Source organism: Bordetella sp. (assembly GCF_051960075.1).
Lineage (GTDB): Bacteria > Pseudomonadota > Gammaproteobacteria > Burkholderiales > Burkholderiaceae_B > Bordetella.
Window position 1 is genome coordinate 1 of the sequence record NZ_JBQCER010000028.1, and the last position, 56136, is coordinate 56136.

General features: G+C 64.8%; 52 protein-coding genes and 1 tRNA gene (1 of these 53 only partly in view). 27 read left to right on the top strand and 26 right to left on the bottom strand.

Annotated elements, in window-relative coordinates:
* Positions 1-218: 218 nt before the first annotated feature.
* Both rpmA and rplU read right to left on the bottom strand, forming a co-directional pair.
* A complete protein-coding gene (gene rpmA, locus ACTHJ1_RS03410) occupies positions 219-479 on the bottom strand; it encodes a 50S ribosomal protein L27 (protein WP_440187689.1) in 261 nt (86 codons plus the stop codon).
* A 28-nt stretch (positions 480-507) separates the two neighbouring features.
* On the bottom strand, positions 508-819 hold the full coding sequence (gene rplU, locus ACTHJ1_RS03415) for a 50S ribosomal protein L21 (RefSeq protein WP_019937145.1): 312 nt from the start codon (positions 817-819) through the stop codon (positions 508-510).
* A gap of 232 nt (positions 820-1051) precedes the next feature.
* Here rplU and ACTHJ1_RS03420 point away from each other — a divergent pair, with 232 nt between their 5' ends.
* The 3 genes from ACTHJ1_RS03420 to ACTHJ1_RS03430 all read left to right on the top strand — a co-directional run bounded on the left by ACTHJ1_RS03420 (position 1052) and on the right by ACTHJ1_RS03430 (position 3799).
* Positions 1052-2017, top strand: coding sequence for a polyprenyl synthetase family protein (locus tag ACTHJ1_RS03420; RefSeq protein ID WP_440187974.1), 966 nt, complete (start codon positions 1052-1054; stop codon positions 2015-2017).
* Between the two features lie 23 nt (positions 2018-2040).
* A tRNA-Pro gene (locus tag ACTHJ1_RS03425) sits at positions 2041-2117 on the top strand.
* A 302-nt stretch (positions 2118-2419) separates the two neighbouring features.
* Positions 2420-3799 carry an MFS transporter gene (locus tag ACTHJ1_RS03430; protein ID WP_440187693.1) on the top strand — a complete coding sequence of 460 codons (1380 nt, stop codon included), beginning with the start codon at positions 2420-2422 and terminating at the stop codon, positions 3797-3799.
* A 10-nt stretch (positions 3800-3809) separates the two neighbouring features.
* Here the strand turns inward: ACTHJ1_RS03430 and ACTHJ1_RS03435 are convergent, their stop codons facing one another.
* Both ACTHJ1_RS03435 and ACTHJ1_RS03440 read right to left on the bottom strand, forming a co-directional pair.
* The gene (locus tag ACTHJ1_RS03435; protein WP_440187696.1) at positions 3810-5417 is read right to left on the bottom strand and encodes a multicopper oxidase family protein; all 1608 of its coding nucleotides are present in this window, start codon (positions 5415-5417) and stop codon (positions 3810-3812) included.
* Between the two features lie 95 nt (positions 5418-5512).
* The gene (locus tag ACTHJ1_RS03440) at positions 5513-7591 is read right to left on the bottom strand and encodes a methyl-accepting chemotaxis protein (protein ID WP_440187699.1); all 2079 of its coding nucleotides are present in this window, start codon (positions 7589-7591) and stop codon (positions 5513-5515) included.
* A 189-nt stretch (positions 7592-7780) separates the two neighbouring features.
* Here ACTHJ1_RS03440 and ACTHJ1_RS03445 point away from each other — a divergent pair, with 189 nt between their 5' ends.
* Entirely contained in the window at positions 7781-8629 is an 849-nt protein-coding gene (locus tag ACTHJ1_RS03445; protein ID WP_440187977.1) for an undecaprenyl-diphosphate phosphatase, read from the top strand.
* A 40-nt stretch (positions 8630-8669) separates the two neighbouring features.
* Here the strand turns inward: ACTHJ1_RS03445 and ACTHJ1_RS03450 are convergent, their stop codons facing one another.
* From ACTHJ1_RS03450 to ACTHJ1_RS03480, 7 genes are all read right to left on the bottom strand, one after another.
* Positions 8670-9116 (bottom strand): MarR family winged helix-turn-helix transcriptional regulator, encoded by a 447-nt coding sequence (locus tag ACTHJ1_RS03450; RefSeq protein ID WP_440187702.1) that lies wholly within the window; start codon positions 9114-9116, stop codon positions 8670-8672.
* Between the two features lie 3 nt (positions 9117-9119).
* Entirely contained in the window at positions 9120-9899 is a 780-nt protein-coding gene (locus ACTHJ1_RS03455; protein WP_440187705.1) for an ABC transporter permease, read from the bottom strand.
* Position 9900: 1 nt separating this feature from the next.
* Entirely contained in the window at positions 9901-10692 is a 792-nt protein-coding gene (locus ACTHJ1_RS03460) for an ABC transporter permease (RefSeq protein WP_440187708.1), read from the bottom strand.
* On the bottom strand, positions 10689-11477 hold the full coding sequence (locus tag ACTHJ1_RS03465) for an ABC transporter ATP-binding protein (protein ID WP_440187711.1): 789 nt from the start codon (positions 11475-11477) through the stop codon (positions 10689-10691). The genes ACTHJ1_RS03460 and ACTHJ1_RS03465 overlap by 4 nt, the downstream gene beginning before the upstream one ends.
* Positions 11478-11486: 9 nt before the next feature.
* Positions 11487-12506 (bottom strand): ABC transporter substrate-binding protein, encoded by a 1020-nt coding sequence (locus ACTHJ1_RS03470; protein ID WP_440187714.1) that lies wholly within the window; start codon positions 12504-12506, stop codon positions 11487-11489.
* Between the two features lie 116 nt (positions 12507-12622).
* Positions 12623-13606, bottom strand: a complete 984-nt coding sequence (locus ACTHJ1_RS03475) for a 3-hydroxybutyryl-CoA dehydrogenase (RefSeq protein ID WP_440187717.1) — start codon at positions 13604-13606, stop codon at positions 12623-12625.
* A 210-nt stretch (positions 13607-13816) separates the two neighbouring features.
* The gene (locus ACTHJ1_RS03480) at positions 13817-14884 is read right to left on the bottom strand and encodes an NAD/NADP octopine/nopaline dehydrogenase family protein (RefSeq protein WP_440187720.1); all 1068 of its coding nucleotides are present in this window, start codon (positions 14882-14884) and stop codon (positions 13817-13819) included.
* Between the two features lie 259 nt (positions 14885-15143).
* Between ACTHJ1_RS03480 and ACTHJ1_RS03485 the strand changes: the two genes are divergently transcribed.
* Positions 15144-16340, top strand: coding sequence for a GGDEF domain-containing protein (locus ACTHJ1_RS03485; protein WP_440187723.1), 1197 nt, complete (start codon positions 15144-15146; stop codon positions 16338-16340).
* 33 nt (positions 16341-16373) lie between these two features.
* Here the strand turns inward: ACTHJ1_RS03485 and ACTHJ1_RS03490 are convergent, their stop codons facing one another.
* The 6 genes from ACTHJ1_RS03490 to ddpX are packed head-to-tail and all read right to left on the bottom strand — an operon-like array spanning position 16374 to position 22226.
* Entirely contained in the window at positions 16374-17171 is a 798-nt protein-coding gene (locus tag ACTHJ1_RS03490; RefSeq protein ID WP_440187980.1) for an ABC transporter ATP-binding protein, read from the bottom strand.
* Entirely contained in the window at positions 17126-18022 is an 897-nt protein-coding gene (locus tag ACTHJ1_RS03495; protein ID WP_440187726.1) for an ABC transporter ATP-binding protein, read from the bottom strand. Before ACTHJ1_RS03495 ends, ACTHJ1_RS03490 begins: the two co-directional genes overlap by 46 nt.
* A gap of 30 nt (positions 18023-18052) precedes the next feature.
* The gene (locus tag ACTHJ1_RS03500) at positions 18053-18982 is read right to left on the bottom strand and encodes an ABC transporter permease (RefSeq protein ID WP_440187729.1); all 930 of its coding nucleotides are present in this window, start codon (positions 18980-18982) and stop codon (positions 18053-18055) included.
* Complete coding sequence (locus tag ACTHJ1_RS03505) at positions 18979-20013, bottom strand: ABC transporter permease (protein WP_440187732.1); 1035 nt, start codon at positions 20011-20013, stop codon at positions 18979-18981. The genes ACTHJ1_RS03500 and ACTHJ1_RS03505 overlap by 4 nt, the downstream gene beginning before the upstream one ends.
* Entirely contained in the window at positions 20010-21620 is a 1611-nt protein-coding gene (locus ACTHJ1_RS03510) for an ABC transporter substrate-binding protein (protein ID WP_440187735.1), read from the bottom strand. Before ACTHJ1_RS03510 ends, ACTHJ1_RS03505 begins: the two co-directional genes overlap by 4 nt.
* Before the next feature lie 39 nt (positions 21621-21659).
* Positions 21660-22226: a D-alanyl-D-alanine dipeptidase gene (gene ddpX / locus ACTHJ1_RS03515; protein ID WP_440187738.1), complete on the bottom strand. Its 567-nt coding sequence runs from the start codon at positions 22224-22226 to the stop codon at positions 21660-21662.
* Positions 22227-22399: 173 nt separating this feature from the next.
* On the opposite strand from ddpX, the gene ACTHJ1_RS03520 reads away from it, so the two are divergent.
* On the top strand, positions 22400-23083 hold the full coding sequence (locus tag ACTHJ1_RS03520) for a PepSY-associated TM helix domain-containing protein (protein ID WP_440187741.1): 684 nt from the start codon (positions 22400-22402) through the stop codon (positions 23081-23083).
* Between the two features lie 88 nt (positions 23084-23171).
* Here ACTHJ1_RS03520 and hpaR read toward each other — a convergent pair whose 3' ends face one another.
* Positions 23172-23621: a homoprotocatechuate degradation operon regulator HpaR gene (gene hpaR, locus ACTHJ1_RS03525; RefSeq protein WP_440187744.1), complete on the bottom strand. Its 450-nt coding sequence runs from the start codon at positions 23619-23621 to the stop codon at positions 23172-23174.
* Between the two features lie 69 nt (positions 23622-23690).
* Here hpaR and ACTHJ1_RS03530 point away from each other — a divergent pair, with 69 nt between their 5' ends.
* The 16 genes from ACTHJ1_RS03530 (at position 23691) to ACTHJ1_RS03605 (ending at position 41333) form a co-directional block, all read left to right on the top strand.
* Positions 23691-24473 (top strand): IclR family transcriptional regulator, encoded by a 783-nt coding sequence (locus ACTHJ1_RS03530; protein ID WP_440187747.1) that lies wholly within the window; start codon positions 23691-23693, stop codon positions 24471-24473.
* Between the two features lie 177 nt (positions 24474-24650).
* Positions 24651-26354: an FAD-dependent oxidoreductase gene (locus tag ACTHJ1_RS03535; protein ID WP_440187750.1), complete on the top strand. Its 1704-nt coding sequence runs from the start codon at positions 24651-24653 to the stop codon at positions 26352-26354.
* 12 nt (positions 26355-26366) lie between these two features.
* Entirely contained in the window at positions 26367-26672 is a 306-nt protein-coding gene (locus ACTHJ1_RS03540) for a DUF2783 domain-containing protein (protein WP_440187753.1), read from the top strand.
* A gap of 55 nt (positions 26673-26727) precedes the next feature.
* On the top strand, positions 26728-27687 hold the full coding sequence (locus tag ACTHJ1_RS03545) for an MBL fold metallo-hydrolase (protein WP_440187756.1): 960 nt from the start codon (positions 26728-26730) through the stop codon (positions 27685-27687).
* A gap of 167 nt (positions 27688-27854) precedes the next feature.
* A complete protein-coding gene (locus ACTHJ1_RS03550) occupies positions 27855-28529 on the top strand; it encodes a fumarylacetoacetate hydrolase family protein (protein ID WP_440187759.1) in 675 nt (224 codons plus the stop codon).
* Positions 28526-29293 (top strand): fumarylacetoacetate hydrolase family protein, encoded by a 768-nt coding sequence (locus ACTHJ1_RS03555; RefSeq protein ID WP_440187762.1) that lies wholly within the window; start codon positions 28526-28528, stop codon positions 29291-29293. Before ACTHJ1_RS03550 ends, ACTHJ1_RS03555 begins: the two co-directional genes overlap by 4 nt.
* A 41-nt stretch (positions 29294-29334) precedes the next feature.
* Entirely contained in the window at positions 29335-30795 is a 1461-nt protein-coding gene (hpaE, locus tag ACTHJ1_RS03560) for a 5-carboxymethyl-2-hydroxymuconate semialdehyde dehydrogenase (protein ID WP_440187765.1), read from the top strand.
* Positions 30796-30797: 2 nt separating this feature from the next.
* Positions 30798-31721: a 3,4-dihydroxyphenylacetate 2,3-dioxygenase gene (gene hpaD, locus ACTHJ1_RS03565; protein ID WP_440187768.1), complete on the top strand. Its 924-nt coding sequence runs from the start codon at positions 30798-30800 to the stop codon at positions 31719-31721.
* Between the two features lie 7 nt (positions 31722-31728).
* A complete protein-coding gene (locus ACTHJ1_RS03570; protein WP_440187771.1) occupies positions 31729-32166 on the top strand; it encodes a 5-carboxymethyl-2-hydroxymuconate isomerase in 438 nt (145 codons plus the stop codon).
* The gene (gene hpaH, locus ACTHJ1_RS03575) at positions 32166-32981 is read left to right on the top strand and encodes a 2-oxo-hept-4-ene-1,7-dioate hydratase (protein WP_440187774.1); all 816 of its coding nucleotides are present in this window, start codon (positions 32166-32168) and stop codon (positions 32979-32981) included. Before ACTHJ1_RS03570 ends, hpaH begins: the two co-directional genes overlap by 1 nt.
* Before the next feature lie 10 nt (positions 32982-32991).
* Positions 32992-33795: a 4-hydroxy-2-oxoheptanedioate aldolase gene (gene hpaI / locus ACTHJ1_RS03580; RefSeq protein WP_440187777.1), complete on the top strand. Its 804-nt coding sequence runs from the start codon at positions 32992-32994 to the stop codon at positions 33793-33795.
* Positions 33796-34075: 280 nt separating this feature from the next.
* Positions 34076-35794, top strand: a complete 1719-nt coding sequence (locus tag ACTHJ1_RS03585; RefSeq protein WP_440187780.1) for a methyl-accepting chemotaxis protein — start codon at positions 34076-34078, stop codon at positions 35792-35794.
* Positions 35795-35929: 135 nt separating this feature from the next.
* Positions 35930-37630: a methyl-accepting chemotaxis protein gene (locus ACTHJ1_RS03590; protein ID WP_440187783.1), complete on the top strand. Its 1701-nt coding sequence runs from the start codon at positions 35930-35932 to the stop codon at positions 37628-37630.
* Positions 37631-37684: 54 nt separating this feature from the next.
* Positions 37685-39205 (top strand): sensor domain-containing diguanylate cyclase, encoded by a 1521-nt coding sequence (locus ACTHJ1_RS03595; RefSeq protein WP_440187786.1) that lies wholly within the window; start codon positions 37685-37687, stop codon positions 39203-39205.
* A gap of 77 nt (positions 39206-39282) precedes the next feature.
* On the top strand, positions 39283-39780 hold the full coding sequence (locus ACTHJ1_RS03600; protein ID WP_440187789.1) for a MerR family transcriptional regulator: 498 nt from the start codon (positions 39283-39285) through the stop codon (positions 39778-39780).
* The gene (locus ACTHJ1_RS03605) at positions 39777-41333 is read left to right on the top strand and encodes an MFS transporter (RefSeq protein ID WP_440187792.1); all 1557 of its coding nucleotides are present in this window, start codon (positions 39777-39779) and stop codon (positions 41331-41333) included. Before ACTHJ1_RS03600 ends, ACTHJ1_RS03605 begins: the two co-directional genes overlap by 4 nt.
* 12 nt (positions 41334-41345) lie before the next feature.
* Here ACTHJ1_RS03605 and ACTHJ1_RS03610 read toward each other — a convergent pair whose 3' ends face one another.
* The 3 genes from ACTHJ1_RS03610 to ACTHJ1_RS03620 form a co-directional block, all read right to left on the bottom strand.
* The gene (locus ACTHJ1_RS03610) at positions 41346-42797 is read right to left on the bottom strand and encodes a carbohydrate porin (protein WP_440187795.1); all 1452 of its coding nucleotides are present in this window, start codon (positions 42795-42797) and stop codon (positions 41346-41348) included.
* Positions 42798-42814: 17 nt separating this feature from the next.
* On the bottom strand, positions 42815-44491 hold the full coding sequence (locus ACTHJ1_RS03615) for an NRAMP family divalent metal transporter (RefSeq protein ID WP_440187798.1): 1677 nt from the start codon (positions 44489-44491) through the stop codon (positions 42815-42817).
* A gap of 459 nt (positions 44492-44950) precedes the next feature.
* Complete coding sequence (locus ACTHJ1_RS03620) at positions 44951-46663, bottom strand: AMP-binding protein (RefSeq protein WP_440187801.1); 1713 nt, start codon at positions 46661-46663, stop codon at positions 44951-44953.
* 137 nt (positions 46664-46800) lie between these two features.
* On the opposite strand from ACTHJ1_RS03620, the gene ACTHJ1_RS03625 reads away from it, so the two are divergent.
* On the top strand, positions 46801-47964 hold the full coding sequence (locus ACTHJ1_RS03625; protein ID WP_440187804.1) for an epoxide hydrolase family protein: 1164 nt from the start codon (positions 46801-46803) through the stop codon (positions 47962-47964).
* Between the two features lie 42 nt (positions 47965-48006).
* Here ACTHJ1_RS03625 and ACTHJ1_RS03630 read toward each other — a convergent pair whose 3' ends face one another.
* The 5 genes from ACTHJ1_RS03630 to ACTHJ1_RS03650 all read right to left on the bottom strand — a co-directional run bounded on the left by ACTHJ1_RS03630 (position 48007) and on the right by ACTHJ1_RS03650 (position 52087).
* A complete protein-coding gene (locus ACTHJ1_RS03630) occupies positions 48007-48387 on the bottom strand; it encodes a c-type cytochrome (protein ID WP_440187807.1) in 381 nt (126 codons plus the stop codon).
* The gene (locus ACTHJ1_RS03635) at positions 48363-49583 is read right to left on the bottom strand and encodes a hypothetical protein (protein WP_440187810.1); all 1221 of its coding nucleotides are present in this window, start codon (positions 49581-49583) and stop codon (positions 48363-48365) included. The genes ACTHJ1_RS03630 and ACTHJ1_RS03635 overlap by 25 nt, the downstream gene beginning before the upstream one ends.
* Positions 49584-49587: 4 nt before the next feature.
* Positions 49588-51003, bottom strand: a complete 1416-nt coding sequence (locus ACTHJ1_RS03640; protein WP_440187813.1) for a c-type cytochrome — start codon at positions 51001-51003, stop codon at positions 49588-49590.
* 4 nt (positions 51004-51007) lie between these two features.
* Positions 51008-51520: a copper chaperone PCu(A)C gene (locus ACTHJ1_RS03645; protein WP_440187816.1), complete on the bottom strand. Its 513-nt coding sequence runs from the start codon at positions 51518-51520 to the stop codon at positions 51008-51010.
* Positions 51521-51664: 144 nt separating this feature from the next.
* Positions 51665-52087 (bottom strand): DUF2946 domain-containing protein, encoded by a 423-nt coding sequence (locus tag ACTHJ1_RS03650; RefSeq protein WP_440187819.1) that lies wholly within the window; start codon positions 52085-52087, stop codon positions 51665-51667.
* A gap of 214 nt (positions 52088-52301) precedes the next feature.
* On the opposite strand from ACTHJ1_RS03650, the gene ACTHJ1_RS03655 reads away from it, so the two are divergent.
* From ACTHJ1_RS03655 to urtD, 4 genes are all read left to right on the top strand, one after another.
* On the top strand, positions 52302-53591 hold the full coding sequence (locus ACTHJ1_RS03655; RefSeq protein WP_440187822.1) for an urea ABC transporter substrate-binding protein: 1290 nt from the start codon (positions 52302-52304) through the stop codon (positions 53589-53591).
* 88 nt (positions 53592-53679) lie between these two features.
* Positions 53680-54603, top strand: coding sequence for an urea ABC transporter permease subunit UrtB (gene urtB / locus ACTHJ1_RS03660; RefSeq protein WP_440187825.1), 924 nt, complete (start codon positions 53680-53682; stop codon positions 54601-54603).
* A 16-nt stretch (positions 54604-54619) separates the two neighbouring features.
* A complete protein-coding gene (gene urtC, locus ACTHJ1_RS03665; RefSeq protein ID WP_440187828.1) occupies positions 54620-55741 on the top strand; it encodes an urea ABC transporter permease subunit UrtC in 1122 nt (373 codons plus the stop codon).
* A 26-nt stretch (positions 55742-55767) separates the two neighbouring features.
* Positions 55768-56136, top strand: the start of a protein-coding gene (urtD, locus tag ACTHJ1_RS03670; protein ID WP_440187831.1) for an urea ABC transporter ATP-binding protein UrtD. 381 nt of this gene lie beyond the right edge of the window; only the first 369 of its 750 coding nucleotides appear in the window; the start codon lies at positions 55768-55770; the stop codon falls past the right edge of the window.

Genomic DNA, 56136 nt, shown 5'->3' on the forward strand with positions numbered 1-56136 from the left:
GGCTGGGCCGGCTCCGAAGAGTCGGGGTTGGGCGCCGCCTTAGGCGCCCGAAGTCCCTGCGGGACTGCCCCCACTCTTAAGTCGCTCGGCCCAGCCTGCGAGCCGGGAGGCCCCCGACAGCCTTGCGTCTTCGATTTTCGAAGCACGCACGTAAAACAAAAAAGCCCTGCCTTGATTATGGCAGGGCTTTCATCGGGGCGGCAGGGCCGCCCTGGGCCTTATTCGGCTGCGACGACCGAGACGATCTGCTTGTTCAGGGCGCCCTTGACGCCGAACTGCACCTTGCCGTCGACCAGCGCGTAGAGGGTGTGGTCCTTGCCCATGCCGACGTTCACGCCGGGATGGACGCGCGTGCCGCGCTGGCGCACGATGATGCCGCCGGCCAGGATTTCCTGGCTGCCGTACACCTTCACGCCCAGGCGCTTCGATTCTGAGTCGCGGCCGTTGCGAGTCGAGCCGCCGCCTTTTTTCTGTGCCATGTTTAGCTCCTGCTAAATACCGGATGCATCAAGCCGTGATGGCTTCGATGCGGATCTCGGTGTAGTTCTGACGGTGGCCTTGATGCTTTTGATAGTGCTTGCGACGGCGCATCTTGAAGATCGTGACCTTGTCGTGGCGACCGTGCGCAAGAACCGTAGCCTTGACCACGGCGCCGGCCACGAGCGGAGTGCCAACTTTCAGTTGGTCGCCTTCGCCCACGGACAAAACCTGGTCCAGGGTGATTTCTTGCCCGATGTCAGCCGGTATCTGTTCTACCTTGAGTTTTTCGCCAGCGGCAACGCGATACTGCTTGCCACCGGTTTTTACGACCGCGTACATGGGGGATTCCTTAAAAGAAAAGAGCTTCGGGTTCGTAAAAGAGAACCCGAGCCCGCCATTCTAGCCAGGCCCTGTGGAAAAGTCAAAAAGCTCAAGTGGGGCAAGGATTTAGCCTCCAGGACTGGGGACGGATGGTCCCACCCCGTATAATCGCGACGAATTCCCGCCGGCGCCCCGGCGCGAGCCCAATCCGCCCGCGCCGGCGCGCGGCATGCTTTGTACCGGAAACGCCTTGAACCTCCCCGAGATCATTGCCCCCATCGCCGATGACATGAAGGCCGTCGACGCGGTCATCCGCGCGCGGCTCAATTCCGACGTGGTGCTGATCCGCACGATCGGCGATTACATCATCGGGGCGGGCGGCAAGCGCATGCGGCCGGCCATGGTGCTGATGGTGGCGCGCGCGCTGGGCTATCAGGGCAGCCACCATCATCTTATGGCTGCCGTGGTCGAGTTCATTCATACCGCCACCCTGCTGCACGACGACGTGGTCGACGAGTCCGACATGCGCCGCGGGCGCGGCACGGCCAATGCCGTATTCGGCAACGCCGCCAGTGTGCTGGTGGGCGATTATCTGTATTCGCGCTCGTTCGAGATGATGGTCGAGGCCGACGACATGCGCATCATGCGCATCCTGTCCGAGGCCACCACGGTCATCGCCGAGGGCGAGGTGCTGCAGCTGCTCAACGTGCACGACCCCGAGGTCTCGCAAGAGCGCTACCTGCAGGTGGTGCGTTACAAGACGGCCAAGCTGTTCGAGGCGGCCGCCCAGGTGGGCGCGGTACTGGCCGGCGGCACGCCGGCGCAGCAGGAGGCCGCCGCGGCCTACGGCCGTCACGTGGGTACGGCTTTCCAACTGGTCGACGACGTGCTCGATTACAGCGGCGACGCCCAGGCCCTGGGCAAGAACGTGGGCGACGACCTGCGCGAAGGCAAGCCTACGCTGCCGCTCATTCGCGTCATGCAGGTGGGGTCGCCGGCGCAGCAGGCGCTCATCCGCGAGGCCATCCGCACCGGCGACGCCGACTTCGCCGCGGTGGCCGCCGCCATCCAGGCGACCGATGCGCTCGATCACACGCTGGTCGCCGCCCGCGACGAGGCCGAGCGGGCCCGCAAGGCCTTGGCCGACTGGCCGGTTTCCGTTTGCCGCGAATCTCTGCTAGAATTTTGTGCTTTCGCGGTTGATCGCGACCGCTGAAAACACGTTTTTCCCAGAGCAACCGGAGCGTAGCTCAGCCTGGTAGAGTACTGCGTTCGGGACGCAGGAGTCGGAGGTTCGAATCCTCTCGCTCCGACCAGTTTTTCTGGTCGGTTCGTTACTCTGGTAAAGACGTCAAGCGTTGGGCAATCGGGATCAACACTCGAGCGCGCCTGAATTCGCCCTCGATTGCACAAAATTTTCAAACGCCGTTCTCACGGCGTTTTTTATTTGCGCGTTCGTGTCGCGTCGGTCGTGCGCACCGGCAAGCGCCAACGTCACGCATGCTCCTGCTCCGGGCAGAGGTTCGGGGCCGGGGCGGTCCGCCAAGAGTAATATGCCCCGGGCGGCGCGGCGATGGGGTCCTGCCGCGAACTTTCCTTTGCTCTCGATCCTTTCGCCATGTTGCTCCGTTTTGCACGCACCCAGGTCCATCCCGCGGGAGAAGGGGTTCCCTCTGCCGAGCGCCTGAGCGCGATGCTGTCGCTGATGCTGGGCGTGTGCATGTCCAGTCTGGACACGGCTATTGCGAATACGGCGCTGCCCACCATGGCGCGCGATCTGGCCACGACCGAATCGATGTCGGTATGGATCGTCAGCGCCTATCAACTGATCATGGCCGCCTGTCTGCTGCCCCTGGCCGGACTGGGCGAAATCGTCGGCCATCGGCGCGTGATCATGTCGGGGCTGATTCTCTTCAGCGTCGCTTCGCTGCTCTGCGGCCTGTCGTCGTCGCTGGAGTGGCTGGTAGTGGCGCGGGTGCTGCAAGGCTTCGGCGCCGCCGCGGTAATGTCGGTCAATGCCGCCATGCTGCGCTTTGTCTATCCGTCGAACCAAATGGGCCGCGCAGCCGGCATCAATGCGCTGGTCGTGGGCATTTCGTTCGCGTCGGGGCCGACCATCGCCTCGCTGATCCTCTCCCTGGCGAGCTGGCACTGGCTGTTCTGGGTCAATGTGCCGACAGGCATATTGGCGGTGTACCTGGGGCTGCGTTCGCTGCCCGCCACGCCGCGCGGCAAGGAGTCGTTCGACCATGTCGCCGGGGTGCTGTGCTCGGCGTTCTTCGCCTTGCTGATCTTTACGCTCAACGAGGCCGCCCATGCGCAGGGATGGGGCAGGGTGGCCGGCGAGTTCGTGCTGACCCTGGCGTTGCTCCTGCTGTTGCTGCGTCGCCAGTCGGGCATGACGGCGCCGGTGCTGGCGGTGGATCTGCTGCGGCTGCCGGTGTTTGCGCTGTCGGCGCTGACGGGCGTGTGTTCGTTCGCCACGCAGGCGCTGGCTTTCGTGTCCCTGCCCTTTCTGTTTCAGCAGGTGCTGGGCTATACGCAGATCCAGACGGGCTTTCTCATTACGCCTTGGTCGGCGGTCGTGGCGCTGGCCGCGCCCATCGCCGGTCGCCTGTCCGACCGCTACTCGTCCGGGATGCTGGGGGGCGTGGGCCTGGCGCTGCTATGCCTGGGCATGGTTTCGTTGGCCTTGCTGCCGCATCAGCCCTCGGTGCCGGATATTCTCTGGCGCATGATGCTCTGCGGTGCGGGATTCGGTTTCTTCCAGTCGCCCAATATCCGCGCCATCATGACGTCGGCGCCGGTCGAACGCAGCGGCGGGGCCAGCGGCATGGTCGGCACGGTGCGGCTGCTGGGCCAGTCCTGCGGCGCGGCCATGGTGGCTGCGTGCCTGCACGTATCCAGCGCGCACGGCGCGCTGGCGGCTCTTTGGCTGGGCGCCCTGTTTGCGGGGCTGGCCAGCGTGGCCAGCTTCATGCGGCTGCAATATCGCTGACGCGACGCCCTCACTCGACCTGCAGCAAGCCCATCATGCCCAGGTCTTCGTGCTCCAGGATATGGCAATGAAACATGCGCAGACCCGCCATGCGCTGCACGGTTGCGATGCGCACGACTTCGTTGGGACGCAGGTTGACGGTGTCGCGCCACGCGAGGAAAGGCTCGGGCGTGGTCTTGCCCTCGAAATGATGGTCGAGCACCTGAAATTGCGTACCGTGCACATGGAAGGGGTGATCCATGTCGGTGAAGTTCTGCACCGTCCATACCTCCACCTCGTTGCGCCGGCTGGTCATGGTGACGCGCGCGGGGTCGAAGCTCTGGTTGTTGATCAAAAAACGCATGCCACTGGGCAGGCCCATCGGGCCCATGGCGTGCATGTTCTGCATATCGATCTGCTCGGTCATCATCACGGTTTTCTGCGCGGCCGGCTCGCCCATCGGCTCGATGGCGCGCAGCCAGGCGGGCAGGGTGCGTGCGCCGCCGGCCGTCGGGGCGAACTTCACCTGAGCCAGTATGCGGTCGGTTTCGGCGGGAACACTGCCCGACATGCTCATCTTGCCGCGGTTGTAGGCCAGAGCTACCAGCGCGGCCTGCGAGTTTGCGGAGCCTGCATGCACGATGAGTTCGGCGCGCGCGCCGGGCGGCAGCAGCAGCGACCTTAGCCCCGCGACGGGCCGCTTGAGCAGGCCGCCGTCGGTGCCGACCTGCGTGAAAGCGCGATGGTCGCTGAATGCCAGCTTGAGATAGCGGGCGCTGCAGGCGTTCCATATGCGCCAGCGCTGGTCGCCGTCCACCGTGATCTCGGGCCGCAGAGCGCCGTTGACCAACACGTATTGTCCTTCGCGGCCGTTCATCCAGTCATCCATGCCGTTGGGCGGAATGTTGCCGTTGATGTCCAGGCGCAGATCGGTAAAGAACAAGTGCTTCTCGGGCCAGGCGGCCAGCGGATCGTCGGGGGCGCGCACGATGATGGGGCCCGCCAGGCCACGAAACACTTGTTCGGCGGTCTGCATGTGCGGATGCGGGTGGTACCAGTAAGTGCCGGCGCTGCCCGGGGGCAGCGTGAACTGGTAGATGCGGGCCGCGCCCGGCGCGACGGCGTCCTCCGGGTTGCCGTCCTGATCCGGCGGCACGGGCAGGCCGTGCCAGTGGATGGTCGAGGGTTCCGGCACCCGGTTGTCGAAGCGGATCTCGATTCTGTCGCCTTCGCGCACGTCGATGAGCGGCCCCGCGATGCCATCAGGCGATTCGTTCACGCCCGCGGTGTATTGCCACATGGCGGTGTCTTTGCCGTCGATGAACGTCTGGGTGGTCGGCTGCGCAGCCAACGCGGCGCGGAACAGGCGCGGTGCCTGGGCCTGGTCGGACACGGAGTTGGGCAGCTTGAACAGGGTCGGCAGCGGCGCGCCGGACGGCAGGGCATCGGGCCCGGCCAGCGGCGCGGGAGGAGGGGGAGGCAGCGCCGGTGCGACGGGCACCACCGCCGGGGCGTGGCCCATGCCGTGCATCGGCGTCATGCTGGGCATGGCGCGGCCGGCCTGTTGGGCGAGCGCCGAACGGGCCAGCAGCGCCGTGCCGCCGGCCAGAGTCTGGACGAGGAAGTTTCTGCGTTTCATCGGTGAGTCCTGCGCGCAAATGACAGTCGGGCGGCGCGCTGTCGCGTCGCCCTTGCCTGGACAACTATAGCCCGTGCGCGCCCGGACTCGCCGCCCTAGGTCGGGGCGTGATTTTCCAGCGCCGGCGCAGGCGCGCGCTGCGAATCCGGTTGGTTCTCCAGAACCGTCAGGGAGCGGGTGTTGAGCTTGAACACCGACACGGCCTGAGCCAGGCGGTTGGCCTGGTTTTCCAGCGAGCCGGCGGCGGCGGCCTCTTCCACCAGCGCCGCGTTCTGCTGGGTGGTTTCGTCCATCTGCGAGATGGCCTGGTTCATTTGCTGGATGCCTTGCGATTGCTCGGTCGAGGCGCTGGAGATTTCGCTGACGATGTCGGTGACGCGCCGGATGGAGGTCAAGATCTCCTGCATGGTCGCACCGGCATGCTGGACCTGCGTCGCGCCGGCTTCGACCTTGGTCACCGAATCCTGGATGAGCTGCTTTATCTCCTTGGCGGCCTGGGCGCTGCGCTGAGCCAGCGTGCGAACCTCGCCGGCCACCACCGCGAAACCCTTGCCCTGTTCGCCCGCGCGCGCCGCTTCCACTGCGGCGTTCAGCGCCAGAATATTGGTCTGGAAGGCAATGCCCTCGATCACCGCGACGATGTCGGCGATCTTGTGCGAACTGGCCGAAATGGCCGACATCGTGTCCACCACAGCCGCCACGGCCGAGCCGCCGCGGGTCGTCACGTCCGAGGCGGTGGTGGCCAACTGATTGGCCTGGTGGGCGTTCGCTGCATTGTGCTGCACCGTCGAGGCGAATTCCTCCATCGAGGCGGCCGTTTCTTCGAGCGAAGCGGCCTGCTGTTCGGTGCGCGCCGAAAGATCGGTGTTGCCCGCGGCGATCTCGCGTGCACCGACGTTGATTTCATCGACGCCCGTGCGCACGGTATGCACGACCTTGGCCAGATTTTCCTGGGTGCGGCGCAGATTGTCGAAGAGTCGGTGGATCTCGTTGCGCGATGTCGAGGGCACCGCCGGCAGCGTTTCGCTCAGATCGCCCTGCCCCAGTCGCACCATGCTGCTGATGACGCCGCGCATGGGGCGCAGCGTGCTGGCGGCGAGCCAGCCCACCAGGCCTGCGATAAGCACCGCGCCGACCATCAGCATCGCCAGCTGGATGTGTATGGCCTTGTTGCTGGCGGCCAGGAAGTCGGCGCTGCGGCCGTGCGCCACCATCAACCAGTTCCAGTGCGGGATGCGGCGCCAGGCGATGAAATCGGTCTTTCCGTCGCCGTTCATGTCGACCTCCGCCGAACCCGACTCGCTGCCGGTGATCAGGTCGCGCACCTTGGGCAGCACGACCTTGTCCAGCGACTCGCCCGGCTTCATGCCGTCGCCTGCAAGGTAAGACCAGGTCTTGCCGTCGTCGGAGGGCCGCAGCACCGCCAGCGTACCGAAATCGGCCACACGGGCCTTGTTGATCCAGGCAAGCAGACGCTGCACCTGATCGTTGACATCGACGCGCATGGTCAGGCCGGCATAGATGTTTCCGTGCTCGTCGAGCAAGGGCTTGGTGCTCAAGGCGTACCACTTGCCGAAACGCTCGATCAGGCCCTGGGCAGGCTTGCCGGTATCCAGCGCTCTGGACATGATGTCGTTGGGGGCGAGTTTGGTGCCGAACATCGGCTGCCCCTTGGCGTCCCGTAGCAGGGTGGCAGCGCGCATCCAGGTGCCTTGGGTCTTGAGCAGCACGGCCGGATCGGCGTTGGTAAAGTCGTGCACGTGCTGCGGAGCAGCATCGTTGGCGTTGATGGTCTGGCCACCCGCGACCAGGCGCGGCGCGGCGCTGGTGGCGCCGGTGTCCACCGTGGTGCCGTCCAGTTTGGGATCTCCCCCCAGCGTTTTCTCGAATACAGGCATCAACGACGCGGCGCTCTGGCTCGCCGTCGTGAACACCAGCTGCAGGGATTCATCGGTATTGGCCAGCGCCGCCTGCATTTCCCGCGCGACATTGGCCGTCGCATCCCGATGGCTCTGCCAGGCCATTACGCCGGCCGCCAGGCCCATGACCAGAATGGTGATCAGCAGCGTGGCCGTCACGAGTTTCCAGGACATCGACCGCACGGCCAGCCAGCCCGAACGGATGCGCACGGCCGCGCCGCGGTTGGACGACGATGGGTGGGTAAGCGTGGTCATGGTTTGTCTCGCGAGTGACGTTATGAATAATTTGCTTCACGTATAAAACGCTTTTTCCGCCGGCAGTCGGGGGAATAAGCCAGGGGAAGAAAGCCATTCCTGATGATTGGGCCGGGGCTTGGCGTAAACTTCGCCGGGCCTGCGGACTTTTGCGCGGGCCACGAACAGGAAACGCCGAAAAATATGGAACTGCATTATTTTCAGATACTGATTCTGGCCGTCGTCCAGGGCGCGGCCGAGCTGCTGCCCGTATCCAGCTCGGCCCACGTGATCGTGGCCGAAAAGCTGATGGGCCTGGACCCCACCACGCCCGAGATGACCATGCTGCTGGTCATGCTGCATACCGGCACCATGTTCGCGGCCATCGTGTACTTCTGGAGAGCCTGGATCACCACGTATTTCGCGTCGTTCTCGGCCTTTCGCACCCATGCGCTGCGCATAGTCGCGGCCACCGCGGCCACGGGCGTCGTGGGCCTGGCGCTGCTATTCATCATCAAGCATTTCTTCTTTCGCAACGCGTCGAGCTTCGAGATCGAACACTTGTTCGGCAACACCAGGCTGATGGCGGTGTCGTTGGTCGTCGGGGGCGTATTCATCATCCTGGCCTCGCGCCTGCGCGAGCGTTCCGAAGACCTGACGCTGCGCGGCAGCATCTGGATCGGCGCGGTGCAGGGGCTGTGCCTGCCCTTCCGCGGTTTTTCGCGCTCGGGCGCCACCATCTCCACCGGCATGGTGCTGGGTGTGCCGCGCCGCCGCGCAGAAGAGTTCAGCTTCGCGCTGGCCGTAGTGCTCACCCCGCCTGTCATCGCCAAAGAGGCCTGGCGGCTCTACAAGGCCGCGCACCTCCAGGCGGCCGGCGGCGGCCATGCCGTGAATTTCATGCACCAGATGGGGCCCAGCCTGATTGGTATGGTGTTCAGCTTCCTGGCCGGATTGGTGGCGCTGCGCTGGCTGTCGAAGTGGCTGGAACAGGGACGTTGGCACTACTTCGGCATCTACTGCCTGGCGGCGGCCGGCGTGGTGCTGGCGATAGGCTGATTCCGGCTTTTCGGCCCGGCCTGGCGCGACCCTGCCTTCTTTACTCGCCGGCTCCGCAGTTGGCGAGCACCTGCAGCAGCAGCTTGCGCAAGGTCTGCCGGTCGCGTTCGCTCATGCCCTCCAGGTAAAGGGCTTCCAGTTCCAGGGCGGGCTCCAGCATCGACTCGAAGGCCTTGCGGCCCTTGGGTTCCAGATGCACGTGCACGCTGCGCGTGTCGGTGCTGTTGCTGCGCCGGCTGATATAGCCTAGGCCTTCCAGCGCGCGCAAAGAGCGCGACAGCGTCGACTGCTCGGTCATGGTGGCCTGCGCCAGTTCGCCGATGCTCAACCCCTCCCGTCCCGACAAAAAAGCCAGCACGCGCCAGTGCGTCAAGGTCAGTCCGTGCTGTTCGAGAATGTCGAGCATGCGCCGGTTGATCTGCGTGGCGGTCCGGTTGATGAGGTAGGGCAGGAACCGGTCGTGGCCGGGATAGGTCGAGGCGGACATGAATCAATAGGCAATGGGCAGGCGTCGTCGCACGAATTGTAGCGAGGCGTTGAGCAGCAGCCCGATGAGCGAAATCAGCACCAGGGGCACGAACATGTCCACCACCTGGTAAGAGCGCGCCGCGGTGACCAGCAGGTGCCCCAGTCCGTCGCTGGACGAGATCATCTCGGCCAGGAACACGTTCAGGCAGGCGATCACCAGCGCAATGCGGCAGCCGGTGAGTATGGGCCCCATGGCCGCAGGCAGCTTCACGGTCAGCACGACGGTCGAACGGCTTGCGCCCGCGGCCTGCGCGGCCCACACCAGTTTGGGCGGCACCGAGCGCAGGCCGTGCAGCGTCGCCAGCATCAGCGGGAAGACCGCGTCGGCCACGACCAGGGCGATCTTCGAGGCATGACCGAATCCCAGCAGCAGCACCATGGCCGGATACAGCGCAATCTTGGGAATGGGCGAGGCCACGCGCACCAGCGGCGTAAGAAAAGGCTCGGCGCCCTGCGCCATGGCGATGCCCAGGCACAATCCCAGCGCCAGCGCGATGAAGAAGCCCGAGAAAAGACGTATGAGCGTCTGGCCGATATGAAAGAGAAAATCCGGATCTAGCAGATCGTGCGCCAGACGCAGCGCGACGGCGACCGGCGAAGGCAGTAGCCTGGCCGGCGCAAGGCCGGCCAGGCATGCCAGCTGCCAGATCGCCAGCAGGCCGATCACGGGCCAGAGCGCGTCGTGTCTTGCGAACCAGACAAAGAGCGGCGAACGCCGCGCTCGGGCGCGTAGAGGGTCCATATCAGCTCGTCGATCCGGGTTGCAGGGTATCGGCCCAATGCGTGAGCGCCGCGCGCAGGCGTTCCATCAGCACATCGAGCGCGACGCCGATGACGGCGATGATGAGCATGACGGCGTAGACGTCGGTGTAGATGGCCATGTCCATGGCGTTAAAGAGCAGATTGCCCGCGCCGTTCTGTCGCGCGATCATTTCCGAGCTGATCATGGTGATGAGCGCGATCGATATTGCCACGCGGCAGCCCAACATGACCTCGGGCAGCGCAGCGGGCAGAATCACCCGCAAGAGTCGCGCCAGTCGGCCCATGCCCATGGCCTGGGCCGACCAGATCAGCTTGTCGTCGACCTGTTCCGCACCCTGGCTGCTGTGATAAAGCAAAGGCAGGCTCACTCCCATGAAAATCACCAGCACCTTGGACAGATCGCCGATGCCCAACCACAGCATGATGATGGGCATCAGGGCTGCCTTGGGTATGGGATAGGCCAGGGCGGTCAGCGGGTTGAGCAGGCGCGCGAGCGGCTTGCTGCGGCCCATGGCCAGGCCCAGCGGCACGGCGACGAGCAGACCCAGGCCGAAGCCCAGCGCCATGCGCCGCAGCGAGGCCAGGATGCCGAGCACGTCCTCGCCGTTGGATAGAATGACGGGCACGTCGCGCAGGGTTTCCCAGGCGGTGGGCAGTTCTTCCCGCTTCAGCCACATCGCGGCGGCCTGCCAGATCAGCAGCAGCGCAGCGCAGGCCAGCACGGTGCGCCAGTTCCGGCGCCAGGCCCGTTGCGGCGCGCGGGGCCGCGTCATGCGGCGGTCTCCGGCGCGCGGGCATGGTCGAGCAGCGCTTCGAGCTCCAGCACGTACCGCTGGTAGCGCGGATCGGTCAGCAACTGCGACCGCACGCGCGGGCGCGGCAGATCGATGTCGGCGATGCGCAGCAAGCGGCCCGGCGAACCGCTCATCACCACCACCCTATCGGACAGGTACACGGCTTCGTCCACGCCGTGCGTGACGAAGAGCACCGTTTTGCGGTCGCGTTCCCAGATGTCGAGCAATTCGTTCTGCAGCGTGGTGCGGGTATGCGCATCCAGCGCGCCGAAGGGTTCGTCCATGAGCAGGATGCGCGGCTCGTAGGCCAGGGTGCGGGCAATCGCCACGCGCTGGCGCATGCCGCCCGAGAGCTGTTTGGGATAGAAGCCTGCGTAGTCGGCCAGCCCCACCTTGTGCAACAGCGCCTGCGCCCGCCGCTTGGCCTCCTGGGCCGGCACTTTCTGCACCGTCAGGCCGTACATGACGTTCTGCAGCACGGTCTTCCAGGGAAAGAGCGCGAATTCCTGGAAGACGGGACCACGGTCCGGTCCCGGTTCGTGTATGGGCTTGTCGTTCACGCGGATCTCGCCCGAAGAAGGCGCGACGAAGCCGCCTACCATGTAAAGCAGGGTGGACTTGCCGCAGCCCGAGGGCCCCAGCAGCGAGACGAACTCGCCTTCGCGCACGCTCAGGTCGATGTCGGTCAGCGCCAGGTGCGCGCCCCGTCCCGGCACCTCGAAGCGCTTGGAAAGTCCTGCGATCTCGATCAGGCTCGTGGGCATCGCTCGGCCTTATTGCAGCGGCGCGGTCAGATCGTTCCGGCGAAAGTCCGACACCTTGAGCGGATGCTTGAGCAGGCCCAGTTTGGCGTACTCGTCGAACATGGTCTGAATGGCGGCGAAATCGGGGTGGGCGCCCGGGTCGCGGGCAAAGTCCTTGTCCGTCAGCAAGTAGTCCTGCAGCGCCGCCACCGGCGCATGCGTGATCTCGGCATCGACCTTGAGCGTCTCGTCGCGATGCGCGAGGGCCATCTTCATGGCGCGGGTCAGGTCGCGCACGTAGCGCTTGATCAGTGCGGGCGATTTGTCGGCGATGTCTTTGCGGCAGACCTCGACAATCTGCACGGTGTTGGGCATCAGGTCCTGCATCGAGAAGAGCGAATGGATGCCGCCTTTGGCCTGCGCACGTCCCGCGAAGGGCTGCACGAATACGGCAGCGTCGACCCGGCCGCTGCGCAGCGCAGCCTCCGAACCGGGAAAGCCGGTCTCCACCAGCTTCACGTCCTTGGACATGTCCAGGCCGTGCTTGTGCAGTATGGCGGCCAGTTGGCCGGCCACGCCGGAGCCGTACACGTTCACGCCGATGGTCTTGCCCTTGAGGTCTTCGACGGTCTTGATGGGCGAGCCGTCCAGCACGCCCCAATACACCGAGAACGACTTGGCGCTTTCGCCGGCATGCTGGGCCACGATATAGGCCTTCAGGCCGCCGTTGACGGCGCCTTGCCCCAGCGAGAGCGGAGCCTGTGACGAGCAGTCCAGAGCGCCTGCAAGCATGGCTTCGACCATGGGCGCCGTGCCCTGGAAGTGCGTCCATTCGATCTTGTAGGTCTTGCCCAGATCGGGGAAGGCATCGGGCCTGCGCATCATCCAGTATTTGGCTTCTTCGGCTGGAATCGTCCAACCCACATGCAGCGTGGGGATGTCCTTGGCATGCGCCGCGAAGGACAAACCGGCCAGGACCATGGAAAAAAGGAGAAAACCCCCGCGCCGCGTCTTGGGTGTGCCGCCCTCCGAGAGGGAGGTTTTTGCCATGAGGCGGCTCAGCGGCGAAAAAAACTTCATCGGTTTGAAAGCCATGTGAGTGAACTCCAGTGGTACGTACCGTGAACAGTCGAACGCCCCCGCGAAGGAGGCCCGGGGAAATCGAACTACGTGGTCTGAACGTCCTGGTCCTGCATATTGATTTCCAGAATGCGCACCATGCGGGCCAGCGCGTCACGCTGAAAGCGCTGCGCCTGCTGCGCGTCCCAGGCATAGAGGCCTTGTCCGGTCTTTACGCCCAGCTCGCCGGCCTGCATCTTGTCGTTGATGATGCGCGGCGCGGCGTAGCGCGCGGGATCCAGACGCGAGCTGAGATAGCGGCTGGCGTGATACAGAATGTCCAGGCCGCCGAAGTCGATGAACTCCACCACCCCCATGGCCGCGTAGCGCGGGCCGAAGCCGTAGCGTATGGCCTTGTCGATGTCGGCCGCCGTGGCGGTGCCCTCTTCGATCATGCGGGCCGCTTCGTTCATGACCAGCGTCTGTAGGCGCGGCACGATATAGCCGGGTTTGTCGTTGCACACCACCGGCACCTTGCCGGCCGCCTTCAGCGCGGCCAGCGTGTTGTCGAGCACCGCCGCCGAGGTGCCGGCGTGCGGCGAGACTTCCACCAGCGGAATCAAATAGGCGGGATTGAGCCAGTGCGTATTGAGAAAGCGCTCCGGATGCGCGACCAGTCCGGCCAGCTCGCTGGCCAGCATGGTGGACGACGACGAGGCGATGATGGCGTCGGGCGCGGCATGCAGGCCTACGAATTCCAGGGCTTCGCGCTTGGCTTGCAGCGTTTCGGGAACGGCTTCGAAGAGCAGCGAGGCCGCGGCCAGCGCGGCGGGCGCGCCGGCGCGGTTCGCGAGCGTCACCAGATCCGGAGCAGTCTGCGCTGTGGTCTGATCGACGCATCCCAGCGCCAGCAGCCGCGAGAAGATATCGCGCAGTTCGTCGCGCACCTCGGCCCGCAGCGTGTCCCAGGCTTCGTTCGTGCGCGGGCGCAGATCGATCAGAGTGAAACTCTGTCCGGCCAGGGCATAGGCCGCCGCGATGCCGCGACCCATGCGGCCCGCGCCAAATGCGGCGACTGAAGGCGCGTTCATGATGCCCCCTTGGCGCTGCGCGCCGTCCCCCCGAGGGGGAATGAGCGCTTGAGGCGGCTCAGCGCGCTCATGATGCCCCCTTGGCGCTGCGCGCCGTCCCCCCGAGGGGGAATGAACGCTTGAGGCGGCTCGGCGCGTTCATGATGCCCCCTTGGCACTGCGTGCCGTCTCTTCCGATGGAGAATGAGCGCTTGAGGCGGTTCGGCGCGCTCATAGTCCTTCTCCGGTCACCAGCTTGCGCTGCAACGTGTCTGGCGTGAATGCGGCCAGGCCCAGAGCGCCGATCGTGCGTGGGCCGAGCTTGAGATTTTTTCCGCCGATGGCGCCGGCGATGGCGAGCAGGCCGCTGGCGATGGGCGCCGACGCGCCGCACCAGTCGGCCACCGACACCAGGAAGGCCAGGCCGTAGTGCACGTCCTCGGTCATGTAGCGGTGCGTAAGCAGGTCGATGTTTTCGCGCCAGTCGCCGCTATCGACCAGGCGTTGGTGCGCGTCGCCGTACATCCATTGATCGCTGACGTAGTGGTCGCGCAGCGGAAAGTGCGGTGCCTTGTAGCCCAGCTTCTCGCGCACGTGGATTCGTTCCTGGTCGAGCAGGTCGGTAACGGCGCGGATGGCCGGCTGCGTGCCTTCGTTGTGGATGTCCCAGGACGGGAAATGCTGCAGCGGCCCCGCGTTCATCAGAATGAGCGGCGGATGGATGATGGGTCCGGCGTTCATCAGCGCGCCGGACAGCGCGTCCTCCACGGGCTCGACGGGATAGCCCTGGCGCAGCACCTTGAATGCATGGTCGGACAGGCGGGCCGGGAACACGCCCGTGGGCAGGCGCGTGGCGTAGCTCGTGATGGTGACCTGCTGTTCGCCGTGCTTGCGGGCCAGATAGGGCAGCGTGCCGGTCTCGCAGAACGCCACGTCTGCCGTGTTGCCGGCCTGACGCAGGGCGCGCCACATCACCAGGCTGCCGAACGTGCCGGGCGGCAGGAACACCACCTGGCCGTCCTTGAGGTGAGGAGCCAGTTTGTGCGCGATGTCTTCCTGGGCGAAGGCCGGCGTGGGCACCACGATGAGTTCGGCGCCGCGCACGGCCTCGCCGATGTCGGGCGTATAGAGCGCGATGCTCAGATCGTGTTCGCCGTTCTTGTCTTTCATGGCGATGGCATGGCCTTGCGCGCGTTGGGCGGCCTGGCGGCGCCACAGACGGACCTCGTGTCCGCGCAGCGTGAAGTCCGCCGCCGCCGCGTAGCAGCCGTGTCCGCCGCCGAGTATCGCTACTTTCATCGTGAATCCCCAGAGATGGGCGGGCCGGATGAGAAGGCTTCGGTCTGCGCTCATCAAGATGTATGCACATGCATGTATAGGCAGAGTAGAGGAGACGGAGAGCCCGGAACAGCTAGGGAATTCCTGGGGGTCGATCCAGTCTGTGCTGTTGCGTTGGGCAGGATGAGGAATAGAATTTGCAGCAAGCCGAATTTTGTTCGGGTGGATCATGCTCAGTTCCCTCAGTGTCTTGTTTGTCGTCATGACGTCGGCGAATCTCATGAGCCTAGTGATCCTCGGGTCGCTGCGTCATGCTTCCATCCCCGGCATCGGTCGCTGGATGGCGGCAAACCTGCTGGCCATTGGGGGCATGATTCTGTATGCGCTGCGCGATGTCAGTGCAAATTTTCTGCTGGTGATCTTCAGCAATGCGCTGTTTTGCTTCTCGATCGTTCTGGGTTACCAGGGGTGTCGGCAGTTTTTCCGGCTGCCGCCCACGACGCCGGGGCCCTACGTCGGCGCGGTGTTCGCGATAGCGGGCATCGGCTACCTGTACATGACGGGGCAGGATCTCGGTGCGCGCGCCATCGTTTTTTCGATTTTCTTCGTCTGCATGTATGCCGCCATGGGCCGGCTCATCTGGGCCAGCCAAAAGCCGGAGCGGCCGTTCTATGCCTGTGGCTTCATGCTGGGCGTGCTCGCCCTTGGGGTGCTGGCCAGCGCCGCGCGGGGGATGTCATTCGCCCTGGGCTTGGCGCACCAGAAAACCCTGTTGCTGCCCACGACGCTGAACATTGTCTTCGTCTTCACGCTGCTCCTGATCCTGCCCGCGCTGTCGATCGGCATGGTCATGCTCGCGCATGACAACATGACCGAACGCCTGGAGCGTTGGGTCAATCAGGACGAACTGACGGGGGCGCTGACCCGGCGCGGCTTTTTCGCCAAGCTGCATGCGGTCATCAAGCAGACCAGTCGAGCCAGCGGGATCTTCTCGGTAGCCATCGTCGATCTGGATCACTTCAAATCCATCAACGATCAGTACGGGCATGCGATGGGCGATCTGGTGCTGACGCGGGTGGGTCAGCTCATCGTCTCTTCGCTGCGCGAAGCCGATGTGTTCGGTCGTTTGGGCGGTGAGGAGTTCGTCATCATGTTCCCGGGCCTGCATCGGCGTGAAGCGGCTGCCCGGTTAGACGCATTGCGCATGAGCCTGCGCGATGACTTTGCTCGCATGCAGGACGACGCGGTGCCCGTCTTTACCTTCAGCGCAGGCGTTGACGAGTACCGCATGGGCGAGCCGATGGAAAACCTGATGCATCGCGCCGATACGGCGCTGTATGCCGCCAAGGCGCAAGGGCGCAATCGGGTTCTGTCCGCCGATCAGGTGCCTTTCGAGCCGCAGAAAGTCCCCGCCGCAGCCGCTGCCGAATCGGCCGAACCGGCATGGGTTCGGTCGACCATCAGGGCCGACGACTGAGTCGGTGCGAATGCCGCGCGCAGCGCCGCCGATTTACGCCGAGCGACGCCGGTAACCCCGCGCAGCCTGCAGCAGGCTGCGTGTGTAGTCATGATCCGCACGGCCCAACCGGATTGCTTCGGCCGTGGTGAGTTCGACGATCTCGCCCTGGCGCATCACCGCGATGCGTGAACACAGAAAACTCACCACGGCCAGATTGTGGCTGACCAGAACCAGGGTGAGGCCGCGCTCGCGATGCAGGCCGCGCAGCAGATTGAGGATTTCCGCCTGCACCGAAACGTCCAGCGCCGAGGTCGGCTCGTCGAGCAGCAGCACGCGGGGCTCGACGATGAGCGCGCGGGCAATGGCGACACGCTGGCGCTGTCCGCCGGACAACTGATGCGGATAGCGAAAACGGAAGGCCGGTCCCAGGCCCACCGAGCGCAGCGTCTGCGCGATACGTTCATCGTGCCGGTCAAGGCCGTTGATGACGAGAGGCTCGCGCAGTGTGCGGTCCACGGTGAAGCCCGGGTGCAGCGACGCATAAGGATCCTGAAACACCATTTGTGTGTCGCGCGGCGCGCGGGCACCTTTCGACAGCGATTCGGGCCGATTGGCGAGCACGATGCGGCCCGAGGCGATCGGCATCAACCCGCCGATGGCGCGCAGCAGGGTTGTCTTGCCCGAACCCGATTCGCCCACCAGGCCGTAGGCTTCGCCCGCAGCCACCTGGAAACTGGCGCCGCGCACCGCCCGCACCGGACCGTCGCGGCCGGGAAACTCGATACTCACGTTCTGCGCCGCGATCACGGCGCGTCTCCTGCAGCCTGCAGGCTGGCCGCACCACGCCATCCCGGATCGCACCACGCCGGGTCGCGTTCCATCACGGGCAGTCGCTCGGGCGGATCGGCCAGCGCGGGGCTGGCGGCGAGCAGAGCGCGGGTATAGGGGTGCTGCGCCTGGCGCAGCGCGCCGGCGGCGCAGGTTTCCACCACGCGGCCAGCATACATCACGGCCACGCGGTCGCAGAAGGCGCCGACCAGGGGCAGGTCGTGGCTGATGAAGATCAAGCCCGTGTTGTGCCGGGCGACCATATCGTCGAGCACGTCCAGCACCTGCATGGACACCAGCACATCGAGCGCGCTGGTGGGTTCGTCGGCCACGAGCAGGCGCGGCCCGTTGGCCGCCATCATGGCGATCATCACGCGCTGCCCCATCCCGCCGGACAATTCGTGCGGATAGGACGCCGCGACTCGTCTGGCGTCGCGGATGTGCACGGCGTCCAGCGATGCCAGGACCTGCTCGTCCATGTCGCGCCGCTTCATGCCGGGGTTGCGCAGCGCCCAGGCTTCGCGCATCTGCCGGCCCACGGTCATCACCGGGTTGAGCGAGTATTTCGGATCCTGCAGAATCATGCCCATCTCTTGTCCGCACAGCCGGCGGCGCTCGGCTGCAGACATGGCGAGCAGGTCGCGCCCCGCGTAGCGCAAGGTGTGCGCCGACACGCGGGCGGAGGGCGGCAGTTGCCCCAGCAGCGCACGGCCGGTGAGGGATTTGCCCGAGCCCGATTCGCCGACGATGCCCAGTCGCTCGCCCGGCGCCAACGTGAGCGACACGCCGCGCACGGCCGGCGCCCATTGCCGGTCCGGACCGGGAAAGGCCACCTGCAATTGGTCGATTTCGCACAGCAGGGAGGCGTTCACTTCAGCTCCTTCGGATGCGGCGGCGCATGTTCAATCTCCATGGCGCGGATCGAAGACGTCGCGCAAGCCGTCGCCCAGCAGATTGAAGGCCAGACTCACGATCAGGATGGCCAGTCCGGGCAGCGTGGAAACCCACCAGGCGTCGAGCAGCACGTTGCGCCCCGAGGCCACCATATAGCCCCATTCCGGGCTGGGCGGCTGCGCGCCCAAACCCAGAAAGCCCAGCCCGGCTACGCTCAGAATGATGCCCGCCATGTCCAGCGTGGCCCGCACGATTACCGATGAGGCGCACAGCGGCACGATGTAGCGCAGCAGCAGGCGCAGACGAGAGGCGCCCTGCATGCGGGCCGCATGAATGAAGTCGGCGCGCGCGTGGCGCAGAGTCTCGGCGCGCGCCAGCCGGGCATAGGCCGGCCAGGCCGTGACCGAAATGGCGAGCACGGCGTTGAACACGCCGGGCCCCAACGCCGCGGCCAGCGCCAGGGCCAGCACGATCTTGGGGAAAGCCAGCGCGATGTCGGTCAGGCGCATCAGCACACGGTCGACCCAGCCGCCGAAAAAACCCGCGGCGGTGCCGATGAGCAGGCCGATGGGCACGACCACCAGGACCACCAGCACGGCGATGGCCAGCGTCAGGCGCGCGCCGTGCACCAGCCGCGAGAGAATGTCGCGGCCGAGCTCGTCGGTGCCCAGCCAGTGGCCTGGGCTGCCGGGGGGCAACAGACGATCGGCCAGGACCTGCCTGAGCGGATCCTGCAGCGGCAGCAGAGGGCCGATCAGCGCAACCAGCGCCAGCAGCGCCAGCACCACCAGGCCGCACAGCGTCACGGGATTGGCGGCCAGCCGGCGCCAGCGCCGATAGGCCTGGCCCAGCATCGCCTGTGCGCGCGAGGCGGGCTCGGCGCTCAGGAGCCAGGCGCGGCGGCCCGCGCTCGCCAACGTATCGGCGGCGGGCTTCATGTCCGCACCCGCGGGTCGAAGACGCGATACAGCATGTCGGTGATCAGATTGATGAGAATGAACAGGGCGCCGATGGTCAGCGTGCTGCCCAGCACGGCGCTCATGTCGGCGTTCATCAGCGCGCCGGTGAGGTACGAACCGATGCCCGGCCAGGAGAAGACGATTTCGGTGAGCACCGAGCCTTCGAGCAGATTGCTGTAGGCCAGCGCAATGATGGTCAGCAGCGGCACGGCGATGTTGCCGAAGGCATGGCGCCACACCACGCGCCGCTCGGGCACGCCCTTGACTCGCGCGGTGACGATATATTCCTGGCTGAGCTGCTCGAGCATGAAGGCGCGGGTCATGCGGCTCAGGTACGCCACCGAGTAATAGCCCAGGATGCAAGCCGGAAGCGCGATGTGCGCCAGCGCATTGCGAAAGACATCCCAATCTCCTGCCAGCAAGGCGTCGATCAGCAGGCTGCCGGTGCGCGTGTCGACCAGGCCGTCGTAGGCCGGGTCGATGCGGCCGGGGCCGGCCACCCAGTGCAATTTGGCGTAGAACAGCAGCAGCCCCATCAGGCCCAGCCAGAAGACCGGCATCGAACTGCCTATCAAACCGACGAAGCGGGCCACATGGTCGACGGCGCGGTTGTGGCGCGTCGCGGCCGCCACGCCCAGCGGAACCCCCGCCAGAATGCCGATAAGCGTTGCCAGCGTTGCCAGCTCGAGCGTGGCGGGGAACACGCGCAGGATGTCGTCGCGCACAGGATTGGACGTGAGCAGCGACGTGCCCAGATTGCCGTGCAGCACGTCGCGCACATACAGGGCGAACTGCACCGCCAGCGGCCGGTCCAGCCCCATCTGCGCGCGCGCCGCGGCGTAGGCGCTGGCCGAAGCGTGATCGCCCAGCACGGCCAGCACCGGGTCGATGGGCACCTTGCGGCCGATGAAGAACGTCACGGCCAGCAGGCCGGTGAAGGTGGCGGCCAGCGTCAGCACCCAGCCGCCGGCGCGGCCCGTCCAGCGTAGCGCCGCCTTGCCCAGCCTCATTGCTTGGTCAGATGACGGTACGACACCAGATCGTTGATCGGGCCGACTTCGATGCCGCTCACGCCCGGCCGCATGGTCACCTCCGAGACGCGCTGGAACATGATGACGAAGGGCGAGTTCGCCAGCATCTGCTTCTGCATGATTTCGTAGAGCTGGGCGCGGCGCTGCGCCGAAGGCTCGGCCAGGGCGGCGTCGGTTTCCTTGGTCAGCTGCGGGATGTTCCAGCCGTTGCGCCAGGCCAGCATCTTGTAGGGGGAGTTGTCGGAATTGTCGGGATTCCAGGCGAAGCCCTGCGCGTTGCTGTGCGGATCGATGTAGTCGGCCGACCATTCGCCGATGTAGATGTCGTGCTTGCGCGCGCGGTATTTGGCCAGCGTCTGCTTGTTGTCGCCCGGGATGAGCTCGACCTGGATGCCGGCCTGCGCCAGGTTGGCCTGTATCGCCTGAGCGATGTCGCTATAGGGGTAGCCGTTGCGCACGTCCATGGTCACCTTGAAGCCCTTGGGCAGGCCCGCCTTGGCCAGCAGCGCCTTCGCCTTGGCGAGGTCGGGATGGTAGGGGTTGTCGTCGATCGCGCCCAGGAAGCCTTCGGGCAGGAAAGTCTGGTGGACCTTGTAGGTGTATTTGGCGATGTGGTCCTGGATGCCCTGGTAGTCGATCAGCCATTTGATGGCCTGCTGCACATCGGGCTTGGCCAGGTAGGGGTTCTTCACGTTCAGGCCCAGGTAGAGCAATGTGGCTTGCGGCACGGCCATCGACTTGGCCTTGCCGCTTTTTGCCAAGGCATCGATGTCGTTGTCGCCCAGATTGCGGGCCATGTCGGCATCGCCGTTTTCAACCAGCAGGCGCTGTCCGGCGGTCTCGGGCACGTGCTTGAGCACGATGCGCTTGAGCAGCGCCGGGTCGGCGTGCGCGTCGTCGCGCTGCAGTATCAGGCTGTCGTTGGCGGTCCACTTGACCAGTTTGAAGATGCCCGAGCCGGCCTCGTGCGTGCGCAGCCAGGCGTTGCCGAAGTCGTTGTTCTGCTCGTGCTGCTCCAGCAGCTTGCGGTCGACCACCGAGGCGGGCCATGCGCCCAGCACGTTGAGCACGAAGGTCGGCGAGTAGACGTGGTCGGTGGTGATGCTGACCGTCTCGTCGTCGATCTTGCGCACGTTTTCTTTCACGTTGGCGGTGGTCAGGCCTATGCCCTGCAGCACCGCGGCCGCACCCTTGTCGAGCAGCACGCAGCGCCGGATGGACCATGCCACGTCGTCGGCAGTGAGCGGATTGCCCGAATGGAACTTCAGGCCCGGCCGCAGTTTGAAGGTGTAGGTCAGCCCGTTGGTGCTCACAGTCCACGACCGCGCCACGTCGCCCTTGAAGTGCGATGGGTCGGCCAGATCGACCCGCACCAGGCGGTCATAGGTGTTGGCGACGTATTCCTCGGGCATCAACTCGTAGACTTCGCCCGGATCCAGGGTCGAGAACTCGTCGAGCATGGTGGCCATCACCAGCATGTCCTTGGGAGTGCCGGCCTGTGCCGGCTGGAAGGCGACCAGAGTCGTCGCCAGCGCACAGGCCAGGGTTGTCGAACGTAGCAATGCCGCGCCGAATGCCAGTTTCATGAGAGCTCCGAGTGACGTTGTGAAAACCAGAGGGTAAGCCTACATCAGGCGTAGCGTATGGCCGGCGCCGTCTTCGATCAAGGGCAGGGCATCGCGCGAGCCCGGCAGTTCGTAGTGCCACCACTCGCTGGCGATGTGCGTGAAGCCGGCCGCATGCATGATGCCCAGCAGCAGCAGGCGGTTGCGCTGCACCGCTTGCGGCAGTCCGGCGTGGAAATGGGCCGATGCCAGGGTCATGTCGTCAAAGCCCGTGCCCATGTCCAGCGCCTGTCCGTCGGCGTCTATCAGCGTCAGGTCCAACGCCGCGCCGCGGCTGTGGTTCGATCCCTGTCTGGGGTCGGCGACGTAGCGCGCATCGGGCAGGAAGTCCCACAGCGCCTGCTGCGCCCCGGGTGGCCGGTAGGCATCGAAGATGCGCAGAGTGCAGCCGGACTGTGCGGCAATGTCCACGGCGCGGCGCAAGGCCGCTTCGGCCTGGGCCAGCAGCAGGCAATGGGCTTGGCGGTAGATGGGTTTGCCGGTGATGTTGTCGGCCGTGGCGTAAGCCAGGTCGATCTCGACGCCGTGGGTTTGGGGGGTGATGTGGACGAGTGAGTCGATGCGCATGAGAAAAGAGGGGTCGACGCGCGTCTGCGCGCTGCTCGGGCGATTAAGGAGAATCGTATGCCGATGGTACAGGTCTTCAAGGATCGACTGGCATTCCTCCGCTGAGTTGGCTATCATTAGAAATGATATTGATTCTCAATATTAATAATAAACTTCTCTTTCCTTGGGCATCCATGACATTTCCTCCGTCCGCCGTCCTGGCATCGTCGGCGTCCCGGCGAACGGGGCCGCGCGCTGCCGCGCGGCGCGGCGTTTTCATCAAATGGCTGCGCAAGGCGCATGGCTGGCTGGGGCTCTGGGGCGCGGCAATGGGCTTGATGTTCGGCATCAGCGGCTTCTTTCAAAACCATCGCGCGGTGATGAAGATCGACACGCCCGCGCCGGTCGTCACCAGCATCCGCATGCAAGTGCCCGAGACGGTGCCGCAGGTTCCGGCGGACGTAGCAGCCTGGTTGCAGCACGAATGGAACCTGATCAAGCCTGTGGAGCATGTCGCTCGCGTCGCCGGCCAGCCGGTCTCCTGGGGGGGCCAGACAGTGCAGATGCCCGAGCATTGGCAGATGCGCTTTCGCACGCCGCAATACCTGATCCAGGCGGATTACACCCCTGTTACGCGGCAGGTTTCGGCGCGCCAGATGGTGCCGGGCTGGCTGGGTGTGATCGAGAATCTGCACCGCGCCGACGGGGTCGGCATGGTCTGGGTTCTGCTGTCCGACACCATCGCCGGCAGTCTGGTTCTGCTGTCGCTCACGGGCCTATTGCTGTGGACCGAACTCGAGCGCAAGAAACTGGTGGGCGCGACGGTGTTCGCGGCGTCGGTGGCGGCGATGCTGGCGGCGACTGCCGTGACGCTATAAGGCCGTGCCTGCCTGGGCGCGTTCGCGGCGAACGCGACTGCGCCGCCGTTCAGAACGGGCGGCGCTTTCAACGTAGGCAAGGCCTTGTCTAAACGGAAGTCTCTTTGTCCTGTCTGACCAGCGTGACCGCCTCGTCGATGTCGCGATACAGGCGGTCGAGCAAGGGCTTGCCTATCATGGCTTCCAGCTCTTGATACTTTTGGTCGATCTTGGGCCGCATGCGATCGATCAGCTTGCGGCTCTTGGCCGTAAGCGAGATTTGCTGGCGTCGTTGATCTTCGCTCGAGCGCGCACGCACGATCAGCCCGGACTCTTCCATGCCGGCCAGGATGCGGGTCAGGCTGGGCCCCAGGAGCTGGCAATGCCTGGCGATTTGATTGGGCTCGATGGCGCCGGTCTCGCTCAAGGTGCGCAGCACGCGCCATTGCTGTTCGGTGAGCCCCGCTTCTTTCAGCACGGGACGGAAATGCTGCATCAGCGTTTCCCGCGCGTACAGCAGCAGGTGCGGCAGATTGCGGTGATGGAAGGGAGCTTTCATACCGCCATGTTAGCAAGGGGCGGGCGCTTGGGGCAGTATCATTGCGGCTTCGATTGCAGCGCGATTCCCATGGCCAGAGAACGTAGAGGTATTCAGTCCATCGAGGTCGGCGGCGCTTTGCTGCGCGCGCTGGTCGACCATGGCGGCCCCATGCTGCTGGGAGATCTCGCGCGCAAGGCGGGCATGGCGCCCGCCAAGGCGCATCCTTATCTCGTCAGTTACTGCAATCTGGGGCTGATCCAGCAGGATGCTTCGTCGGGGCGTTACGAACTCGGTCCCTTCGCCCTGCAGATGGGTCTCATCAGCCTGCAGCGTTCCGACCCGGTGCGCACGGCGATCCCGCTGGTGGACGAGCGTCTGTCGCGTTTCGGGCAGACCGTCGCATTGGCGACGGCGGGCAGCCAGGGGCCGACCATCGTGCACATCCATCCTGCGACCGATGCCATCCACGTGACCATGCGCACCGGCACGGTCATGTCCTTGCTGCAGACCGCCACGGGGCAGATCTTCGCCGCCTATCTTCCGGCCGCGACGGTTCAGGCGCTGATTGCGCTGGAAGAGGCCGGCGCCTTGCAGATAGGCGCTCTGCGGCGGCAATTCACACGCCAGGAAATCGATGCGCGCCTGGCCGACGTCAGGCGACACGGCCTGGCCCGCAGCATCGACGACCCCGTCGTCGGCGTCAGCGCCTTGAGCGCACCGGTCTTCGATCACAGCCGCAACATCGTCCTGGCCATCACGCTCATCGGCCCCAGCGGCTCGGTCGACGCGTCCCATGACGGCGAGCTGGCGTCGGCGCTGGGCAAGTGCGCGGCCGACGTGTCCGCGCGCCTGGGCTATATCGCCGGCTAGCCCGGCACGCTTCCTGTTCCATTCGAGGTCTTGCCGCGAGAGCGACGGCGTTCGCCGCGCTCGCGCGCCGGCCTGCAGGCCGGAAATCGCCTCGCGCCTTGGATCTTGCCTATACCCGATTTAATTCGTTATTATTTAACCAATTAAACAATGTATAAAAACAAATCGGAGCGAGACATGGGCAAATCCGAGGCCGACGTCGATTATCAGAAGCTGCGGTTCGCCTATCGGCATGTCGACGAGGCGCCCGGGCACGTGCATCCCGTGGCGGTCGTGGGGGCGGGGCCCATCGGCCTGGCCGCCGCCATCGACTTGGCCCAGCAGGGTGTGCCGGTGGTTTTGCTGGACAACGACGACACGCTATCGACGGGCTCTCGCGCCATCTGCTTCGCCAAGCGCACGCTGGAAATCTTCGATCGTCTGGGCTGCGGCCAGCGCATGGTCGACAAGGGCGTGCGCTGGAACGTCGGCAAAGTGTTTCTGCGCGACGAGCAGGTCTACGCCTTTGACCTGTTGCCCGAAACCGGCCATCGGCGTCCGGCCTTCATCAATCTGCAGCAGTACTACGTCGAAGGTTATCTGGCCGAACGCGCCGCCCAATTCGACACCATCGACATACGCTGGAAGAACGAAGTCATCGGTGTCGAACAGCACGCCGACCGTGCCACGCTGACCATTGCCACGCCGCAGGGCCGCTACACGCTGGACGCGCGTTACGTCGTCGCCGCCGACGGCCCGCGCAGCGCGCTGCGCAAGGCGCTGGGCCAGGAAAGCCATGGCCGCACCTTCAAAGACCGCTTCCTGATCGCAGACGTGAAGATGAAAGCGCCGTTCCCGGCCGAACGCTGGTTCTGGTTCGATCCGCCGTTTCATCCCAACCAGTCGGTGCTGTTGCACCGCCAGCCCGACGACGTCTGGCGCATCGACTTTCAATTGGGTTGGGACGCCGATCCAGTCGCGGAAAAAGATCCCGCGCGCGTGATCCCGCGCATCCAGGCGCTGCTGGGCAAAGACGTGGAGTTCGAGCTCGAATGGGTCAGTGTCTATACCTTTTCATGCCTGCGCATGGACAGCTTTCGCCACGGCCGCGTGCTGTTCGCCGGCGACTCGGCGCACGGCGTATCGCCCTTCGGCGCGCGCGGCGCGAACAGCGGCATCCAGGATGCAGACAACCTGGCCTGGAAGCTCAAACTTGTGCTTGACGGTATTGCGCCGGACGCCCTGCTCGATACCTATGCGTCCGAGCGTGAATATGCGGCGGACGAGAACATCCTGAACTCCACGCGCTCGACCGACTTCATCACGCCCAAAAGCCCGGTCTCGCGCCTTTTTCGCGATGCCACGCTCAAGCTGGCGCGCACGTGTCCGTTCGCGCGGCGCCTGGTCAACAGCGGCCGCCTGTCCGTGCCGGCGGTGCTGCGCGACTCGGCGCTGAACACGCCGGACGAAGCGGGCGATGCATTCGATACCTGTGTGGTGCCCGGCGCGCCGAGCCCGGATGCGCCCATCCGATCGCAGGGAAGGGATGCGTGGTTCCTGGAGCGGATTTCCGGCAGTGCCTTCGCGGGCCTGTATTTCTGCGGCAATGGCGAAACGCCGCTCGCCGCCGGCCGGCGCCTGGCTGCGTTCAAATATCCGGGCGTGGCCTTGGACCTGTTGCTGGTGCTCGAGCCGGGCGCCAGCCAGAACGAAGCGGACTTGCCCGAAGGCATTGCCGCGATCGAAGATACCGAGGACGTGCTGGCCCGTCGCCTGGACGCCAAGGCCGGATCCTTCTACCTGCTGCGGCCGGACCAGCACTTGTGCGCGCGCCGGCGCGCCTGGAACGAGGCCGCCGCGATCGCGGCCCTCGAGCGCGCCATCGGCAAGCGTCAGCACTGAGCGGGAGTGGTCATGAACCTCAACATCGAATTGAACATCGCCGATCCGGATGCGTTCTACGAGCGCCTGATCGAAACCCACGCCGGCCTGACCGATGCGCAGAGCCTGGCCCTGAACGCCCGCGCCGTGGCGTTGCTGTCGGATCTGATCGGCGATAAAAAAGTACTGCAAGAGGCGGCAGGCATCGCAGCCGACGGGCCGGCCGCGGACAATCGCAGCGAGTACGACGCCAAATTTCTTCTGCTTCTGGCCAATCACGTCGGCGATAGCGTGCAACTCGCGCGCGTGCTGGAACAAGCCAGAGCAGCGATCATCTGACCGGTCTTTTCATTTCACCCAGCCTTTATTCACGCAAACGCGACGGAGAATCCTCATGGCCAAGGCATTTGCTTCCCAGGCCGACCTGGAAGCCAAGAAAATCACCTGGACCCAACTATCCGAAAACGCCTACGCCTATACGGCCGAAGGCGATCCCAACTCGGGCGTGATCATCGGCGACGACGGCGTGCTGATCGTCGACACCACGGCCACGCCCGCCATGGCGCAGGACCTCATCGCCAAGATCCGTTCGGTGACGGACAAGCCGATCAAATACGTGGTGCTGTCGCACTACCACGCCGTGCGTGTGCTGGGCGCTTCGGCCTATTTCAAGGAAGGCGCCGAGCAGGTCATCGCCAGTCGCGGCACCTACGAGATGATCGTCGAGCGCGGCGAAGCCGACATGAAGTCGGAAATCGAACGCTTCCCGCGGCTGTTCGCCGGCGTCGAAACCGTGCCCGGTTTGACCTGGCCCACGCTGGTCTTCGAGAAGGAGATCACGCTCTTTCTCGGCAAGCTGGAAGTGCGCATCGCGCACGTGGGCCCGGGCCACACCAAGGGCGACACCATCGTCTGGCTGCCGTCGCAGAAGGTGCTGTTCTCGGGCGACCTGGTCGAGTACGACGCAGCCTGCTATTGCGGCGACGCCCAGCTGGAAGAATGGCCCGCGACGTTGGAAGCCCTGCGCGCCTTCGGCGCCGAGAAGCTGGTTCCGGGCCGCGGCCCGGCGCTGATCACGCCGCAGGAAGTCGGCAAGGGCCTGGACTACACCCGCGACTTCGTCACGACCTTGCTGCAGAGCGGTCGGGAAGCGGTCAAGCAAAAGCTCGATTTGAAGGGGTCCATGGCTCTGACCCGCAAATCCATGGATCCGAAGTTCGGACAGGTCTTCATTTACGAGCATTGCCTGCCCTTCGACGTGTCCCGCGCTTATGATGAGGCCAGCGGGATCAAGCATCCCCGCATCTGGACGGCGCAGCGCGACAAGGAAATGTGGGACGCCCTGCAGAGCTGATGCTCTGCCCCGGGCGGGGCAATTCGCCACGCTGCGACCGGGCACATTTCGCTGCCCGTTGACAAGCGGGCCCGTCGAAGCCGACAATATAGATAACATGTTATCTATATTGCGTCCTGATCCGCGCCGTCGCGGCAGGGCGGCCAATTCACTGGCTGGTATCGACCATGACTTTTGCGCGTCCGCCCCTGCTCTACGACGACCCGCCCTATCGCCTGAGCGGCGTGGTGTACGGACCTTTGCTGAATCAGCGATCCGCCCTGGCGCGTCTCGGGGACGCGGTGAACCAGCCGCCCTACAAGGCGCCTCCCAAGGGGCCCGTGCTGTACATGAAGCCGCGCAACACGCTGGCTTTCGACGGGCAGCGCACGGCCATCCCCGATGGCTTTCAGGCCATGCGCCTCGGCGCGACCGCAGGCCTGGTCATCGGGCGCGCCGCCTGTCGCGTCACAACGCAAACCGCGCTGGATCATGTGGCCGGCCTGGTGCTGGTGGCCGATCTGACCGTGCCGCACGACACGTTCTACCGCCCGTCGGCGCCTTTCGTGGCGCGCGATGCGTCGTGCTTCATCGGGCCGCGCATCGTTCCGCTCGCGCAAATCGGCGATCCCAACGGCATGACCTTGTCCGTGCGCGTCGGCGACGCGCAGGCCACGGTCTCCATGGCCGACATGGTCCGGCCTGCGGCCCGACTGCTGGCCGAAGTCACTGAATTCATGACCCTGTCGACGGGAGACCTGCTTCTGCTGGGGACCTGTCCCGACATGCCCCTGCTGGGCCGGGGCCAGACATTCGTCGTCGGCGCGCCGGGCATGGGCGAACTGCACGGAGGTGCGCAATGAAGACGGCACGCGTGGCCTACGGCGGCGCCATACACGCCGCGATGCCGCATGAAGCGGGGCTGCGCCTGGCCGATGGCCGGGTGCTGCGCGAAGAAGACGTGGTGTGGCTGCCGCCGATCGAAGTCGGCACGCTGATCGTGCTGGGCCTGAACTACGCCGATCACGTGAAGGAGCTTTCCAAAGAGCTCACCGTGACCGGCAAGGACGAACCGCTCGTTTTCTTCAAAGGGCCGGGCGCCGTGGTCGGCCACAGGGCGCAGACCCGCCGTCCCAGGGACGCCGTCTTCATGCACTATGAGTGCGAGCTGGGCGTGGTGATCGGCAAGCCGGCCAAAAATGTGAAGGCGGCCGACGCCATGGCGCACGTGGCGGGCTACACCGTCTGCAACGACTATGCCATCCGCGACTATCTCGAAAACTGGTATCGCCCGAATCTGCGGGTGAAGAACCGCGACACCTGCACCGGCATGGGACCGTGGCTGGTCGATGCCGCCGACGTGCCCGATCCGCACAAGCTGGCCTTGCGCACGCGGGTCAACGGCAAGGTCACCCAGCAAGGCACGACGGCCCATATGGTCAACGACATTCCGGCGTTGATCGAATACCTCAGCGGCTTCATGACGCTGCTGCCCGGCGACGTTATTCTGACCGGGACGCCGGACGGCGTGGTCAACGTCGACGAAGGCGACGAGGTCGTGTGCGAGATCGACGGCATCGGGGCCCTGCAAAACATCATCGTCGGCGACGACGTCTTCGGCCGCTGAAGCGGGCAGTCATCGGACGCGAGCGGAATCAAGGAGCAACCATGCGCATAGAGCATCTGATCGACGGCAGGCCCATCGCGGGCAAGCGCTATTTCGATACAATCAATCCGGCCACGCTGGAAGTGCTGGCCGAAGTGGCCGCGGGCGGGCAGGACGAGGTCAATGCGGCCGTCGCCGCGGCCAAGGCCGCGTTTCCCAGGTGGGCCGATACGCCCGCCACGGAACGCGCCAGGGCGATACGCAGGCTGGGCGACCTGATCGTCCGACACGTGCCCGAAATCGCGCAGACCGAAACCAACGACTGCGGCCAGGTCATCGCCCAGACGGGCAAGCAGCTCGTGCCGCGCGCGGCGGACAACTTCTACTACTTCGCTGAGATGTGCACCCGCGTGGACGGGCACACTTATCCCACGCCTACGCACCTGAACTACACCCTGTTCCACCCGGTCGGGGTCTGCGCCCTGATCAGCCCCTGGAACGTGCCCTTCATGACGGCCACCTGGAAGGTCGCGCCGTGCCTGGCTTTCGGCAACACGGCCGTGCTCAAGATGAGCGAACTCTCGCCGTTGTCGGCAGCGCGCCTGGGCGAGCTGGCCCTGGAGGCGGGCATCCCGCCGGGCGTGCTCAACCTGGTCCACGGCTACGGACGCGACGCCGGCGAGCCGCTGGTGGCGCACCCGGACGTGCGCGCCGTGTCGTTCACCGGCTCGACCGCGACGGGCAACCGCATCGTGCAGGCGGCGGGCCTGAAGAAGTTCAGCATGGAGCTGGGCGGCAAGAGCCCCTTCGTCGTCTTCGAGGACGCCGACATGGCACGCGCGCTGGACGCTGCCGTGTTCATGATCTTCAGCAACAACGGCGAACGCTGCACCGCGGGTTCGCGCATCCTGGTGCAGCAAAGCGTCTACGCCGCCTTCGTCGAGAAGTTCGTCGAGCGCGCCAAACGCATCGCGGTGGGCGACCCGCTGGACGAAAAGACCATCATCGGCCCCATGATCTCGCAGGCCCACCTGGCCAAGGTGCGCCATTACATCGAGCTGGGCGCGAAAGAGGGCGCCACGATGCTGTGCGGCGGCCTGGATGCGCCCGCCGGTCTACCGGACCGAGTGAAGAAGGGCAACTATGTGGCGCCGACGGTCTTCGCCGACGTGGACAACCGCATGAAGATCGCACAGGACGAGATCTTCGGCCCCGTCGCCTGCCTCATCCCGTTCAAGGACGAGGCCCACGCCATCGCGCTGGCCAACGACATTCAGTACGGCCTGTCCAGCTATGTGTGGACCGAGAACATCGGCCGCGCTCATCGCGTGGCGGCGAGCGTCGAGGCAGGCATGTGCTTCGTCAACAGCCAGAACGTGCGCGACCTGCGCCAGCCCTTCGGCGGCACCAAGGCGTCGGGCACCGGGCGAGAGGGCGGTACCTGGAGCTACGAGGTCTTCTGCGAGCCCAAGAACGTGGCCGTGTCGCTGGGCAGTCATCACATCCCGCACTGGGGAGCCTGACCATGGGCAAGCTCGCGCTCGCCGCCAAGATCACGCACGTGCCTTCCTTGTACCTGAGCGAGCTGGATGGTCCGCGCAAGGGCAGTCGGCAAGCCGCCATAGACGGACTCAAGGAAATCGGCCGGCGCTGCCGCGCGCTGGACGTGGACACCATCGTGGTGTTCGATACGCATTGGCTGGTCAATGCCGGTTATCACCTCAATTGCGCCCCGCACTTCAAGGGGGTGTACACCAGCAACGAGCTGCCGCATTTCATCAGCAACATGCCGTACGAGATTCCGGGCAACCCGGCGTTGGGCCGACTGCTGGCGCAATCTTGCAACGACTGGGGCGTGGAGACGCTGGCTCATGACGCCACAACGCTGGCTCCCGAATACGGCACGCTGGTGCCCATGCGCTATATGAACGAGGACCTGCATTTCAAGGCCATCTGCGTGTCCGCGCTGTGCACGAGCCACTATTTGAACGACAGCGCCCGATTGGGCTGGGCCATGCGGCGCGCCGTGGAAGACCACTACGACGGCAACGTGGCCTTTCTGGCGAGCGGGTCGCTGTCGCACCGCTTCGCGCAGAACGGACTTGCGCCCCAATATGCCGATCGGGTCTGGAGCCCCTTTCTGGAGCGGCTGGATCAGGACGTCGTGCGCATGTGGCAAGCCGGAGAATGGGCCGATTTCTGCGCCATGCTGCCCGAGTACGCGGTCAAGGGCCATGGCGAGGGTTTCATGCACGACACTGCCATGCTGCTGGGGGCGCTGGGCTGGTCGGCCTACGACGGCAGGGCGCAAGTGGTGACGCCGTACTTCGGTTCGTCCGCCACCGGACAGATCAACGCCGTCCTGCCGGTCACCCCCCAGGACGGCCGCGCGATCCCCAAGGCGCAGGCCAGCGGCGCCGAGGGCTTTCAGGCCATAACCCGTTTGTGAGTTGACGATGCCCCATCTGGTGATTCTGTATTCCGGCAACCTGGACCGCGATCTGGACATGACGGCCGTGTGCCGCGGCCTGGCCGACGCCATGAATTCGGTCGAGGATGACGACGGCAAGCCGGTGTTTCCCATCGGCGGCACACGTGGCCGGGATTCCCCCGCGCCGCATTTCGGGGGGTCCGACGGCGGCCGGGCCGGCCCCGCGGCCGGCGAATCGGGCGACTACGGATTCATGTATTTCAATCTGCGCATGGCTCGCGGCCGCAGCGAGGCGACGCAGCAGCGCGTCGGCGAGGTCGTGTCCGCGGCGGCGCGCGAACTGCTTGCCCCGTTGAAACAGGCGCGGCGAGTCGGGCTGACTTTTCAGATCGACGTGGGGGCTGAAGTCTACGACGCCAAATTCGGCAATCTGCACGACCTCTTCCAGAAAGGAGCCCGCTAGTGTTCGACGACGCGCTGATCCGGACGCTGGCCGGCGAGCTTTATGCATCGGAAAAGAGCCGTGTGCAGGTCGAGCATTTTTCGAGCCGCTATCCCGGCATGACGATCGAGGACGGCTACCGCATCAGCCGTGCCTGGGTGGCCATGCAGCGGGCCGAAGGCCGCCGCGTCATCGGCCACAAGATCGGCCTGACCTCGCGTGCCATGCAGATCAGCAGCCAGATCGACGAGCCGGACTACGGCACGCTGCTCGACAGCATGCTGCTCACCTGCGAGCCTGGCAAGGAACTGGACATTCCGGCCTCGCGCTTCATCGCTCCCCGGGTCGAAGTGGAACTGGCCTTCGTGCTCGATGCGCCGCTGCAGGGGCCCGACGTCACCGTCGATCAGGTGCTGGCCGCCACGGAGTACGTCACGCCGGCCGTCGAGATCATCGACGCCCGCATCGAGCAGTTCGACCGCCACACCAAGGCCATGCGCAAGGTGTACGACACCATCAGCGACAACGCTGCCAACGCGGGCGTGGTGGTGGGCGGCCGGCGCGTCGCGCCCGCGCAAGTGGACCTGCCCTGGTGCGGCGCCATTTTGCGGCAAAATGGCGCGGTCGAAGAAACCGGTCTGGCTGCGGGCGTGCAGGGCCATCCTGCCGTGGGCATCGCCTGGCTCGCCAACAAGCTCGCGCCCTGGGGCGAGTCGCTGCAGGCGGGCCAGATCGTATTGGCAGGCTCGTTTACCCGCCCCGTCGCCGCGCGACCGGGAGATCGTTTCGAAGCCGACTACGGTCCGCTCGGCACCCTGAAATTCCGCTTTGTCTGAGGACGCCAACATGGAAATGCCACGCAATACGTTCAAGGCCGCGCTCAAGGCCGGCCGGCCGCAGATCGGCCTGTGGGTCACGCTGGCCGACGCCTACGTCGCCGAAGGGCTGGCCAGCGCCGGTTTCGACTGGCTGCTCATCGACGGCGAGCATGCGCCCAACGACGTGCGCAGCATGCTGGGGCAATTGCAGGCCATGGCGCCTTATCCGGTGCATCCCATCGTGCGGCCGGTCATCGGCGATGTGCACCTGATCAAGCAGATTCTGGAGATCGGCACGCAGACGTTGTTGATTCCCGTGGTCGAAACGGCCGAGCAGGCGGCGCTGATGGTCGCCGCCACGCGCTATCCGCCCAAGGGCATACGCGGCGTGGGCAACGCGGTGGCGCGCTCGTCGCGCTGGAACCAGATCAAAGACTACGCGCACAAGGCCGACGATGAAATGTGCGTGCTGGTGCAGGTCGAAACGCGCGCCGGGCTCGAGAACCTGGACGAGATCGCAGCGGTGCCGGGGGTGGACGGCGTTTTCTTCGGGCCGTCCGACCTGTCGGCGTCGATGGGCTACCTGGGCCAGGCCACGCACCCCGAGGTGCGCAAGGCCATGCTCGACGGCGTTGCTCGCGTTCTGCGAGCGGGCAAGGCGCCGGGCATTCTCTGCACCGATCCGGCGCTGGCGCGCGAATATCTTGCCGCCGGCGCGCTGTTCGTGGCCGTGGGCGTGGATTCGTCCATGCTGGTTCGCACGGCCAGCCAGCTGGCGCAGGCCTTCAAGGGCGGAGCGGGAGAGGCCGAAGCCACATCGCCGGGATACTGAGCCCTTGCGTTCTGCCGTCAACGGCCAAACCCGCAGGTTTCCTGCGGGTTTTTTTTGGGGGATCGATTCCGCACGTATCTCAAGCCTCGAACGCAGGCGCGTGCTCGGCACTGCCTGGATGCCTCAGGGTTGTTTTTCCTAAAAATTTGTAAATAAATATTTATTTGTAATACATTAAATAAAACGCATAACAACAAAGCAGGATCAAGCTCGCATGCAGCCGTTTCATTCTCGAGATTCAAGCGCCTTTCGGGTGCTTTACGAAATAGAGGTGAGGAGCATGTTTCAAACCGTACGTTTCAAAATCAATATCACCGTGTTCATCAGCATCTTGCTGATGATCGTCATCGGCATTTTTGCGTTGTTCGGATTGCGCCAGGTCGACGGGTTGATCGTCGAGATGTTCGACAGCAATATCGAGCCCATCGTCGCGCTGGATACCGTGCGCAGCGCCCAGCTGGACATGCGGGTCCAATATCTTCATATGCTGAGCGACAACGATCCCAGTGCCCAGATGACATTTGCGACCGCCATAAAGCAAGACCAGGCGCAAATGCTGAAAGCGTGGAAGTCGTATTACCCCGACAAAGTTTCCGACGCCAAAGAAAAAGCCGTCGCCGACAAAATCAATACGGATATGCCGCTGTTTTTTGTCTCGGCGGACGCCATTGCGGCGGCGGCCAAGGCGGGGATGGTGAGCGCTGCGAAAGACAGAATGGCGCAGGATTTTCCGATGACGAAAGCCCTGAGCGATTCCATTATTGAAGACATGCAAATCAATCGGCGCCAGGCCCTGGCCAGCGTGTCCCAAAGCCATACGGTCTACGGAAACATCCGAGCGATCGCGCTGACCCTGATCGTCGTCGGCGTGGTGGCCAGCCTGCTGGCGGGAATCTGGCTGCTGCGCGCCATCACGCGCCCGCTGGATCGTGCGGTCCGGGTCGCGTCGGAAATCTCGGGAGGCAAGCTGGACAACCATCTGACCGTCGATGTCGGGGGCGAGTTCGGTCGTCTGCTCGCAGCACTCAAGAAAATGGACGAGCAACTGACGGCGACGGTTCGCAGCATCCAGATCTCGGCCGAATCGGTGTCGACGGCGTCGGCGCAGATCGCAAGCGGCAATATGGATCTGTCCTCGCGCACCGAAGAGCAGGCCGCTTCGCTCGAACAGACCGCGGCGAGCATGACGCAGCTGACCGAGACGGTGAAACAGAACGCGGACAACGCGCGCCAAGCCAATGAACTGGCGGGCAATGCGGCGAATCTCGCGGATACGGGCAACGAAGCGGTGCAGGCGATGGTGGGTACGATCGGAGAGGTGAGCAGCAGCTCGGCCCAGATTTCGGACATCACCGGCGTCATCGAAGGGATTGCATTCCAGACGAACATCCTGGCGCTGAACGCAGCGGTGGAGGCGGCGCGCGCGGGCGAGCAGGGCCGCGGCTTCGCGGTGGTGGCCAGCGAGGTGCGCACGCTGGCGCAGCGCTCGGCGTCGGCGGCCAAGGAGATCAAGGAACTGATCGGGTCGTCGGTGGCGCTTATCGAGAACAGCGCGAAGCAGGCTTCGCAGGTGGGCGCGACGATGGGCGAGGTCCGGCAGTCCATCCGCAACGTATCGCAGATTGTGTCGGAAATATCGAGCGCCTCGGACGAGCAGAGCCGCGGCATCGATCAGATCGGGACGGCGGTGTCGCAGATGGATCAGATGACGCAGCAGAACGCGGCGCTGGTGGAGCAGGCGGCCGCGGCGGCGCAATCGCTGCAGGAGCAGGCGCAAGAACTGACGGGTGCGGTGTCGTATTTCAAGTTCGCCGGCGGCGCCGCGCAGCCGGCGGCCCGCGCCAAGCCCATTGCCATGGCGCGATCGCAACCTGCCGCGGCGTCGGCTGCCAGGCCGCTTAAATCGCCCAAACCCGTCAAGCAGCTGGCGGCGCCTGCCGGAGCGGCCGCGGCGAAGGAAGCGGCGCAAGACAAGGAAGCGGCCTGGGAGTCTTTTTAACGATGCGCGAGACCGGACCCGGCGTGTTGATGCCGATAGGCCGATAAAGAAGTCATACGTATACTTGCTGCCGAAATGGGAAATCCCGTGTGTCCACGACCAGCTTCGGCTGGTCATTTTCCAGGAGCGGCAGCAATGCAAGGCATGGCTCAAACGGTACGGTTCAAGATCACCTTGACCCTGACCCTCTGCATCATTCTCATGGCCGCCATCGGCGGGTTCGGCGGAGTCGGACTCTCGAGGATCAACGCGCTCGTCACGCACATGTATTCGGGCACGACGATACCCATCATCGATCTGAACGAGGTGCGGGCCTCGCAGCTGGAGATGCGCCTGCAGTACCAGCGCATGCTGCTGCAGGACGATCCGGACGTGACCTTGCAGGCCACCGCCGCCATCAAGAAGGCCGGGGAGTCCATGCATAAGGCCTGGCACGACTACTACCCCGCCCGCGTCGCGGACGGCCCCGAACGCGCCGTCGCCGACAAGATCAACAAAGAGATGCCGTTGTTCGACGCCTCCACGGACGCCATCGTGACGGCCGCCAAGGCGAGCATGCGCAACTCGGCGCTTCAACGAGAGAACCAGGATTACCCCGCTACGGCCGCGCTCGCCGGCGATATCGCCAATGATATCGATATCAGTCGCCAGCAGGGGTTGGCCTCGATCGACCAGAGCGCAGCGGCATACCGCAATGTGCGGCTCGTTGCTGCCGCGCTGGTCGCCGCAGGTTTGCTCATCGCTTTCGTCTCGGGTTATTGGTTGCTGCGCGCGGTCACGCGTCCGCTGGACCGCGCCATCCGCCTGGCCAGGCAGATCGCCGAAGGCAGGCTGGGCAGCAATATGAGAAACACCGGCGGCGGAGAGTTCGGCAGGCTGTTGAGCGCGATCAAGACCATGGACGGGCAGTTGTCTTCGACTGTGCATCGCATCCAGATCTCGGCCGAATCGGTATCGACGGCGTCGGCGCAGATCGCAAGCGGCAATATGGATCTGTCCTCGCGCACCGAAGAGCAGGCCGCTTCGCTCGAACAGACCGCAGCGAGCATGACGCAGCTGACCGAAACGGTGAAACAGAACGCGGACAACGCGCGCCAGGCCAATGAACTGGCGGGCAATGCGGCGAGTCTCGCGGACACGGGCGATGAGGCCGTGCGGACCATGGTCGGCACCATCGAGGCCGTGAGCAATAGCTCGACCCGCATTTCGGACATCACCGGCGTGATCGAGGGGATTGCATTCCAGACGAACATCCTGGCGCTGAACGCAGCGGTGGAAGCGGCGCGCGCGGGTGAACAGGGCCGCGGCTTCGCGGTGGTGGCCAGCGAGGTGCGCACGCTGGCGCAGCGCTCGGCATCGGCGGCCAAGGAGATCAAGGACCTGATCGGTTCGTCGGTAATCTTGATCGAGAACAGCGCGAAGCAGGCTTCGCAGGTGGGGACGACGATGGGCGAAGTCCGGCAGTCCATCCGCAACGTGTCGCAGATCGTCGCAGAAATCTCCAATGCGTCGGACGAGCAGAGCCGCGGTATCGATCAGATCGGGACGGCGGTGTCGCAGATGGACCAGATGACGCAGCAGAACGCGGCGCTGGTGGAGCAGGCGGCCGCGGCGGCGCAATCGCTGCAGGAGCAGGCGCAAGAACTGACAGATGCGGTGTCGTATTTCAAGTTCGCCGGCGCCGCCGCGCAGCCGGCCGCTCAGGCCCGGCAAATTGCCGTCTCGCAGTCGCGGCCCATTCACGTGTCGGCGGCCAGACCGCCCGAGCGGTTGGCGGCGCCCGCTACCCGAGCAGTTGCGGCCGAGAGCCCGGAGCAGGCCTGGGAATCTTTTTGACGATGAACGCAGAGGGTCTTGCAGCATCGCAGGCCCCGGGCGTCGAGGACGGACATGGGTGCGATGCGTCGTTTCTGGCTGAAGGTCTGGTATAGAACCCTCACGTCGCCATACGTGATTGTCGCCGCTGGAAGCGTGATCGCCCTGCTGCTGGTGACGACCAGCATCGTCGTGCTGTTCCAGACCCGGGAAGACGCGGTGGTTCGGGTCAGGGAATCGTCGCGCAACCTCGGAATCATCGCGGAACAGGACATAGAAAGAAACTTCGAGCTCTATGCGGGTTCGTTGCAGGCTGTGGTCGACGGGCTGGCCGACCCCAATGTCATGAGCCTGCCCTGGAAGCTGCGCCACGAAGTGCTGTTCGGCCATGCCATCAAGGCCTCTTACGTGGGGTCGATCATCGTGCTCGATGCGCAGGGCAATGTCATCATCGACGCGAGCAGCGAAGTGCCCAGGGTGGGAAACTTCGCAAACCGCGAGTACTTCACGGCGCAGCGCGACAACCCGAATCTGGGCCTGTACATCAGCAAGCCCTTCGTGACGGTTTTTCGCCACACCGAAGACGTCGTGCTGAGCCGTCGCATCTCCAATCCCGACGGGTCTTTCGCGGGGGTCGCGGCGCTGGGAATCGATCTGGCGTATTTTCATCGGCTTTTTTCGCGCCTGAAAGTCGGGCCGCTCGGCTCGATAGCCCTCATCGGCCGCGATGGCACGATGTATATGCGCCAGCCCTATAGCGCGAGCGTCATCGGGCGCGACCTGAGCCAGGCGCATACCTTCAGGCAGTTCCTGACCGCGCCGGAAGGCACTTTTTTCGACGAGTCGGTGCTGGACGGCACGCGGCGGCTTTACTACTTCAAGAACTTCGCGCATCTGCCCTTCGTCATCATGGTGGCCGAGGCGCAGCCGGACATCTACGCGGCATGGTCCCGTCATGCGATACAGATCGGCGCGTTGGTGATTGTGCTCGCCGTAGGGTTCGTCGTACTGGCCATGCTGATGAGCACTCAGTTGCGGCGTCGGCTGCGCACGGAGCAGGAGCTGATGCTGCTGGCGCGGACCGACGGTCTAACGGGCCTCTCCAATCGCCGCATGCTCGACGAAACACTCGAACAGGAGTGGGCTCGCGCGCGGCGTTCGCACATGGTGCTTGCGCTGCTGTTCATCGACATCGACTGGTTCAAGCCGTACAACGATACCTACGGACACCAGGCCGGAGACCGCACACTGGCCGCCGTGGCCAGGACGATAGGGGGCAGCATCCGCAGGCCGGGAGACTGCGCGGCTCGCTACGGCGGCGAAGAGTTCGTGGTCGTGTTGCCGGAAACCTCGATCCTGGGCGCGACGGCACTGGCCGAGAAAATCCGCGAGGCAGTCGGCGAACTGGGCATCGAACATGCGAGCAGCCCATACGGACGGGTCACCGTGAGCATCGGCGTGGCGGCCTGGGCGCCGGAGCGCGACAGCACGATCTCCTGCATCATGCGCGCCGCCGATCAGGCGCTGAACGACGCCAAATCGGCCGGGCGCAACCGGGTCGTCGCGGCCGGCGAGCACGCCGCGCATACCATCTGACACAGCTTGACCATTTTCGCCGGCAGCACTAACATTCAAACATGTACGTGAACGTACACGTTTGAATAAAGTAATTCATGTCCACTGACGCCGCTCTTATCCCCATCCGCGAAGCCGCCCAGCGGTTGGGCGCCACGGCAAGAACGCTCAAATACTACGAAGAGCTCGGTCTGGTGACCCCGGCCCGCACCGAAGGCCGCTACCGACTCTACAGCGAGGCCGACCTGGAAAAATTCGAACGCATTATGCGCATGCGTTCGCTCGGTTTTTCGCTGCACGGCATTGCAGAAATGCTCAAGCGGCCTGTCGAACTGTCCAGCACCGGCCGAAAAATGTATTCGCAGACATCACTGCGGCAGATGGCGGATGCGCTGAGCGAGCAGATCGCCCAATTGGATGCGCGCATTGCCCAGGTGCAGCGCGAGCTGAGCGAAGCCCGCGCCCTGCGCGCCGAAATCGGCGACGACCTGCACTATCTGGAGCAGCGCGCCGCCGGCGCGCCGGTCGAAGACATGGCAGGCCAGAGGCTCGCCGCGCGGCAGCGGCGCGCAGCGCACAAAACCGGCAAGAAATGAATCTGCGCGCTCCCAGCGCGCATGCCCTGACGCTCAGGCATGTGCGCAAAGATCTCTTTCCCTGGGCGGTCGCGTTCGCCGTGGGCATCGACTATCTCGACAATTCGATGTTCTCGTTTTTTACGAGCTATATCGCCGGCGGCATCGACGCGACCCGCGACGAACTGGTCTGGTCCGCCGCCGCCTACGCCACCACCTCGGTGTTGGGCATCGTCCAGCAGCAGTGGCTGGTGGAACGGCTGGGCTATCGCCGCTACCTCAGCGGCTGCCTCCTGATGTTCGCCATCGGCTCGTTCGGCGCCGCAATGTGCAATTCGTCCATCGAGCTGGCCGTTGCGCGCGGCTTTCAGGGCTATTTCATCGGACCCATGCTGGGCACCTGCCGCATCCTGCTGCAGCTTTGCCTGACGCCGCAGCAGCGCGCGCCCGCGATCCGCATCTTCCTGCTGACGATTCTGGGCGCCACCATTCTGGCGCCCCTGACGGGCGGGTATCTGGTGGCGGACTACGACTGGCGTGCGCTTTTCGTCGGGTTGGGCGTGCTCGGCCTGGCCTTCTCCCTCTTTGCCTTTCTCGTCACGCCGCACGTCGGCAAGTTGCGTCCCGACCACCGTACGCAAGCGCACATGTGGCCGTACATCGTGCTGGCGTGCGGACTCTGCGCCTTGCAGATCGTCGCCCAGCAGATCCGTTTCGAACTCTTCAGCACGTCGCTGCTTTTGATCGGCCTGACCCTGGTCGGGCTGGCGGCGCTGGGCTGGGTGATCTGGCATCAGTGGCATCACGACAAACCGCTCGTGCGGTTGAACGCGCTGCGCGAAAGATCCTTCCGCGTGGGCATCGTGCTCTATGCCTTTTATTACGCGCTCTCCAACGTCATCAGCTATCTGATCGCGCGCATGCTCGAAGGTGCCCTGGGCTACCCCGTGGAAAACATGGGCAGACTGGTCGGGTTCACGTCGATGGCCTCGATCGCCGTGGCGCTCCTCTATTTCAAGTTCGCCAGGAAGATCAAGAGCAAGAAGTGGCTCATCGTTCCCGGGTTTCTCGTGGCGGTCGTGATCGGCCTATGGATGGACGCACTGGCGCCGGACGCAAGCACGGGATGGCTTCTGCCGCCGCTCATCGTGCGCAGCTTTCTGCTCATCTTCATCGCCTTGCCGACTGCAAGCGTGGCGTACCAGGTCTTTGCCGCCGACGAATTCAATCACGGCTATCGCATCAAGAATATCGTCAAGCAGCTGTCGTATTCGTTTTCGACCACCATGGTGATCATTCTCGAACGGCACCGCCTGGCCGTGCACCAGGCCAGGCTGAGCGAATACGCCAACCTGGGCAACCCGGTTTTTCGCGGCGCGTTCGAGACCATGACCCGCGCCTTTTCATCCCTGGGCTACGAGGCGGCCAAAGCGCAGGGCCTGGCCGCCGAGCAGGTGGGCCGCCTGGTTTTGCGCCAGGCCGAGTTCATGAGCATCCAGGACGGCTTTCGCGTGGTCATCGTCATCGCGCTCATCGGCGCGGTGCTCGCGGCGGCGCAGCGGCAGATCAAGTAGGCGGCGCCGGCCTCAGAACGTGATCACGGTCCTCAGGCCGACCACGGCTTCGTTGCCGATGCGTTGCGACGGGTTGACGGGATCGGGAATGCCGCCCGAAGGCCGGAACACATATTGCAGGTCCGCCTGCAGCTGCCACCACGGCGTTACCTGGTACTGATAGGTGGCCTCGACCACCGTCTCGGCGCTGCGCGACGGATAGCCCGGCGTATAGAACGCCTGGCTGCTCGCCAGGCTTTGCGCGCGCGAACCGATGTGCGCATAACCCACCGCCAGGCCGGCCACGTCGTGGTCGCGGCCCTTGAAGGGCGAGGTGAGCGTCACGCCCGCGTTCAAGCCGAAGGCGACCGGGTTGCGGTCGCCGGGCGCGCCCATGACGCGCGCGAACACGCCGACGGCGCGCGCGCTGTCCTCGCTCGAGCGCCAGACCATCTGGTCGGCCACCGCATAGAGGCTGTAGTCGCCGCGATGCGTGGCCGCGGTGCCCGTGCTGGCCGGATTCGCGAGCGACAGGCCCGTGTTGTCGTAGTACGGGTCGGCGAAGCGGTTGGTGTTGTACCAGAAGCCCAGCTTGTAGGTGCCCGGCAAGCCCTGAGAGGGCGCGCTGGAGGCATCCGCGGCGGGCTGGCTGATCGCGTACTGCACTTCGCCGATGAAGAGCGCCCCGTCGTGCATGGTGAAGCGGGTGCCGTGCGCGTTGAGCTGCTGCGGATCGCCTGAGCCGTGCGCGGGGTTGCCGTCGAAAACGCCGCCCAGCACCGTGATGCCGTCGGCCGGCTTGGCGCGCAGGCGCATGCCCAGGGAAGCGAACGGGTAGGCCGGGCCGCCGGCGGGCAGGTCGGCCGAGGGCAGCACCGGCCAGCCGAAGGTCGCGTTCATGAACGTGGCCGCGTATTGGCTGACCATGAATTCCTGGTCCAGGCTCTGCTTGCCGACCTTCACGTCGAACTTGCCGTCGAGCATCGCCTGCTGGTACCACAGCTCCCATAGGCGGGTTCCCGCGCGGGCTTCCTCGCCCGAGGCGGACTGCAGCACCTGCAAGTTGCGCGCGGACAGACTGGCGCCGTGGATTTGCAGGGCCGATACATTGAACGTGCCGCCGGGCAAGCCGAAGGCTTTCTCAGTATCCACTCCGATCGTGAGCTGTGTCTGCCCGTCATAGGCGCCGCCGCGGCGGGTTCCGCCCGAAAAATTGCGCAGGGTTTCGCTGGTTTCCTGTAAGCCCAAGGTCGCGCCGCGATTGCCCAGCCACGAACGCAGCCCGCCCATGTCGCCGAACAGATTCGCGCGGTTCCGGATATCGGTCGATTCCGTCGAGACTTGATCCCGCGCGCCGGCGGGCGCCGGGGCAGCCAGCTCTTGCGACTGCCCTTGGGCGATGGGCACCATGCCCAGGGCCAGCGGCAGGGCGAACGGGAGCCACGCGCCGTGCTCCCGCAGCCGGCGCTTTATGTTCTTTTGCATGACGACCCCGCGTCGTGTCAGGTGCTCAGCGCGGCGACGATGATCTTGTAGGCGATCATTCCAACGGCAACGACCAGGTAGCTGCGCAGCACGCCCATCCACACCCGGTTGGGCAGCGACAGCGCCTGCGCGGGCAGTCGGTCCAGAGGCGGCATGCGCCAGTCGGTTTTCTCGACCGTCTTTTGTTCGGCCGTCCGGCTCTCTTGTGCAGGGTCGCATGACATGCGCGGCGTCACGACCAGTTTGGTCGCGATGTAGCCGATTACGCCCAAGGCCGTGCCGCCGCCGAGTATTTCCAGAATTGCTGCGCCGCTCAGATTGGGGAACACCGTGGCCATGGTCAGGATGATCGAGAGCATGACCAGCACCCAGACGACCGCGCCCGTGAAGAGGTTGAGCTTCTTGCCGTTGCTCCAGGGGCCCAGCACGGCCTTGTCATTGCACAGCAACAACAGGAACACTGTCGCGCTCGGCAGCAGCACGCCCGCCAGGGCTTGCACCGCATTGGTCAGAAAGCCGAGGAACGCATCGCTGGAGCACACGACCAGGCCGCCCGCCGCGGCGATCAGCAAGGCATAGACCAGATAAAAGCCCTTGGCATCGATGACGCTGCGGTGCAGGGAATGGCGGATCTTGAACACATCGCCCATTGCATAGGCGGTGGACAGCGAAACGGCCGCCGCGCCGATGATGGCAGCGTCGAACAGGGCGATCGCGAACAAGGTGGCCGACGTGTGGCCCGCGTACTTCTCCAGGGCGGCGATCACGCCGCCGGCATCGGTGAAATTGCCGAGCTCGGGCTTGCCGGCAAACAGCTGGGCGCAGAAGGCGATCATGGCGACGGCGCCGATCACCACGAAGGCGATGCCGATCCACAGATCCACCTTCTCGTACTTCATGAAACGCGGCGTGATGCGCTTGTCGATGACATAGCTTTGCTGGAAAAACAGCTGCCAGGGCGCAACGGTCGTGCCGACGATGGCGATGACCAGCAACATGACGTCGGACAGCTTGCCTTGCCTGGGCCAGTCGGGGATGAAGAAGTCCCTTGCGATCTGGCCGACCGGAGGATGGATGGACACCAGCACGGGAACGAGCAGCAGACTGCCCAGGCACAGCAAAATCGCAAAACGCTCGAAGCGCTGGAAACTGCCGGTGCTCACCGCGGCCATCGTCAGCACGCCGGCGATGCAGACGCCCAGGATCTTGGAGATTCCGAAGTAGTCGAGCACGAAGACGATGCCGATGAACTCGGTCACGATGGTCAAGGCATTGAGCAGGAACAGGTCGATGACGCTGAAGGCGCCCCAGAACTTGCCGAAGCGCTCGAAGATCAGGCGCGCGTGGCCCACGCCGGTGACGGCGCCCAGGCGCAGCACCATCTCCTGGTTGACGTAGAGCACGGGGATCAGGAGCAGCATGGTCCACAGCAGGGACGTGCCGTAGTTCTGCCCCGCCTGGGTATACGTGCCGAAAGCGCCGGCGTCGTTGTCGCCGACCATGACGATGAGGCCAGGGCCCAGGATCACGAGCAGAGTGCGCAGCCGCGCCCACAAGGAGGTGCGCGGCGCGGTGTCGTGCTGGGCAATCGTGCCGAAGGCACCGCGGATGTCGCCGAGATGGGCGCTGTCGAGTACGGCGCCGGCGTTGGCGGCGTCGACGGCTTGAAGCGTGGAAACGTTTTGGTAGGTCATGAGCAACTCCCTGGCGGACGCGGGCCGCCATCGGTACAACGTCAATGCGCGTGCGCGGGGTAGCGGCGGCCTGTGAAGGCGCGACGACCGCGAACCGCGCACGGCAGGCGGCATGCGTTCGCGCACAGGCGATACGGACGCTACCTTTCCGGTAGGGCGATGGGAGGTGATCGACGATTCGCCGCAAGGGCGAATAAAGGGCGGAAGGGAAGAACCCGTTCTGCTTTATTTGACGCACCGTCCCGCTTTTTCAGCGGAACGGCGGTTCGAGAAAAGACTCGTGCCGCGGAGGTTCCGCTGTTCAGATCGAAGATCGACTAGGGCAAGAGTCCATTGGGGCAACCCCGTTGTTGAAACGAGGCGAATGATATGCCTGGCGCCTGAAGGCGGTCAACCCTGCGCGACAAGGGCGTACCGGGCTTGTTGCGCTTTAAGCACACCCGGCGTACGCAGGCAGGCTCAGCGCAATTCGGGAAAGTCTTCTTCCCAGTACTCGTCGGCAAACCGCTGCGCGCCTGGATCGCGTTCCATCTCCTGGCGGCGCAGCTCGACGCGGCGGATCTTGCCCGAGATGGTCTTGGGCAGGTCGCTGAATTGGAGCCGCCGGATCCGCTTGTACGGCGCGAGCTTTTCGCGCGAGAAGCGGAACACCTCGCGCGCGAGGTCCGGGCCGATCTCGTAGCCCTGGCGTACGATGACGAATGCCTTGGGCACCGATAGCCGCAAGGGATCGGGACTGGGCACGACGGCCGCTTCCGCGATTGCCTCGTGTTCGATCAGCACGCTTTCCAGCTCGAAGGGGCTGAGCCGGTAGTCGGACGACTTGAACACATCGTCCGAACGCCCGACGTAAACGAGATAGCCGTCGTCGCGACGCAGCGCGACATCGGACGTGTGATAAAAGCCATTGCGCATGGCGTGCTCGGTGCCTTGCGCGCTATTGGCATAGCCGGTCATCAGGCCGAGCGGGCGATGGGAGAGGGGCAGGGCGATCTCGCCTTCGCCGGTCGGATGATCGTCGGCATCGACGAGTTCGACGCGGTAACCGGGCAGCGGCCTGCCCATCGATCCGGCCACGACCGGCTGGCCCGGCGAGTTGCCGATCTGGCAGGTGGTTTCGGTCTGGCCGTAGCCGTCCCGGATCGTGATGTTCCATGCCTGCCGCACGCGTTCGATGATCTCGGGGTTGAGCGGCTCGCCCGCGCCGACAAGTTCGCGCAGCTTTACCGGGTACGAGGCCAGCGGCTCCTGCACCAGCATGCGCCAGACGGTGGGCGGCGCGCACAGCGTGGTGACTTCGCAGCGCACGAGCACGTCCAGCGTGTCTTTCGGCACGAAACGGGCATAGTTGTAGATGAACACGCAGGCCTGCGCGTTCCAGGGCGCGAAGAAGCAGCTCCACGCATGCTTGGCCCAACCCGGCGAACTGATGTTCCAGTGCACGTCGCCCGGCTGCAGCCCGACCCAGTACATGGTCGAGAGATGGCCGATCGGGTAGCTCTCATGTGTATGCTCGACGAGCTTGGGCTTGGAGGTGGTGCCCGAGGTGAAGTACAGCAACAGCGTGTCGGTCGCTTTCGTCGGGCCGTCGGGCGTGAACCTAGCGCTCGCATCGTAGGCGCGGCCCAGATCGATCCAGCCTTGCGCGGCACCAGGCTTTGCGCCGACCGCGATGCGCCTGACCGCGGCGTCCAGCGCATCGAATTTGCCGAGCTCGGCCGCGTCGACCACGACGAAACCGACCGCGCCCGTTGCCACCCGCTCGCGCACGTCGTCGGGCGACAGTTGCGTCGTCGCGGGCAGCACGACGGCGCCCAGTTTCATGGCGGCCAGCATCACGTCCCACAGTTCGACCCGGTTGGGCAGCATGAGCAGCAGGCGATCGCCGCGCCCGACGCCCTGTTCCCGCAGAAAGTTGGCCATGCGGGAAGAACGCTCTGCCATCTGCGCGAAGGTGTATGTCGTTCCGGCGCCCGCGGCATCGTCGACGATCCATAGCGCCGGGTTGCCGTTGCCCCGCGCCATGACGTCGAAGTAGTCCAGCGCCCAGTTGAAATTGTCGACCTTGGGCCACGAGAATTCGCGGTAGGCGCGGTCGTAATCGCTGCGATGGCGCAGCAGAAACTCGCGCGCGTCGAGGAAAGCCTGCGCGGAAGGCGTGAAGCTTGTCATCGTTGTCTCCCGGGTGCGGATGCGCGCCCTGTCATTGTCGATTTTCGTGCGAGTATAGGTATTCGGTTATACACAGGATAGGCATTAAAAAGCCCATCCGATATGCAAAAAAACACAAAACGGATTCGCCACGCACCATGAACCTGCGCAAGTTCAAGATCGACATTCCGCACGAGGATATCGAGGACCTGATGCGACGCCTGCGCGCGACGCGCCTGCCGGCTGCCCTGGATGAGCAGAGGTGGGACGACGGCGCGAGCCTGGCCTTCATGCGGCGGTTGCATGAGCATTGGTCCACGCGCTTCGATTGGCGCGCCCAGGAGGCGCGGCTGAACCGCCTGCCGCAGTACCTGGCCGGCATCGGCGGGGTCGATATCCATTTCATCCATCAGCCCGGCAGGGGGCCGGCGCCGATGCCGCTGGTGCTCACGCACGGGTGGCCCGGCTCTTTCATCGAGATGGAGCGCATCATCCCCCTGCTGGCCGATCCGGCGGCCCATGGCGGCGACCCGGCCGATGCCTTCCACGTGGTCGTGCCGTCCTTGCCCGGCTTCGGATTTTCCGCGCCGCCCGGAGGGCCGGGCGTCGGGGCGCGGCATATCGCCGAGCTATGGCTCGGGCTGATGAAGGGGCTGGGCTATGAACGCTTCGGCGCGCAAGGCGGGGATATCGGCGCGAGTGTCTCGGCCTGGCTCGCCTGCCGCTTTCCCGCGCAGATCATCGGGGCGCACGTCAACTACATCCCCGGCAGCTATCGGCCGCCGCTCGGTCCCGGCTCGCCGCCGGTGACGGCGCAGGAGCAGGCATACCTGGACACGGCGGCGGCCTGGGCGGGCGCGGAAGGCGCCTATGCCGCCGAGCAGGGCACAAAGCCGCAGACCCTGGCCTATGCGATGACCGATTCGCCGATCGGGCTGGCCGCCTGGATCGTCGAGAAATTCCGGGCGTGGAGCGACTGCGACGGCGACGTCGAGCGCGTCTTCCCGATGGACGAATTGCTGACCGACGTGTCGCTTTACTGGTTCGGCCGCATGCTCGATGCCTCGTTCCGCATCTACAAAGAGAACCGGCTACAGCCGCTGGTCTTCGAGGCGGGAGAACGCGTCGCGCCCGCCTTGGGCGTAGCCGCGTTTCCGCGCGAGCTGCCTACGCCGCCGCGCTCGTGGGTCGAGCGCGTCTTCGATGTGCGGCGATGGACCGAGATGCCCAGGGGCGGCCATTTCGCGGCCATGGAACAGCCGGAACTGCTGGCGCAGGACATCCGTGCCTTCTTCCGGCCGCTGCGCGGCCGGCATGCCTGACTCGCGCGCCGCCGGGCCGCGGGATCGGGTGGCCCGGCGGGATCAGCGCGGCCGGCCGTCGCCCGAGCGGGGCAGCGAACTGAAGTACGAAGCGATATCGGTGATGTCCTGATCCGACAAGGGCTGGGCCATGGCGTTCATGACGGGATTCTTGCGGTCCTGGCCGCCGCGATAGTCCCGCAGGGCATTTTCCAGATAGCCGAGGTCCTGGCCGGCCAGATTGGGCGTGCCCGGCATCTGGGATATGCCGTTCGCGTTATGGCAGGCAAAGCAGACGGCGGCCCGCTGCCTGCCTGCCGCGATTTCGACGGGCGTCCCGCCCGGCTGGGCATGGACCAGGGGCGAGGAAAGCAGCAAGGGCAGCATGCACGTGGCATGTTGTACGAACTGATGCCAGGCTAGGCGGCGCTGTTGCGGACCCATACGGCGATTCCATAGATGAAAAAAACGGCCGTCCAGATTCCCAGGACGACAATGGCCGCGCTGCCCAGGCGCGAGACGGTTTTATCGGCCGTGTAATGTCCCTGGGTGCGGCCGGCGCGGTAAAGCAGGACGAGATAGAACCCGCCGACCAAGCCGCCCACGCCGACGAGCGTGGCGAAGAACAGCAGGGTGGACGGCCAGTCCGGATGCACGGGGTAATTGCCGATGTCGTAGCCGAAGCGCCTGAGAGACACCGCGCGGATGATCTCGCGCCACACGGCGAGCAGGCCCAGCACGGCAAAGCCCGCCGCGGCGGGCAGATAGCCGCGCGCGGCGGCGCCCGGGCGGGCCGTCCAGATACTCATGGCGAGCAGCGCGGCGGCCAGGGCCCAGCCGACCGGATGCCAGGCCAACCCGGATGCGGCGGGCTGGACGAACTGCCACGCCAGCATGGGCGCCAGGGCAATGGCGAACCCGTGCGAGGCCAGGCGCCTGCCCAGCGCCCGGGCAAATTCCCGATAGGACGACTCGTGGTCCTCGCGCGGCTCGACGTAGCGCGCATAGGCCATCAGGAAGACGCCGACGGCGGGCAGCCCCAGGCTCATGATGAAGAGGTAGCGCGGCCATTGAATGGCGTGCAGCGCGGCCCCGCGCGTATCGACCGCGCCGCCGGGGGCATACCAGTGCATCCATTGCCCGGGCAGAAGCTCCTGGTATGACAGCGCGTGCATGATCAGGCCGTCCAGGCAGAACAGGGCGAACGCGATCCAGGCATACAGGCCGATATGCTTTTTCGCGCCCGCGCGGTTCGCGTAGTAGAAGGCGAACCAGCAGCAGTAGGCCACGATGAGCGTGAGGATGAACCCGATGGCCCATCGGCCGGAAAGCACGTTGGACGCATACCATTGCGGATCGTAGATGACCTGGGTGAACAGCAGCGGCGCCACGCCCAGCACGATGAGCAGCGACACGCCGACCTTGGCGACCTGCGTCAGCGCAATGGACAGGCGCGCCCAATGCGGCCGGTTCCGCTTGTGGAAGGCGTAGATGGCCAGCCCCGACGCGCCCAGCGTCAGGTTCACGAAGGCGATGTGCAGCGACCAGGTGACGACCATCAGTACCTGGAACAGGACGGGATTGCCCGGTACGCCGGCAGGGTCGCGCATCGCATTCATGACGGTTCCGATATCGGTCATCTGTCTACTCCTTTCCGCGCGCCAGGAGGGCATGGCGCCGTTCCTGGGCGATCAGGCGGTCCACGTCCCGGCCGCTGTCGTCCACGGCCAGATAGTGCGCAAGCGCCCGAATTTCGTCTTCGGGCAGATCGATGCGCGGCATGTAGGGCTGGGTGCCGTGCCTGAGCGGGCCGCGCAGATAGGCCGCGATCAAGTCCTCGTCGGTGGCCCGGTGGAATTCGTCCGGCAGGTCGCGCAGGGGCGCGCCGGGTTCCAGCGCATGGCAGCTCGCGCAGGCCATCTTGGCCAGCAGTTGCCCGGCTTCGAGGAGGTTGCCGTCGTTGATCGTGCGCAGGCGATCGGGGACGAACGGATGCAGCGTGAGCAGTCCGTCCCGGGCGATCCGGTCCACTTCTTCCTTGATGCCTTTGCCGGGGACGTCCCGGGCAATGACCTGATCGCCGTAGATATACCGCCCCGCGACGTAAGGCTTGCGCATCGACTCGCGCATGCGTTCTTCCGGCCAGACCCCCGCGACCGCGACGAAGGCGAACAGCGCCACGGCCAGGGATGTGTAGACGCGATCCGGCCTGCACCACGCAAAGACCAGCCACAGCGCCGCGACGGCGAGCACGGCCGCGAGATCCCTGGCGTAGTCGGGCAGCAGGCGGAAATCGAGCAGCACGATGGCGTTGTGCGGCAGCGTGCGGACATAGAACAGCGACATCAGCGCCATGAACAGGCCGCCGGCCAACCCGACGAGCGCCAGGAAACGCACCATGCCGCGTCGCGTGTCCGCGTCGGGCAGTCGGCTGGCGACGATCAACCCGACCACGCTCGCCATCACGAACATCAGGCCGGTGCGCACGCCGAGCTGGGCAAAGCAATTGGAACTGAAGAAAGCGTCGCTGGCCGAACCCGTGCGATACCACGCGGCGCTTCCCGGCCCCATCATGAACGAAAGAATGCCGACGATGAGCAGCATGGTGGTCCACGACGCGAGCGCGAACGACCAGGTGATTTTCAGATGCGTCCTGGCGTCCACCTTGCCGATCAGATACACCAGGGCGTAGACGCCGATCACCTCGACCGTGAAGAACACCCATTCGGCGGCCCAGACCCAGACGAAGTTGTGGATCAGGCCGCCCACGCCGCGCGGGCTGGCCACAGTGATGGAATACCAGATGCCGGGCCCGGTGATCGAGCCGATGACATAGGAAAAAATCAGCAGGAACAGGCCGTAGCGCTTGATGAAGTCCATCAGCTGCGGCTCGTTCCTGCGATAGGCGCGGGTCTCGATCAGCGCGAACAGGAAGGACGCGCCGACCGAGGTATGGGACGCCACCACGTGGATGACGCCGATGATTCCCATGACCCAGCCGGTGCCGATGCCCGGGACATAGAACGTCGGATACATGCCGAGCAGGTCCATGGCCTGCATGGCGTTACTTCACCGTGCCGGCCGGCGAGCGCGCCTCGCACTGGGTCGTCAGCGCCCGATCGCCACCGAAGGCCAGCGTCAACGCGACTTTGTCGCCGATATGCAGCGGCCTGGCGGGCTTTTCCAGCATGACGTGATAGCCGCCCGGCGCGAAGGCGAGCCGCCCCTTGGCCGGCACCGGCACGTCGTGCACGGCGGACATGCCCATTACGCCTTTGCTGTCTTTGTGGGTCTCGTGCAGCATTGCCATGCCGAACGCATCCGTGTGCGCTCCCGTGAGCGAGACGGGCTGGTCGCCCGAATTCTCGATCGTGAAATAACCGGCGGACGGCGCTGCGCCGGGCAGCAGCCGGATCCAGCAGTCCTGCACCGAAATGTTCTTGGGAGCCATGGCGGTAGTTCCGTGACCTGTCGCCATGCCGCTCTTGGCGCCGCCCATGGACATGCCGGCCATGCCCTGGGCATGCACCAAGGGGGCCAGGACAAGCAGGCTTGCCAACATGATTGCTTCTTTCATCGCTTTCTCCTGAATCAAATTCATCGATCTGTGTCTCGGATGCGCGCCTCTCTTTTAGAGCACGTATTCGAACTCGGTGTAAATCCGGCCGCGTGCCGGCGCTACGCGCGGCGTAACCGGGCGCCTCAGGGGAGGCGCGGCGATCTACGCGGCCAAGCGAGAAAAAGGCGGCGGAGCTCGGGGGCGCCCGCAAGGGAAGATCCCGAAGGCGATATGCCGCAGCGGCGGCATGGCCACTGCCGCGACGAGCACGAGGAGAATGAACGCCAGTGCGCTCGGCGGCACGGCGGGCAAAGCCGCATGGCCGGCCAGGAAGTTGCAGTAGCCGCACGCCGACATCGAACCGTCGGGTGTGCCTGCGTGGCCGGAATGAAGGGGGGCGGCCGCGGCGCCTTGCCCATCGGCCGAGCAGAGCTGCTGCTCGATGCCCTGCAGCCGCGCTTGCTCCATGCGCGCGGCCATCAGCGTTTGGCTGATCAGCGGCGCGAAAACCACCAGGCACATGGCCACCAGGCCAAGCCATACGGTCCGGCTGCGCGTGCGGCGTGAACGGAGCAAGGGGTTCATGGCTGCGGATTATAAGGCGCGCCTATGGCCGGCCCGACTCCGCTTTCGGCCGGTAAGGCGCCGCGGTGAAGTCTGTGCGATCCCGGACGGGCGTATGTCAAACAACGTATTTGCGCATACGCAGGCCGAACAGATACTGCAAGCCATGTCGCCGCATCGGCACATGACTCGTGGAGTTTCAAAGGCCAACGTTTATCAGCCGGGAGAATTTTTTATGTCCAGCAAGAAACTGTCGAAAGGCGTCGTGGTTCAAGGTGCGGTGGGCGCGGGCCGCCCGAATTTTCCCGTGCGCCGCAGGCTCGTGGCGGCCCTCGCCAGCCTGCCGCTGCTTGCCGCTGCCGGGGTGGCGTATGCCCAGACTCCGCCGACCGCAAAGGTCAATACCACCAAACTCGCCGTGACCGATTCCGAGGTGACCGTCGGCATTTTGCACTCATCGACGGGCACGATGGCCATTTCGGAAACGGGATCGATCGAGGCGGAAAAGCTGGCCATCGATCAGATCAACGCAATGGGCGGAGTGCTCGGCAGAAAGATCAAGTTCATCCAGGAAGACGGCGCGTCCGACTGGCCGACGTTCGCCGAAAAAGCCAAGAAGCTTCTCGAGGAAAACCACGTCGCCGCGATCTTCGGCTGCTGGACCTCGGCCTCGCGCAAGGCCGTGCTGCCGGTGCTGGAACGCGACAATGGCCTGCTGTACTACCCGACCTTCTATGAAGGCCTGGAACAATCCAAGAATGTCGTCTACACCGGCCAGGAGGCCACCCAGCAGGTCTTCGCCGGCTTGAAATGGTTCGCCGACACCAAAAAGGCCAAAACCTACTATCTGATCGGTTCGGACTACATCTGGCCGCGCACCGTCATGAAGCTGGCACGCGAGTACATCACCCGCGTTCTGCATGGTCAGGTCGTCGGGGAGGAATACGCAGCGCTCGGCAGCACCGATTTCGGTTCCACGATCAACAAGATCCGGCTCAAGAAGCCTGACGTGATCTATGCCGCGGTCGTCGGCGGTTCCAATGTTTCCTGGTTCAAGCAGTTGAAGGCTGCCGGCATCAATGGACAGAACCATAATCTGCTCACCGTTTCGGTCACTGAAGACGAGGCCAAAGGCATCGGCGGCGAAAACCTCGTGGGCTTCTATTCCGCGATGAAGTACTTCGAATCGCTGGATACGCCGCGCAACAAGGAATTCGTCAAGCAGTTCAAAGCGGTGGCGGGAGCGGACGCGCCCATCGGCGATGTCACGCAGGCGGCCTACGAAGGACCCTGGCTGTGGAAGGCTGCGGTCGAGATGGCGGGAAGCTTCGATACGGACAAGGTGGTGGCGGCCGAGCAGAGCGGCAAGATCAGCTACGACGCGCCGGAGGGCATGATCTACCTCGAGCCCAATCACCACTTGAAGACCCGACTGCGCATCGGCAAGTGGCGCAACGATGGGCAGGCGGACATTGTCTATACGTCCGACTACATCATGCCCGACCCGTTCCCCAAGGGCTATTGATCGGATTTTGTCTACCTGGCGCAGGCCGCAAGGCCTCGCCGGGCTCGCACGGCAATCCGGTGGATTCAATCTGCATTGGAGCGTTTTCATGGGTGGCTATTCGCTTTCCGATTTGTGGTCGATCCTTGTCATGCAGGGGTTTTCCGGGTTGAGCCTGTTCAGCGTCCTGCTTCTCATGGCACTGGGGCTGGCGATCATCTTCGGCCAGATGGGCGTGATCAACATGGCGCACGGCGAATTCATGACCATCGGCGCCTATACGATCTATGTGCTGTCCAAGGTCGCCACGAACTATTTCCCGTCGCTGGTTCCGTACTACTTCATCTTCGCGATCGCGGCGTCGTTCTTCGTCGCCTTCGGAGTCGGCTACGCCATCGAGTTTTTGCTGATACGGCATTTGTACAAACGGCCGCTGGATACGCTGCTCGCGACCTGGGGTTTGAGCCTGATCATGCAGCAGGCGTTTCGGTCGATTTTCGGCGCGCGCGAAGTGAGCGCCACGTTGCCGAGCTGGCTTATGGGGGCCTGGAAGGCCACGGATACCATCGACATTCCTCTGAACGGTCTGTTCGTGCTGGTCATTTCAGCCCTGGTGACCGGGGCGGTGATGCTTTTCCTGTATCGGTCCAGTTGGGGACTGCATGTGCGTGCGACCACCCAGAACCGGATGATGGCCGGCTCGGTGGGAATCAATACCAAGAAGGTCGACAGAATTACCTTCGCCGTCGGCTGCGGTATCGCCGGTATCGCCGGCGCGACCTTCACCACCATTGCCTCCACCGGCCCGACCAGCGGTTCGCTCTATATCGTGGACACATTCCTGGTGGTCGTCTTCGGCGGCGCAGCCAGCCTGCTGGGCACCGTGGCGTCGGCATTCTCCATCGCGCAGGTGCAGTCGGTTCTCACGTTTTTCATGACCAATGCCATGGGCAAGGTCACCACGCTGCTCGCAATCATCGTCATTCTGATGCTTCGTCCCGAAGGCCTGTTCGCGGCCAGGGTGCGCAAATAAGCCGAAGGGGAAAACCATGCAAGCCTTCTACAGCAAGTTCCTCGGCGGCAGGTCGGGATCCATCGAGCTGCTCATTCTTGCCGCACTGATTTTCGCGCTCTTTCCGGCGGCCCTGGATATTTTCAGGCTGAACCTGGTTGGAAAATATCTGACCTATGCCTTCGCCGCGGTGAGCCTGGTGATGGTGTGGGGTTACGGCGGCGTGCTCAGCCTTGGGCAGGGCGTGTTCTTCGGCCTGGGCGGCTACTGCATGGCCATGTTTTTGAAGCTGGAGGCCTCCGATCCCGTCAGCACGGCCCATCAGACCACGCCGGGCATTCCCGACTTCATGGACTGGAACCAGGTGACTCATCTGCCGTTTTTCTGGGTTCCGTTTCACAGTCTGACCTTTGCGCTGATCGCCGTCGTCGTGGTGCCCGCGGCATTTGCCTACCTCGTCGGCGTGACCATGTTCAAGCGGCGCGTGGGCGGGGTGTACTTCTCGATCATCACCCAGGCGATAGCCGCGATCCTGACCATTCTGGTGGTCGGCCAGCAGGGGTGGACAGGCGGCATCAATGGCATCACGGACTTGAAGACGATGCATGGCTGGAACATCAACACCAATTCGGCCAAGTACATCCTCTACTACGTGAATGGGGCGCTGCTGATTGCGGCCATCATGATCTGCCGCTATGTGCTGTCGTCCAAACTGGGACGCCTGCTGCTGGCCATGCGCGATCGCGAGGACCGCGTGCGCTTTTCGGGCTACGACGTGGCGAACTTCAAGATATTCGTTTTCTGCCTGGGCGCGGTGGTCTCGGCCATCGGCGGCGCGATGTTCACGCTGCAGGTGGGCTTCATGTCGCCCTCATTCATCGGCATCGTGCCGTCGATCGAGATGGTGATCTTCGCGGCGATCGGCGGACGTGTGTCGCTCGTGGGGGCGGTGTACGGAACGCTGCTGGTCAATTACGGCAAGACGGCGTTTTCGGAAAGCTTTCCTTCGCTCTGGCTGCTGCTGATGGGCGCGCTCTTCATCGGGGTCGTGATGTTCTTCCCCAACGGTCTGGCCGGACTTTACGGCACATATGTCAAAAATCGCATCGGCAGGCTCGGCGCGATATCGGGCCGCAAGCCGGCAAACCAGCAGGTCTAGCCGAACACGCAGAAGGACACCGAGCCATGACCACTCCATCCTATGAAATTGCGCTCGCCATCGAGAACCTGACCGTATCGTTCGACGGGTTCAAGGCGGTGGACGACCTGAATTTCTATGTGCAGAAAAACGAGCTGCGTGCGGTGATCGGACCTAACGGCGCGGGCAAAACGACCGTGCTCGATCTGATCTGCGGCAAGACCAAGGCCACTGCCGGCACCATCCGGTTCAACGGTGTGGAGCTGACAGCCCTGTCCGAACACAAAATCGTGCAGGCCGGAGTCGGGCGCAAATTCCAGAACCCATCCATCTACGAGAATCTTTCGGTAATGGAGAACCTGGAGATTTCTTTCCCGCGTGGCCGCGGGGTGATGGGGTCGTTGCTGTTCGAACGC

Excerpts from the sequence above, each read along its gene's own strand:
- ACTHJ1_RS03475 (WP_440187717.1), bottom strand. The coding sequence starts at position 13,606 with ATGAACGCGCCTTCAGTCGCCGCATTTGGCGCGGGCCGCATGGGTCGC.
- hpaI (WP_440187777.1), top strand. The coding sequence starts at position 32,992 with ATGGAAATGCCACGCAATACGTTCAAGGCCGCGCTCAAGGCCGGCCGG.
- ACTHJ1_RS03570 (WP_440187771.1), top strand. The coding sequence starts at position 31,729 with ATGCCCCATCTGGTGATTCTGTATTCCGGCAACCTGGACCGCGATCTG.
- urtB (WP_440187825.1), top strand. The coding sequence starts at position 53,680 with ATGGGTGGCTATTCGCTTTCCGATTTGTGGTCGATCCTTGTCATGCAG.
- ACTHJ1_RS03610 (WP_440187795.1), bottom strand. The coding sequence starts at position 42,797 with ATGCAAAAGAACATAAAGCGCCGGCTGCGGGAGCACGGCGCGTGGCTC.
- ACTHJ1_RS03500 (WP_440187729.1), bottom strand. The coding sequence starts at position 18,982 with ATGAAGCCCGCCGCCGATACGTTGGCGAGCGCGGGCCGCCGCGCCTGG.
- ACTHJ1_RS03630 (WP_440187807.1), bottom strand. The coding sequence starts at position 48,387 with ATGGGTCCGCAACAGCGCCGCCTAGCCTGGCATCAGTTCGTACAACAT.
- ACTHJ1_RS03450 (WP_440187702.1), bottom strand. The coding sequence starts at position 9,116 with ATGTCCGCCTCGACCTATCCCGGCCACGACCGGTTCCTGCCCTACCTC.
- hpaD (WP_440187768.1), top strand. The coding sequence starts at position 30,798 with ATGGGCAAGCTCGCGCTCGCCGCCAAGATCACGCACGTGCCTTCCTTG.
- ACTHJ1_RS03550 (WP_440187759.1), top strand. The coding sequence starts at position 27,855 with ATGACTTTTGCGCGTCCGCCCCTGCTCTACGACGACCCGCCCTATCGC.
- ACTHJ1_RS03460 (WP_440187708.1), bottom strand. The coding sequence starts at position 10,692 with ATGACGCGGCCCCGCGCGCCGCAACGGGCCTGGCGCCGGAACTGGCGC.
- ACTHJ1_RS03545 (WP_440187756.1), top strand. The coding sequence starts at position 26,728 with ATGGCCAAGGCATTTGCTTCCCAGGCCGACCTGGAAGCCAAGAAAATC.
- ACTHJ1_RS03435 (WP_440187696.1), bottom strand. The coding sequence starts at position 5,417 with ATGAAACGCAGAAACTTCCTCGTCCAGACTCTGGCCGGCGGCACGGCG.
- ACTHJ1_RS03540 (WP_440187753.1), top strand. The coding sequence starts at position 26,367 with ATGAACCTCAACATCGAATTGAACATCGCCGATCCGGATGCGTTCTAC.
- rplU (WP_019937145.1), bottom strand. The coding sequence starts at position 819 with ATGTACGCGGTCGTAAAAACCGGTGGCAAGCAGTATCGCGTTGCCGCT.
- hpaE (WP_440187765.1), top strand. The coding sequence starts at position 29,335 with ATGCGCATAGAGCATCTGATCGACGGCAGGCCCATCGCGGGCAAGCGC.
- ACTHJ1_RS03505 (WP_440187732.1), bottom strand. The coding sequence starts at position 20,013 with ATGAGGCTGGGCAAGGCGGCGCTACGCTGGACGGGCCGCGCCGGCGGC.
- ACTHJ1_RS03480 (WP_440187720.1), bottom strand. The coding sequence starts at position 14,884 with ATGAAAGTAGCGATACTCGGCGGCGGACACGGCTGCTACGCGGCGGCG.
- ACTHJ1_RS03485 (WP_440187723.1), top strand. The coding sequence starts at position 15,144 with ATGAGCCTAGTGATCCTCGGGTCGCTGCGTCATGCTTCCATCCCCGGC.
- ACTHJ1_RS03470 (WP_440187714.1), bottom strand. The coding sequence starts at position 12,506 with ATGGCAAAAACCTCCCTCTCGGAGGGCGGCACACCCAAGACGCGGCGC.
- ACTHJ1_RS03465 (WP_440187711.1), bottom strand. The coding sequence starts at position 11,477 with ATGCCCACGAGCCTGATCGAGATCGCAGGACTTTCCAAGCGCTTCGAG.
- ACTHJ1_RS03455 (WP_440187705.1), bottom strand. The coding sequence starts at position 9,899 with ATGGACCCTCTACGCGCCCGAGCGCGGCGTTCGCCGCTCTTTGTCTGG.
- ACTHJ1_RS03585 (WP_440187780.1), top strand. The coding sequence starts at position 34,076 with ATGTTTCAAACCGTACGTTTCAAAATCAATATCACCGTGTTCATCAGC.
- ACTHJ1_RS03490 (WP_440187980.1), bottom strand. The coding sequence starts at position 17,171 with ATGGCGTGGTGCGGCCAGCCTGCAGGCTGCAGGAGACGCGCCGTGATC.
- ACTHJ1_RS03595 (WP_440187786.1), top strand. The coding sequence starts at position 37,685 with ATGGGTGCGATGCGTCGTTTCTGGCTGAAGGTCTGGTATAGAACCCTC.
- ACTHJ1_RS03440 (WP_440187699.1), bottom strand. The coding sequence starts at position 7,591 with ATGACCACGCTTACCCACCCATCGTCGTCCAACCGCGGCGCGGCCGTG.
- ACTHJ1_RS03520 (WP_440187741.1), top strand. The coding sequence starts at position 22,400 with ATGACATTTCCTCCGTCCGCCGTCCTGGCATCGTCGGCGTCCCGGCGA.
- ACTHJ1_RS03535 (WP_440187750.1), top strand. The coding sequence starts at position 24,651 with ATGGGCAAATCCGAGGCCGACGTCGATTATCAGAAGCTGCGGTTCGCC.
- ACTHJ1_RS03600 (WP_440187789.1), top strand. The coding sequence starts at position 39,283 with ATGTCCACTGACGCCGCTCTTATCCCCATCCGCGAAGCCGCCCAGCGG.
- ACTHJ1_RS03635 (WP_440187810.1), bottom strand. The coding sequence starts at position 49,583 with ATGACCGATATCGGAACCGTCATGAATGCGATGCGCGACCCTGCCGGC.
- ACTHJ1_RS03555 (WP_440187762.1), top strand. The coding sequence starts at position 28,526 with ATGAAGACGGCACGCGTGGCCTACGGCGGCGCCATACACGCCGCGATG.
- ddpX (WP_440187738.1), bottom strand. The coding sequence starts at position 22,226 with ATGCGCATCGACTCACTCGTCCACATCACCCCCCAAACCCACGGCGTC.
- ACTHJ1_RS03640 (WP_440187813.1), bottom strand. The coding sequence starts at position 51,003 with ATGCAGGCCATGGACCTGCTCGGCATGTATCCGACGTTCTATGTCCCG.
- ACTHJ1_RS03655 (WP_440187822.1), top strand. The coding sequence starts at position 52,302 with ATGTCCAGCAAGAAACTGTCGAAAGGCGTCGTGGTTCAAGGTGCGGTG.
- ACTHJ1_RS03605 (WP_440187792.1), top strand. The coding sequence starts at position 39,777 with ATGAATCTGCGCGCTCCCAGCGCGCATGCCCTGACGCTCAGGCATGTG.
- ACTHJ1_RS03620 (WP_440187801.1), bottom strand. The coding sequence starts at position 46,663 with ATGACAAGCTTCACGCCTTCCGCGCAGGCTTTCCTCGACGCGCGCGAG.
- urtC (WP_440187828.1), top strand. The coding sequence starts at position 54,620 with ATGCAAGCCTTCTACAGCAAGTTCCTCGGCGGCAGGTCGGGATCCATC.
- ACTHJ1_RS03625 (WP_440187804.1), top strand. The coding sequence starts at position 46,801 with ATGAACCTGCGCAAGTTCAAGATCGACATTCCGCACGAGGATATCGAG.
- ACTHJ1_RS03615 (WP_440187798.1), bottom strand. The coding sequence starts at position 44,491 with ATGACCTACCAAAACGTTTCCACGCTTCAAGCCGTCGACGCCGCCAAC.
- ACTHJ1_RS03590 (WP_440187783.1), top strand. The coding sequence starts at position 35,930 with ATGCAAGGCATGGCTCAAACGGTACGGTTCAAGATCACCTTGACCCTG.
- ACTHJ1_RS03530 (WP_440187747.1), top strand. The coding sequence starts at position 23,691 with ATGGCCAGAGAACGTAGAGGTATTCAGTCCATCGAGGTCGGCGGCGCT.
- ACTHJ1_RS03430 (WP_440187693.1), top strand. The coding sequence starts at position 2,420 with ATGTTGCTCCGTTTTGCACGCACCCAGGTCCATCCCGCGGGAGAAGGG.
- hpaR (WP_440187744.1), bottom strand. The coding sequence starts at position 23,621 with ATGAAAGCTCCCTTCCATCACCGCAATCTGCCGCACCTGCTGCTGTAC.
- rpmA (WP_440187689.1), bottom strand. The coding sequence starts at position 479 with ATGGCACAGAAAAAAGGCGGCGGCTCGACTCGCAACGGCCGCGACTCA.
- ACTHJ1_RS03645 (WP_440187816.1), bottom strand. The coding sequence starts at position 51,520 with ATGAAAGAAGCAATCATGTTGGCAAGCCTGCTTGTCCTGGCCCCCTTG.
- ACTHJ1_RS03650 (WP_440187819.1), bottom strand. The coding sequence starts at position 52,087 with ATGAACCCCTTGCTCCGTTCACGCCGCACGCGCAGCCGGACCGTATGG.
- ACTHJ1_RS03510 (WP_440187735.1), bottom strand. The coding sequence starts at position 21,620 with ATGAAACTGGCATTCGGCGCGGCATTGCTACGTTCGACAACCCTGGCC.